Annotated in this window: 33 protein-coding genes and 1 pseudogene (1 of these 34 cut by a window edge); 19 read left to right on the forward strand and 15 right to left on the reverse strand. The window is 55.5% G+C overall.

Translation table 11 applies throughout. The annotated features are described in order from the left end of the window. The 5 genes in view from FLS37_RS10260 to FLS37_RS10280 are tightly spaced (at most 44 nt apart) and all read left to right on the forward strand, a layout consistent with a single transcriptional unit that may run on beyond the window. Window positions 1-1,842 carry the 3' portion of a heme lyase CcmF/NrfE family subunit gene (locus FLS37_RS10260; RefSeq protein ID WP_157669805.1) on the forward strand. It extends 132 nt beyond the left edge of the window, so 1,842 of the gene's 1,974 nt are visible here — the last part of the coding sequence; the start codon falls outside the window, past its left edge; the stop codon is at window positions 1,840-1,842. Next, entirely contained in the window at window positions 1,839-2,396 is a 558-nt protein-coding gene (locus FLS37_RS10265; protein ID WP_157669807.1) for a DsbE family thiol:disulfide interchange protein, read from the forward strand. Before FLS37_RS10260 ends, FLS37_RS10265 begins: the two co-directional genes overlap by 4 nt. Then, on the forward strand, window positions 2,397-2,981 hold the full coding sequence (locus tag FLS37_RS10270) for a cytochrome c-type biogenesis protein (protein ID WP_232522566.1): 585 nt from the start codon (window positions 2,397-2,399) through the stop codon (window positions 2,979-2,981). Further along, on the forward strand, window positions 2,974-3,933 hold the full coding sequence (gene ccmI / locus FLS37_RS10275; RefSeq protein WP_157669809.1) for a c-type cytochrome biogenesis protein CcmI: 960 nt from the start codon (window positions 2,974-2,976) through the stop codon (window positions 3,931-3,933). Before FLS37_RS10270 ends, ccmI begins: the two co-directional genes overlap by 8 nt. Window positions 3,934-3,977: 44 nt before the next feature. After that, window positions 3,978-7,709, forward strand: coding sequence for a PAS domain S-box protein (locus tag FLS37_RS10280; protein WP_157669812.1), 3,732 nt, complete (start codon window positions 3,978-3,980; stop codon window positions 7,707-7,709). 100 nt (window positions 7,710-7,809) lie between these two features. Here FLS37_RS10280 and FLS37_RS10285 read toward each other — a convergent pair whose 3' ends face one another. From FLS37_RS10285 to FLS37_RS10300, 4 genes are all read right to left on the reverse strand, one after another. Continuing rightward, window positions 7,810-8,787, reverse strand: coding sequence for a hypothetical protein (locus tag FLS37_RS10285; RefSeq protein ID WP_157669815.1), 978 nt, complete (start codon window positions 8,785-8,787; stop codon window positions 7,810-7,812). Window positions 8,788-8,977: 190 nt separating this feature from the next. After that, window positions 8,978-9,361, reverse strand: a complete 384-nt coding sequence (locus FLS37_RS10290; protein ID WP_157669818.1) for a DUF1801 domain-containing protein — start codon at window positions 9,359-9,361, stop codon at window positions 8,978-8,980. A 120-nt stretch (window positions 9,362-9,481) separates the two neighbouring features. Next, a complete protein-coding gene (gene narL / locus FLS37_RS10295) occupies window positions 9,482-10,132 on the reverse strand; it encodes a two-component system response regulator NarL (protein WP_157669821.1) in 651 nt (216 codons plus the stop codon). After that, window positions 10,129-12,099 (reverse strand): histidine kinase, encoded by a 1,971-nt coding sequence (locus tag FLS37_RS10300; RefSeq protein ID WP_157669824.1) that lies wholly within the window; start codon window positions 12,097-12,099, stop codon window positions 10,129-10,131. Before FLS37_RS10300 ends, narL begins: the two co-directional genes overlap by 4 nt. A 152-nt stretch (window positions 12,100-12,251) precedes the next feature. On the opposite strand from FLS37_RS10300, the gene napF reads away from it, so the two are divergent. The 5 genes from napF to FLS37_RS10325 all read left to right on the forward strand — a co-directional run bounded on the left by napF (window position 12,252) and on the right by FLS37_RS10325 (window position 16,921). Continuing rightward, window positions 12,252-12,749 (forward strand): ferredoxin-type protein NapF, encoded by a 498-nt coding sequence (napF, locus tag FLS37_RS10305; RefSeq protein ID WP_157669827.1) that lies wholly within the window; start codon window positions 12,252-12,254, stop codon window positions 12,747-12,749. Continuing rightward, complete coding sequence (locus FLS37_RS10310; RefSeq protein ID WP_157669829.1) at window positions 12,746-12,979, forward strand: chaperone NapD; 234 nt, start codon at window positions 12,746-12,748, stop codon at window positions 12,977-12,979. Before napF ends, FLS37_RS10310 begins: the two co-directional genes overlap by 4 nt. A 163-nt stretch (window positions 12,980-13,142) precedes the next feature. Continuing rightward, a complete protein-coding gene (gene napA / locus FLS37_RS10315) occupies window positions 13,143-15,680 on the forward strand; it encodes a nitrate reductase catalytic subunit NapA (RefSeq protein WP_157669831.1) in 2,538 nt (845 codons plus the stop codon). 110 nt (window positions 15,681-15,790) lie between these two features. Further along, on the forward strand, window positions 15,791-16,237 hold the full coding sequence (locus FLS37_RS10320; RefSeq protein WP_157669833.1) for a nitrate reductase cytochrome c-type subunit: 447 nt from the start codon (window positions 15,791-15,793) through the stop codon (window positions 16,235-16,237). A 12-nt stretch (window positions 16,238-16,249) separates the two neighbouring features. Next, window positions 16,250-16,921, forward strand: coding sequence for a NapC/NirT family cytochrome c (locus FLS37_RS10325; protein ID WP_157669835.1), 672 nt, complete (start codon window positions 16,250-16,252; stop codon window positions 16,919-16,921). Window positions 16,922-16,994: 73 nt separating this feature from the next. Here the strand turns inward: FLS37_RS10325 and FLS37_RS10330 are convergent, their stop codons facing one another. The 7 genes from FLS37_RS10330 to FLS37_RS10355 all read right to left on the reverse strand — a co-directional run bounded on the left by FLS37_RS10330 (window position 16,995) and on the right by FLS37_RS10355 (window position 23,490). After that, the gene (locus FLS37_RS10330) at window positions 16,995-19,568 is read right to left on the reverse strand and encodes a [protein-PII] uridylyltransferase (RefSeq protein ID WP_157669837.1); all 2,574 of its coding nucleotides are present in this window, start codon (window positions 19,566-19,568) and stop codon (window positions 16,995-16,997) included. 71 nt (window positions 19,569-19,639) lie between these two features. Continuing rightward, window positions 19,640-20,449, reverse strand: a complete 810-nt coding sequence (gene map, locus FLS37_RS10335) for a type I methionyl aminopeptidase (protein WP_157669839.1) — start codon at window positions 20,447-20,449, stop codon at window positions 19,640-19,642. A gap of 113 nt (window positions 20,450-20,562) precedes the next feature. Continuing rightward, window positions 20,563-20,829 carry a cell division topological specificity factor MinE gene (gene minE / locus FLS37_RS10340; protein ID WP_157669841.1) on the reverse strand — a complete coding sequence of 89 codons (267 nt, stop codon included), beginning with the start codon at window positions 20,827-20,829 and terminating at the stop codon, window positions 20,563-20,565. Window positions 20,830-20,832: 3 nt separating this feature from the next. Then, window positions 20,833-21,642, reverse strand: a complete 810-nt coding sequence (gene minD / locus FLS37_RS10345; RefSeq protein WP_157669842.1) for a septum site-determining protein MinD — start codon at window positions 21,640-21,642, stop codon at window positions 20,833-20,835. A gap of 111 nt (window positions 21,643-21,753) precedes the next feature. Then, window positions 21,754-22,509, reverse strand: a complete 756-nt coding sequence (gene minC / locus FLS37_RS10350; RefSeq protein WP_157669843.1) for a septum site-determining protein MinC — start codon at window positions 22,507-22,509, stop codon at window positions 21,754-21,756. Window positions 22,510-22,518: 9 nt separating this feature from the next. Further along, window positions 22,519-22,662 (reverse strand): hypothetical protein, encoded by a 144-nt coding sequence (locus tag FLS37_RS16760; RefSeq protein WP_198314577.1) that lies wholly within the window; start codon window positions 22,660-22,662, stop codon window positions 22,519-22,521. A gap of 9 nt (window positions 22,663-22,671) precedes the next feature. Further along, complete coding sequence (locus FLS37_RS10355) at window positions 22,672-23,490, reverse strand: pyruvate, water dikinase regulatory protein (RefSeq protein ID WP_157669845.1); 819 nt, start codon at window positions 23,488-23,490, stop codon at window positions 22,672-22,674. Window positions 23,491-23,645: 155 nt separating this feature from the next. On the opposite strand from FLS37_RS10355, the gene ppsA reads away from it, so the two are divergent. Then, window positions 23,646-26,018 carry a phosphoenolpyruvate synthase gene (ppsA, locus tag FLS37_RS10360; RefSeq protein WP_157669847.1) on the forward strand — a complete coding sequence of 791 codons (2,373 nt, stop codon included), beginning with the start codon at window positions 23,646-23,648 and terminating at the stop codon, window positions 26,016-26,018. Window positions 26,019-26,117: 99 nt separating this feature from the next. On the opposite strand, the gene trpE is transcribed toward ppsA, so the two are convergent. Then, the gene (gene trpE / locus FLS37_RS10365; protein WP_157669849.1) at window positions 26,118-27,587 is read right to left on the reverse strand and encodes an anthranilate synthase component I; all 1,470 of its coding nucleotides are present in this window, start codon (window positions 27,585-27,587) and stop codon (window positions 26,118-26,120) included. Between the two features lie 277 nt (window positions 27,588-27,864). Between trpE and cysS the strand changes: the two genes are divergently transcribed. Beyond that, window positions 27,865-29,259 (forward strand): cysteine--tRNA ligase, encoded by a 1,395-nt coding sequence (gene cysS / locus FLS37_RS10370; RefSeq protein WP_157669851.1) that lies wholly within the window; start codon window positions 27,865-27,867, stop codon window positions 29,257-29,259. 79 nt (window positions 29,260-29,338) lie between these two features. Here the strand turns inward: cysS and FLS37_RS10375 are convergent, their stop codons facing one another. Both FLS37_RS10375 and FLS37_RS10380 read right to left on the reverse strand, forming a co-directional pair. Beyond that, on the reverse strand, window positions 29,339-29,734 hold the full coding sequence (locus tag FLS37_RS10375) for a YchJ family protein (protein ID WP_157669853.1): 396 nt from the start codon (window positions 29,732-29,734) through the stop codon (window positions 29,339-29,341). A 143-nt stretch (window positions 29,735-29,877) separates the two neighbouring features. Continuing rightward, a pseudogene (locus tag FLS37_RS10380) lies at window positions 29,878-30,660 on the reverse strand (DDE-type integrase/transposase/recombinase); the annotation flags it as partial. 20 nt (window positions 30,661-30,680) lie between these two features. Here FLS37_RS10380 and FLS37_RS10385 point away from each other — a divergent pair. Further along, window positions 30,681-30,953, forward strand: coding sequence for a GyrI-like domain-containing protein (locus tag FLS37_RS10385; protein ID WP_157669855.1), 273 nt, complete (start codon window positions 30,681-30,683; stop codon window positions 30,951-30,953). A gap of 107 nt (window positions 30,954-31,060) precedes the next feature. Here FLS37_RS10385 and FLS37_RS10390 read toward each other — a convergent pair whose 3' ends face one another. After that, window positions 31,061-32,602, reverse strand: a complete 1,542-nt coding sequence (locus tag FLS37_RS10390) for a polysaccharide lyase (RefSeq protein WP_157669857.1) — start codon at window positions 32,600-32,602, stop codon at window positions 31,061-31,063. Window positions 32,603-32,832: 230 nt separating this feature from the next. Here FLS37_RS10390 and recC point away from each other — a divergent pair, with 230 nt between their 5' ends. From recC to FLS37_RS10420, 6 genes are all read left to right on the forward strand, one after another. Further along, complete coding sequence (gene recC / locus FLS37_RS10395; protein WP_198314579.1) at window positions 32,833-36,561, forward strand: exodeoxyribonuclease V subunit gamma; 3,729 nt, start codon at window positions 32,833-32,835, stop codon at window positions 36,559-36,561. Beyond that, entirely contained in the window at window positions 36,558-40,322 is a 3,765-nt protein-coding gene (recB, locus tag FLS37_RS10400; protein WP_157669859.1) for an exodeoxyribonuclease V subunit beta, read from the forward strand. The genes recC and recB overlap by 4 nt, the downstream gene beginning before the upstream one ends. A 14-nt stretch (window positions 40,323-40,336) precedes the next feature. After that, on the forward strand, window positions 40,337-42,211 hold the full coding sequence (gene recD, locus FLS37_RS10405; RefSeq protein ID WP_157669860.1) for an exodeoxyribonuclease V subunit alpha: 1,875 nt from the start codon (window positions 40,337-40,339) through the stop codon (window positions 42,209-42,211). 99 nt (window positions 42,212-42,310) lie between these two features. Beyond that, entirely contained in the window at window positions 42,311-42,568 is a 258-nt protein-coding gene (locus FLS37_RS10410; RefSeq protein WP_157669861.1) for a type II toxin-antitoxin system Phd/YefM family antitoxin, read from the forward strand. Continuing rightward, window positions 42,558-42,812, forward strand: coding sequence for a Txe/YoeB family addiction module toxin (locus FLS37_RS10415; protein ID WP_157669862.1), 255 nt, complete (start codon window positions 42,558-42,560; stop codon window positions 42,810-42,812). Before FLS37_RS10410 ends, FLS37_RS10415 begins: the two co-directional genes overlap by 11 nt. Window positions 42,813-43,282: 470 nt before the next feature. After that, window positions 43,283-43,463: hypothetical protein (locus FLS37_RS10420; protein WP_157315105.1), on the forward strand; the 181-nt coding region annotated here is incomplete at its 3' end.

Consider the following 43,463-nt stretch of genomic DNA (forward strand, 5'->3'; position numbering starts at 1 on the left):
TGGCAATTATTATTGCTGGCTACATCGTTTGCCTTGCTGGCGGTGGCTTTTTTGCTGGATGATTTTTCGCTGATCTATGTGGCCAAGCAATCGAACCGGCTCTTGCCTGATTTATATAAATTTGCCGCAGTTTGGGGCGGGCATGAGGGCTCGCTGCTGCTGTGGATTTTAATGCTCTCCGGCTGGACTGCAGCTGTGGCCTTGCTGGCACGCAGCATCCCGCTGCAGGTGCGCGCGCTGGTGCTGGGCGTGCTAGGGTTTGTTGCAGTGGGCCTGCATCTGTTTATTTTGCTCACTTCCAGCCCCTTTTCCCGCCTGCTGCCTGCCGCGCCCGAAGGCAATGATCTGAATCCATTATTGCAAGACCCGGGCCTGGTCTTTCATCCGCCGCTGCTGTATATGGGCTATGTCGGTTTTGCCGTGGCGTTTGCTTTTGCGATTGCCGCCTTGCTCACCGGGCGGCTCGATGCTGCGTGGGCGCGCTGGAGCCGCCCGTGGACTGCGGCGGCATGGGTGTCGTTGACGTTAGGCATTATGCTCGGCAGCGCCTGGGCCTATTACGAGCTGGGCTGGGGCGGCTGGTGGTTTTGGGATCCGGTTGAGAATGCGTCGTTTATGCCGTGGCTAGCGGGTACGGCGCTGATTCACTCGCTGGCGGTAGCCGAAAAGCGTAACGCCTTTAAGCACTGGACGGTGCTGCTGGCGATAGCCACTTTTTCGCTCTCCTTACTGGGGACGTTTCTGGTGCGCTCGGGCGTGCTGACTTCGGTGCATGCCTTTGCCACCGACCCGACTCGCGGCATGTTTATTCTGATTTTTCTGTGCGTGGTGATCGGCTCGTCGCTGCTGCTATATGCCTGGCGCGCGTACCAGATGGAAGGCGGTGGCGTATTTGCCTGGTGCTCGCGCGAAACGCTGCTGCTGCTCAATAATGTGCTGCTCACCGTGGCGTGTGCAACGGTGATGCTGGGCACGCTGTATCCGCTGCTGATCGACGCGCTGGGCATGGGCAAGCTCTCGGTCGGGCCGCCGTATTTCAATGCTGTGTTTGTGCCGCTGATGCTGCCGATGCTGCTCTTGGTCGGTATGGTGGGGACGATGCGCTGGAAACGTCACGCGCCGGGCGAGCTGGTGACGGCTTTGCGCCTGCCTGCGGTCATGGCGGTTGTGGGTGGCTTGTTGCTGCCATTGCTCTGGAGTAGCACCTGGCGCTGGGGCGTGGCGTTGGCGCTGGGTTTGGCGCTGTGGGTGGCGTTCACCGCTGCGCTCGACTGGCTGGGGCGTTTAAAGCTCAATTATGCAAAACAGGCCTCGTTCTGGCGCGCCATCCGGGCGCTGCCTGCTTCGTTTAACGGGATGCATCTGGCGCATCTGGGCGTGGCGGTGTTTGTCGCTGGCGTCACGGTGGTCTCGGGCTACGAGCGTGAGGATGACGTCAAAATGCTGCATGGCGACACGCTGGCCGTGGGCGGCTACCTGCTGCGCTTTGACGGCGTGAGTGCCGAGCGCGCCAGCAATTATGCCGCCTTGCGCGGCTCGCTTGCGCTATTAAAAGACGGCAAGACCATCACCGTATTGCACCCGGAAAAGCGCCAGTATTTCTCCAGCAAAATGCCGATGACCGAGGCCGACATTCATTCCACACCGTTTTACGATGTGTATGTCTCGCTGGGCGAGCCACTGGAAGCCAATCCATTTAGCGGTGCGTGGGTGATCCGTGCGCATTACAAACCGCTGATAGGCTGGGTCTGGGCTGGCTGCGTGCTGATGGCACTGGGCGGGGTGCTGGCTTTGAGTGATCGGCGCTATCGTTTGAAGAAAAAAGCAGAGGCCGCAGCATGAAGCGCTCTTCGTCCATCATCCCATTGCTGCTGTTTATTGCGCTCGCGCTGCTGCTGGCTGTGGGCCTGCGGCTCAATCCGCGTGAGATTCCGTCGCCATTGATTGGTAAGCCTGCGCCGGCGTTTACGCTCGACAGACTGGATCAGGCGGATCAAACGGATCTGAAGAAACCATTTGCCAGCGCAGCATTAAAAGGCCAGCCGTGGATACTCAACGTCTGGGCGTCGTGGTGCAGCGCCTGCATTGCCGAGCATCCGGTGCTCAATGCCTGGAAAGACAAGCTGGGTGCGCCGATGATCGGACTGGCGTACAAGGATCAGGACGCTGACGCCCGGCGCTGGCTGGCAGGGCGCGGCAACCCCTATTCCCAGGTGATTGCCGACCGAGACGGCCGGGTCGGGATTGATTTTGGCGTTTATGGCGTGCCGGAAACTTTTGTCATTGATGGCAAGGGCATTATTGTGCTCAAACACACTGGCCCGGTTACTGATGCGGTGATGAGTGACAAAATTATTCCGGCTTTGCAAGCCGCGCGCGTGGCGGGGGCTCACTAAATGTTGATGAAATTTGCAATGCGCCTCGCCACCCTATGGCTGCTGAGTGCGGCGCTGGTTTCGCCAAGTCAGGCTGGAATATCCGCCGATAGCAGCGCAGCTTCTAACTCCATCTCCAGCGCCGCGTCTAGCGCCATCTCCAGTGACGTGGCGGTCGAAGAACGGCTGGTCGTATTGTCTAGCGAATTACGCTGTCTGGTTTGCCAGAACGAAAGTCTGGCCAGCTCGCGCGCGCCGCTGGCGGAAGATTTGCGCCGCGAAGTGCGTGAGCAAATCCGCGCCGGGCGCAGCGACGCGCAGATTATCGACTATCTGACTGCGCGCTATGGTGATTTTGTCACCTATCGGCCGCCGTGGCGTGGTCGTACCTTGCTGCTCTGGCTGGGGCCTTTTTGTCTGTTAATACTGGCTATGGGTATGTTTATGTACGGCATATCCAGAAAGAGACAGCAGCATATACCTGCTGATGTATCGCCTCTTGGTCGCTCATCTGATCAAGCGTCCAATCCGCTGTCCGATCGAGTGTCTAATCAGGAAGCGCTAGCGAGTTTGCAGCGCGAATTTGCCGAGAAAAGCCATGAATGAATTTGCCCTGCTGTGCGCCGCGCTGGTGATGCTTACCCTGCTGGTGCTGCTGTACCCACTCTTGCGGCAGGATAAAAACGCCAGCATCCGGACCGATACCGAAGCCTTGCGCCGCGCGCGCTATCAGATGCATGCCAGTGTCGTGGCCGAGTTGCAGGCCGATGTGGCCACAGGCCGCCTTAATCAGGCCGAATACGCCGCCAGTCTGGCCGAGGCCGAAACGCGGCTGATTGCCGAGGCCGGGCGAAGCGAAGTGGCTTCTGCAAGCACGGTTGATACCGGGGCTGATGTCGGTGCTGGCGCGGCGGTTGGCGGTTCCACATTACAGTCACGCTCCGCCTTGCTCGGGCTTATCGGCATTGGTTTGCCGCTGCTGGCCGCGCTGCTGTATTTCCAGCTGGGCAATCCAGCCGCGCTAAATCCGCTTAATCGCCAGGCCGCGCCTGAAGGCAGCATGAACGCGATGATGGACGCAGCCAAAATCGAAGGCATGGTGAAAAGCCTGGAAGCCAAAATGGCGCTCGAGCCCGATAACGTCAAAGGCTGGCTGATGCTGGCGCGCAGCTATCGCACACTGGCGCGCTACGACGAGGCGGTGAAAGCCTATGAAAAAGCCTGGCCTGCAGTGCAAAAGGATGCTGGTGAGATGGCCCGCTTTGCCGGTTCGCTCGCGGTGCGCGACAATAGCTTTGCTGGTCGCCCAACACAGCTATTGGCGCGTGCGCTGGAAATGAACGCGCGCGAACCCGACGCGCTGATGCTCGCCGGCAGCGCCGCACTGCAACGCGGTGATCACGCGGCGGCCATTCAGTGGTGGGAAAAACTGCTCGCGCTGCTGGAGAGCGAATCGGAAGACGCCCAATGGCTGCGTGAAGAAATCCGTCTGGTCAAAGAAGACGCGCAGAAAGCGGCGTCCCAAGCCGCCAGCGCACATGCCCAAAACCCTGAGTAATATTTCGCTACAGCTGAAGGCAAGGGGGCAAGGTAATCAAAGTTGTGGGCGGGATTCGTGTCAAAATCTGCTATATCAACGTCAAGACCAAGAAAAAAGCTTTCATCGTGGCCATTTCATTAAGCAGAACCATTCTGGCATTACCGCAGAAGAATACCTCGCTGCACATTGTACTGATCACGGCGGTCATCTGTTTTGCCTACGTGCTGACTGGCAAGCTTAGCCTGTTGCTGGCTATTCCTCCCGGTTATGCATCTGCCATTTTTCCTCCTGCGGGCATTGCAGTTACGGCGGCATTCATTGCCGGAAGGCGCTCGATTCCCGGTGTTCTACTGGGCTCTTTTCTGCTCAATGTATGGATAGGGTATGAAAGTACCCAGTCAATTAGCGTGCTTGGCTGCACTGCGGCGCTGTGGATTGCCTGCGCTTCCGTGATTCAAGCTTGTGCGGGCGGCTGGTTGCTGCGCAAGATCGTGAATTACCCTGCCGCTTTTGATAACTTGCGGGATGTGGTGGCCTTTCAGCTGCTGTCCCCTTTGATCTGCCTGATTAGTGCAACATTATCAGTGAGTGCCTTGGTTATTCTTGGCATGGTGCAGCAGAGTAATTTCATGCTCAGCTGGTTGATGTGGTGGGTCGGCGATACATTGGGTTTGCTGATTTTGCTGCCATTAACGATGGTTGTTGCCGGTCGGCCCCGTGCCCTGTGGCGCAAACGGGCCAGTACCGTTGCTATCCCCATGTTGTTTGCATTTTCCGTGCTGGTCGTACTGTATGTCCATGTGAGCCGTTGGGAGCAAGCGGAGTCGTTGGTCGAGTTTCGTTTATTGTCACAGCGAATTGCAGACAGTGTCCAGGCTCGGCTGGATAACCAGGAGTCTTTGCTGGAACAGACACATGGTTTTTTTGCCGGAACTGATGACGTAACGGCCGATGAATTTCGGCGGTTCTCCAAAGAAGCACTTAAGCGTTTTTCGATGATACGCGCCATCGAATGGGCCCCCCGTGTCGAATCCTCCCGGCGGCTTCAATTTGAGGCGCAGCAGCAAGCACGCATTCCAGGGTTTCAGATTAAGGATAGAAATAGCGGCAATGAGCTACATCCTGCACTCCCAAGAGCTGTGTATTACCCGATTACCTATATCGAGCCTTATCCGGGGAATGAGGCTGCAATGGGCTTTAATATCCTCTCGACCCCTAATCGGGCTGAAGCATTGGCCAAAGCAATCCGGACCGGACGCGGTGTCGCAACTCCGCCGCTGCATTTGTTGCAAACGCCCGAGAGCCCTTTTGGGTTTTTATTGCTGCATGCCATTAAGAATTCCCGCTCTGGTGACGGTATCGTTCTGACCATTATCCAGGCAGACCAGTTCATGGCAAAAATACTGCCATCGGATCAGGAGCTGCTGCATATCCGCTTGATCGACACTGGCACCGCCCAAGTCGTTTACAACACCTTTCCAAGTACTAGCGCGCCTGCAATTTGGCAGCAAAAACTCATCTATGGTCAGCGCGAATTCTTGCTGGCGACTTCACCCAGTCCCATTTATCTGGACAAGCACCGAGGTTGGCAAAGTGCCGCTGTTCTGGCCGCCAGTATTCTGGGTATCAGTTTGCTGGGGGCATTTCTGATGCTGGGAACGGGATACGCTGCACGGGTTGAAGCCTTGGTTGATGAGAAAATTGCCGAGTTGACCGAAAGTACCGAGAAATTGACTGGACTGTATGAATTGTCGCCTTTAGGCATTGCGCTGGCGGATATGGATGGCCGTTATCTGGAGTTTAATGAATCGTTTCGACGGATTACAGGGTATGGCGAACAAGAGTTGAAGCAGTCGGATCATTTGGAGCTGACACCAGAAAAATATCGCCAAAGTGATCAGCTTCAGCTCGAACAACTGCGAAAGCAGGGGCGCTATGGCCCATATGAGAAAGAGTATGTCCGCAAAGATGGCCAATGGGTGCCTGTAAGCCTAAATGCTTTGCTGATTCATGGCAAAAATGGTGAACAGTTTATCTGGTCAATCGTGGAGGATATTTCCGAGCGGAAAAGTGTTGAAGAAGCTTTAAGGGTGAGTGAAGAGCGCTGGAAATTTGCACTTGAAGGTGCGGGTGACGGTGTGTGGGACTGGAATTTGCAAACGGGTGAAATTTTGTTCTCCCGTCAGGAAATGACAGTGATCGGCTATCCCGGAGAGGAGGCTCAGTCAATTACGCTGGCGCAGTGGATGTTGCATCAGCATCCTCAGGATCAGGCTTTGCGGCAGGCTGCTGTGCAGGCGCATCTGAGTGGGCAGGCCCCCTTTTATCAGTGCGAATATCGGGTTCGGACCCGTGATGGACGCTGGAAATGGATCTTGGCGCGCGGGATGCTCGTCAGCCGCACTGAGGATGGCCAGCCTTTGCGTATGATAGGAACGCATGCCGATATTGATGAACGCCAACGCATGCAGCGCAAAGAGGCAATGCGCAGTAATGTGATGGAAATGCTGGCTCGTGGAGTACGGCTCAAGGAAATACTTGATGTATTAATCGCAATGCTTGAGGCAGAAGATGATGAGTTGATTTATGCCACTTTCAATCATGATGAAGCAGGTGGTTATGCACTGGCAGGCACCTGTCTGCCTTTGCTCTGGTATCCAAAACAGCCCGAAGTTGCCATGCCTGTGCACAATGTAGCAGGTCAGGATGGGGTGAGCGCAACGCCGGTTGAGGGGGTCGAGCTTTGCCGCTCTGAGCTAATTGTTTCGGACCGGGATGTGGTTGAAGGCATTCTCGTTTCATTTCACAAACAGGTAGGTGGGCGCTCTATTGCGGATGCCGAGCTGCAACAACAGGCGGCCAAGTTAATTGGCGTTGCGATTAAGCACAAACGCACAGAAGAACAATTGCTGCTGGCTAACTCGGTCTATATGGCCAGTAGTGAAGCGATTATGGTGGTTGATGCCGCAAACCGGATTGTTGCTGTTAATCCGGCATTTGAAACGATTACAGGATATGCCGCGACAGAAGTACTAGGGCATGACCCCAAGTTGATGAGATCCCCTCAGCAAACGCCGGATTTATACCGTGACATGTGGCAGGCTATTGTGGAGAGGGGCGTTTGGCATGGTGAATTGTGGAATCAGCGCAAAGACGGCCGCAGTTATCCGGTCAATATGCACATCAGCAGCATTAATGATGAGGATGGCTTAGCGCGGCGGCGGATTGCAATTTTTACCGACATTACTGACAAAAAAATTGCAGAAGAACAGATTAATCATTTGGCTCATTACGATTTGCTCACTAATTTGCCCAATCGTGTTTTATACGCTGACCGATTGTCCCTTTCGCTGGCTGTTGCACGTCGTAATCGCTCTCTGGTCGGTTTACTGTATGTCGATCTGGACGAGTTCAAACCAGTGAATGATAGCTTTGGCCATGCAGTTGGTGATGTGTTGCTTAAGCAGGCTGCGCAGCGAATGCTGGCCTGTGTCAGGGAGTCCGATACCGTGGCTCGGATTGGGGGGGATGAATTTGTGGTGATTCTGCCTGCGGTGCAATCCTTGCAGGATGTACAGCAGGTTGCTGAGAAACTGCGCCTTGCACTCGTAAATCCGTTTCTGATTGATGAGCATTGCCTGAATATTTCAGCCAGTGTTGGTGGTGCTATTTATCCGGGGCACGGGGAAGATGAAGAGCATTTGATGCAGCACGCTGATCATGCCATGTATATGGCGAAGAAAGCCGGGCGCAATAGGGTGTATATTTTTGGGCAGTCCGAGCCTGAGGCATGAGCAATGTCAGCGAGCCAATGCTCATTGGCTGCTTTGGCCGCCAGTGATGGCCAATTCGGGTATTGAGGCCCGGATTGGCCATGATCCAATGAATGCGCTGTTAAGGATTGCTGCCTTGTCCGCTCCAGCTCCAGCCAGGATAAAGCACTGAATTTACCGTGGCGTTGTTGCCGCTAAATATGGAGTGTGGTTTTGCTGGGGTGACCCAATTGCTTGCCGTTGAGTGCTCCAGCTCAAAGACCACATTGCCATAAAGTCCATATGGGCCTGTCACCGACGATTTGCGGTAGGCCGCGAACATGGTTTGCCCACCCATATCAATTTTGCCGACTTCACTTTCACGATTTATTTCTACCGCCGCTTTTCCCCAGATACCCAGTGCAGCAATACGGGCTTTATTGTCTGCCAGGAAATAGGCGTTGGCAGAAACTTGAACCTGTTTGAATGTATTGGCTTCTCCGCTTGATTTGGCTGCTGAGGTATCGCGTACATCGAGTGTGGTCTGTGTATTGCCAGCACCAAAGTCGGCAGATGAAGCGCCGATCACCAGTACTTCGGCTTCATTGAGATGATTCAGGAATAGGCTGCTGCTATCGGTGGCAATATATTGTCCTCGCGGTACTTCCCAATCACTTTTGGCATTGGTGCTCATGCCGTCAATCGCCACGCTTGCATTAGCCTGGGCTTTAATTGCCGCCATACCTGAGGGCACATTGATATTAAAATTTTCCAGCCGAACAATGGCCGATTGCACGAGGATGGCCACTTGTTCGGCATTGGCTTGCGTGACACGCAGCGAGCCGCTTCGCTTCGCGTCATTCACGATTTCAACATTGCCTTGCTCAATGTAGAGCGGCCCGTGACATTCACCCGAGATCACCAGACGTGTTTTTTCGCGTGCCGGCACTTTACGTTCAAGTGCATTTTTAAGTGCTTTGGGGTGGTTGTCGCAGTTAACCTTGATCTGCGTTGTATTGCTGTCAAAGGTATTCGTTGCCGTGAATTCATATGCTGATGAGACCGCACTCAAACTCGCCAAGGCTGTGGCAATACTGATAAACAGTGCTTGATGTGTCATTTTGACTCCTCCAAAATCATTATTTGCATGACAAGCTTGGGCTAACGTCAACAGACCCTAGAGGCCGTAATGATTGAACCTATGTCGTTCAGCCTGCTTGTGCGCTGATTTTAATGAGTAATGACCATCAATTTGAATGTTCGGTTTTTCCGATTTCTTTGTCTGATTATGCGGTTAAATCAACCTGGTCTCAGCTCGCTGTAGCCGCTTGCTGTGCCAGTAGCAGATAGTGCGCCAGCTGTTTTTGTGCGATCTGCTCAGGCGAGTGCAGCTTGAGATGCCGACGGACCTTGCCCTGACCTTCGAGCAAGCCGTAGGGATCGATGATTTTGGCGCCGCTGCCAAATTCGACCGAAACATGCGCCTGATAGGCAAAAACACCGGCAAACTGCACGCCTGCCGTAAACAGGATGCCGCCGTATTTCACCTCTTCGGCATCAAGCTCCACGCTCTCGCGCACCAGCGTGCCTACGGCCTCGACAATTTCATAATTTTGCGGGCTTACAAAACGGATGTCGTCCACAAGCGCCTGGACGGATTGCTTTGCTGATTGATGCTTTGATCGATTGCTCATGGCTACCTCGCTGGCTGATGTTGATCGCGTGAGCATCAATTTACCTGCTTATCATCCAGGGATAAACGGGCCCTTGTCACCACGCAGCTTGCGAGGGCTTGGCCCGGATTGGGCCGCCGTTTACTTGATGCCATTCTCCACCGCCCACACCGCAGCTTCCAGTCGCGAGCGGAAGTTGAGTTTGCGCAGCAGGCTTTTGACGTGCACTTTTACTGTGCCTTCTGCGATGCCCAGCTCGCGGCCGACCAGTTTGTTGGATAGCCCTTGCGCCAGGCATTGCAGGATCTCCTGTTCGCGCTCGGTCAGGTGCGAGATTTGCTGGTTGCGATCGATGGTGTCGTCTTCGCGCAGGGCCAGCGCCAGTGCGCGCCCCAGCCGTTCGGGGATGGCCATTTGTCCATCCAGCGCTTCCTGCAGGCGGGCGATAATGTCTTCGGGCTCCATGTCCTTGAGCAGGTAGCCGTCGGCGCCTGCACGTACGGCGTTGACCAGATCGCGGCTTTCATCCGAGACCGTTAGCATAACCACTTTGCTGTCCAGATCAAGCAGCTTGATTTCGCGCAGCGTGGCAATGCCGTCCATGTCTTTCATGTTCAGGTCCAGAATCACCAGATCAGGCTGCAACTGGGCGACGGTCTTGACCCCTTCAACGCCGCCAGCGGCTTCGCCAACGACTTGAAATTGCGGGTTGAGGGCGAGTAATTGCACCACACCTTTGCGAAAAAGCGGGTGATCGTCGATGACAACGATGCGATATAGCGCTGAATTCATGCTGAATGATCCTGATTGGAATGGCGGTTGAAAGACGGCTGATCCGGCTGGTCGCTTTCTGGCTGGCTAGCCGGGGAGGGCGTGTGTGTGTCGTTGTGCGATTCCCGGTTCGAAAAAGGCGTGCTGGGGATAAAGCGCAAAATCACCTGCGTGCCCTGTACTGGGCCGGGCTGGATGCTCAGGCGGCCACCCAGGCTGCGCGCGCGGTCGCGCATGATCGAGAGGCCATAGTGCTGCGCCCTCTCCGGGCTGGGGTTGATGCCGTGGCCATCGTCGTTGATCTGCACGACAATTTCATTGCCTATCCAGGCCAGATGCACCTGGGCGCTGTGTGCCATGGCGTGGTGATGCACATTGGCCAGCGCTTCGCGGACAATTTGCAGCACGTGGATTTCCTCTTCGGCGGCCAGCTCGATGCCGAGCAGGTGGTTGGCCAGCTCGATCTGGATGCCGGTACGTTCGGAAAACTCCTTGATCGTGGCCTGCAAGGCGGCGTTAAGCCCGCCCTGATTGATTTGCAGGCGAAAGGTCGTCAGCAGCTCGCGCAGCTGGCGGTAGGCGGCATTGAGCCCCTCGCGTAACTCTTGTAGCGTGGCCTGGGCGTCATCGGGTTTGTCGTTCAGCTGGCTTTGCAGGCGCACAACCTGGATTTTCAGGTAGGAAAGCGCCTGCGCCAGTGAGTCGTGCAGCTCGCGGGCGATGACCGAGCGCTCTTCAAACAGCGCCAGCCGGTGTAGCGACTGCTTGCGGCGCGATCCGGCCAGCGCCGCGCCCAGATTGTGGCTCACGTCTTCCAGCACCTGCATTTGCCAGCTGCTCAGTGTAATGCCGTCTTGCAGCGTCAGTGGCATGATGCCGTAAGTGATGCCGCTGTCGAGCAGCGGAAATACCAGCTCCTTGCGCGGGTGGCTATGCGGATCACTATTTTGGCGTTGTTGGCTATTTTCGATGCAGCCAGCGCAATCTTGCTCCAGGCAGCCCAGCCGGATGCCTTCCTGCTGGTTATTGGCCAGCTTGAACGCGCTTTTGAGCGGGATGTCGCGCGGATTGGTTTCGGTCAGGCAGATGGCGGCGTTTTGCAGCGGGATGAATTCGCCCAGCGCTTTGAGAACCGAGTCGAAAATGGTCTGATCGGGTTCGTGATCGGCCAGCAGCGCCTTGATCCGGTAGCGCAACTGCAGCGCGGTCTGGTTCTGCTCCAGCTCGGCGGTTTTTTCGGCGACGCGAGATTCAAGCTGGCTGTAGCTGTTTTCCAGCTCGTTGAACATGCGGTTCAGCGCGGTTTTCAGTGTACCAATTTCACCACTGGCTGGCGTACTGATGCGGGCGGCATAGTGGCCCGACTCAACCAGATTGGCCACTTTAGCCATACTGCTAAGGGGGTATGTGATTGCACGATAAGCCCAGATTAGTATCCAGGAAAATACCCCGAATACCGTAAGCAGGGAAATCCATTGCAGCCGGGCCAGCAGCTTCAGGCGCTCTTCGTGCGCCTGCTCCAGCGCATCAACAAACTGGTCGATTTCGTGCACGTACTGATGCGTGCTGGGTAAGAGTATGCTGGCGTACAGCGCATCATCGCGTTCAAGGCCGGGGCGGATTTCATTGCGCCAGCGGCTTTCTATTTCGTTAAAGCGGATGCGAACGACATCCTTGTCGTCTTGCGGTAGCGCCTTGCGAATGCTGTCGTGGTACAGGCGGCGCTCGAATTCGGCGATCACTTCGCGCAAATTGGGGTGCGAGCCGGGGATGGGGTCGGCAGGTGCCAGTGCGGTGGCGGCAATCAGATAGGACTGCTTGCGCAAGGAGCCGGCCATATTGATTGCCTCGCCGCCGCCCGAGGACAGATTGGTCATCCAGCCGCTAATCAGCAAGCTCAGCACGCCGGGCAAGATCAGGATCAGCAGCGCCAGCGACAGGCGGGTAATCAGCGATAGTTGGCTGAGTTTGAGGGGGCGAATCAACACGGTTACTCCAGAAGTCTCAAGGCGTATTTTCCTGCTCTGGCTGACAGCACTATATACCCACGAGTGGGTAGGGATCGCAGATGCTACCCCTTCGGTGTAATTGTGGCACAGCAGGCACAGGCCTAGTCTGTAGGACAACAAAGAGAGCCATCATGTCCGTTGACCAGTCCCGCCGCAGTTTGCTGTTTGGCCGCAAGCCCGTAGCGCAAAGCCCAGTGGTGTTTCGCCCGCCGTGGGCGATTGCGCAGTTTGGCGAGCATTGCACCCGCTGCAATGCCTGTGTCGAAGCGTGCCCGACGCGGATGATTGTCCGCGGTGACGGTGGCTTTCCCGAGCTTGATTTTACGCGGGGCGAGTGCAACTTCTGCGGCGAATGTCGCACAGCCTGCCCAACCCCGGCTTTGAGCGCCGCACAGCCCTGGCAGCAGGCGATAGTCATTGAGATAGCCAATCGCTGTCTGGCCGAGCAGGGCGTCGAGTGCCGCGTCTGTGGCGAAAGCTGCGATGCGCGCGCCATCCGTTTCATTTTGCAGCCTGGCAAGGTGGCGCAGCCGCAGCTCGATCCGGAGGCCTGCACCGGCTGCGGTGCCTGCATTGCACCTTGCCCCAGCCAGGCCATCGGCATGATCCAAACAGGAAAAACAGCATGAATATGTACAGTCTGGTCGTTCGCGCCTTGCCGGACAAAATGGCGCTGGTTCGCCAGCAATTGCTCACCGTGCCGGGGCTGGAGCTGCATCAGGAGCATGAAGGCCGCCTGATTGTTACGGTGGAAGATGTGCCGGGCTATCGAACCAGCGAAGCGCTGACAGCAATCCAGTCGTTTGACGGGATTATTTCCACCACGCTGGCATACGAATACTGCGACGACGAGCAGTAAGCCTGCATGTTGCGCAAGCGCAGAACAAGAAATATCCGGCATTAAATCCAGTCAGATACAGTCGGCCACAACCGGACACAGTTGGACAAAAAATCTGCAGCAAAGCCACAGACCCGACGGTCAGGCCGGGCTGCAACTTGGCAAGTTTGAGGAGGGGAAAGCAATGAGTTTAGATCGTCGCGAGTTTATCAAGGCCACTGCAGTGAGTGCAGCCGCCGCCAGTGTGGGCATCCCGCTGGTACAGGCTGCGCCCAAAAAGGCCGCCGCACCAACGAGCACCGCAGCCAGTGATACGGTGCGCTGGGACAAAGCACCTTGCCGTTTCTGTGGTACCGGCTGTGCGGTGCTGGTGGGCACGCAAAATGGCCGCGTCGTCGCTACGCAGGGCGATCCTGATGCGCCGGTCAACCGCGGTCTGAACTGCATCAAAGGCTATTTCCTGTCCAAAATCATGTACGGCGAAGATAGGCTGACCCAGCCTTTGTTGCGTAAAAAAAATGGCAAATACGATAAAAACGGCGAATTCACGCCGGTAAGCTGGGATGAAGCTTTTGCCATCATGGAGCAAAAGTGGAAAGACGCGCTCAAAACCACCGGCCCGAACTCGATTGCGATGTTTGGCTCGGGGCAGTGGACGATCCACGAAGGCTACGCCGCCAGCAAACTGATGAAGGCGGGTTTCCGCAGCAATAATCTCGACCCGAATGCGCGTCATTGCATGGCTTCGGCTGTGACTGGCTTTATGCGCACTTTCGGCATGGACGAGCCGATGGGCTGTTACGACGATATCGAAGCGGCCGATGCCTTTGTGCTGTGGGGCTCGAATATGGCCGAAATGCACCCGATTCTGTGGAGTCGCATCACCGACCGTCGCCTATCGAACAAGCATGTCAAAGTAGCCGTGTTGTCGACGTTCGAGCATCGCTCATTCGAGCTGGCCGATCTGGGCGCGGTGTTTACGCCGCAAACCGATCTGGCGATGATGAATTTCATCTGTCATCACATCATCAGCACGGGTCGCGTTAACAAAGACTTTGTCAAAAAGCATGTCAACTTCAAACTCGGTGAAACCGATATCGGTTACGGCTTGCGTCCGAATAATCCGCTGGAAGCGAACGCCAAAGCCAATGGCTATCCGGGTAAAGACGGCAAGCCCAAAACGATGCCGACTGAAGCGAAAGCCATCACTTTTGATGAATTTGCCAAATATGTGTCGGAGTACACCGCCGAAAAGGTGAGCAAGCTCTCTGGCGTATCAGTCGAAAAGCTGACCAAGCTCGCCGAGATGTACGCCGACCCGAAAGTAAAAGTGACCTCGTTCTGGACCATGGGCTTTAACCAGCACACCCGTGGCACCTGGGCGAACAATATGATTTACAACATCCACTTGCTGGTGGGCAAAATCGCCGAGCCAGGCAATAGCCCGTTCTCGCTGACCGGCCAGCCCTCCGCTTGCGGTACCGCACGTGAAGTCGGGACTTTCGCGCACCGCCTGCCCGCCGATATGGTCGTCACCAACCCCGAGCATCGCCACCACGCCGAGGAGATCTGGCAACTGCCTGCGGGCACGATTCCGGACAAAATCGGCCTGCATGCCGTGGCGATGGCACGCGCGATCAAGGACGGCAAAATCAAGGTGTATTGGCAAATGGCCAATAACAATATGCAGGCCGGGCCAAATATCAATCAGGAGCTGTACGCGGGCTGGCGTCGTCCGGATACCTTCATTGTGGTGTCCGATCCCTATCCGACCGTGTCGACCTTGGCCGCTGATCTGGTGCTGCCAACGGCGATGTGGGTGGAAAAAGAAGGTGGTTTTGGCAATGCCGAGCGCCGCACCCAGGTGTGGCGTCAGCAGGTCAATGCGCCGGGCGAAGCCAAATCCGATTTGTGGCAGCTGGTCGAGTTTGCCAAGCGCTTCAAGGTGGAGGAAGTCTGGCCAGCCGAGCTGATCGCCAAAAAACCGGCCGTGAAGGGCAAAACGCTATTTGACGTGCTGTATGCCAACGGCAAGGTCAACAAATTCAAAAACGACCAGCTGCAAAAAGGCTTTGAAAACCTCGAAGCCAAAGCCTTTGGTTTTTATATTCAGAAAGGCCTGTTTGAAGAGTACGCCGAGTTTGGGCGTGGCCATGGTCACGATCTGGCGCCGTACGATTTATACCATCAGGTACGCGGCCTGCGCTGGCCTGTGGTCAACGGCAAGGAAACCAAATGGCGCTACCGCGAAGGCTACGACACTTACGTCAAAAAAGGCGAGGGGGTGCGTTTTTACGGCAATAAGGACGGCAAGGCCAATATTTTCGCCCTGCCTTATCAGCCTGCACCCGAAGTGCCGGATAAAGAATACGACCTGTGGTTATGTACTGGCCGCGTGCTGGAGCACTGGCATACCGGCACGATGACGCGCCGCGTGCCCGAGCTGCACAAGGCCGTACCCGAGGCGATGGTGTTTATGCACCCGGACGAGGCCAAGCAGCGTGGCTTGCAGCGCGGCATGGTGGTCAAGGTGACATCGCGTCGTGGCGAAATCACCGCCAGACTAGAAACCCGTGGCCGCAATAAGCCGCCCAAAGGCCTGATCTTTGTGCCGTTTTTTGACGAAGGCCGCTTGGTCAACAAATTGACGCTCGATGCAACCTGCCCGATTTCCAAGCAAACCGACTTTAAAAAATGCGCAGTCAAAGTGAGTAAGGTTTAAGCCTAGGGGTATTGCTCTGTAGCTCTTTGCTGACATGGCTTGCAGGGCAATACTCTAGTTTATCTAAATGGGTGAGCGGTTGATAAAACGGGATTGATGAGGATAAGAAAATGAAAAAGTGGGCATGTTTTGTAGGATTGATACTGGCGCTGAGTTTGGGAGTGATCAGTGCTGGCGCTATGGCCGAAGGCCTGCGCTCTTTGCGTGGTACCGAGGCGGTTAAAGGCGATGTGCCTTCGGAAAATTACCGCTATGAGCGCGATAAAACCGCGCAGCAGCGGCAGTTTGTCCAGCAGCCGCCGGTGATTCCGCATACCACCAAGGGCTATCTGATCAGCAAGGAATTCAATAAATGCCTCGATTGCCACAGCTGGGACAGGGCAGCCGATTCCGGTGCGCCGCGCGTATCGGTCACGCACTTTAAAACCCGCGAAGGCAAAGAGCTGACCAATATGTCACCGCGCCGTTATTTCTGTACGCAATGCCATGTACCGCAAACCGATGCAAAACCGCTGGTGGGCAATAAATTCAAGCCCGCTGATGGTTTGGTCAAATAAAGGATGCGCGCCATGATCAACTGGGCAAAAACAAAATGGAGCCAGATCCGGGCTGTGCGGCTGGGTTTTTGGGGATTGGTCGGCATGTTTGCGCTCGGTATTATTTTCTGGGGTGGTTTTAATACCGCGCTGGAGATGACCAATACCGAAAAATTCTGCCTGAGCTGCCATGAGATGGCCGATAACGTCTTCCCCGAGTATCAGGAAACGGTGCATTACACCAATCGCTCGGGCGTGCGGGCCACTTGCCCCGATTGCCATGTGCCGCACGAATGGGGGCCAAAAATGATCCGCAAGATTCAGGCTTCCAAAGAAGTCTGGGGCAAGCTGACTGGCTCGATCAATACCCGCGAGAAATTTCTGGAAAACCGTGGGCGGCTGGCGCAAAACGAATGGCGTCGCATGAAGGCCAATGATTCGCAAGAATGCCGCAATTGCCACAATTACGAGTATTTTGACTATATGGAGCAAAACCGCCGCTCGGCCAATGCGCACCAGAAAGGCTTGAGCTCGGGGATGACGTGTATTGATTGCCACAAAGGCATTGCCCACCATTTGCCCAATGTTCAGCAGCATATTGGCGTTGAAGAGGGCAGCGCAGTGGCGCCCAATGTGATGCATCCGGCTCGCCCTGATGCCAGCGCGGCCTCGTCGGTCTCTGACGAGATGGCCGGGATTGAGTAAGAGCGCATTAGCCGCAAATGGACAGCGAGGCCGAATGAGTATCGGCCTCGCTGCTGCTATGACGATTGCGGGTTTATTGCGGATTCAGCGCCTGTAATAGTTCGTTCTCGATCTGCAAACGGGTGCGTTCGTCGCTCAGCACACTGCCGCTGATCAGGAAATTGTCTTCTGCCCGCTCGCCCAGCGTCATGATTTTGGCCGACTGGATTTCAATCCGGTTGCTGGCCAGAATGCGGGCGATGGTTGAAAGCAGGCCGGGTCTGTCGCCTGCCACCACCGATAGCACATAGTATTTGCCTTTTTCATCGGCTCGCATCTGCACATGCGTTTGCACTGGGAAGTGTTTTTGCTGGCGGGATAGGCGGGCGGTGGGTGCGGCTTGCAGCGGCAGCTTTTTGATAATGCGCTGCGCCAGCTCGTATTCGACATAATTGATCAGGTCGCGATACGAGGTACTGAGCGCGTCCGGGATATAGACATAGAAAGTATCCAGCGCATAGCCGTGTGTGGTGGTGTGGATATGCGCGTCAAAAATGCTGTAGCCCGCGCGCTCGAAAAAGCTGCAAATCTGCGCAAACAGATCCGGCTGATCCGGGGTGTACACCACTACCTGCAAGCCTTCGCCCGATTCGGACAATTTGGCCTTCACCGTGGCCTGGCTGGCGTCCATATGCGCGAGCAATACCCGCGTATGCCAGGCAATATCGCGTGCATCGTGGCGCAAGAAATACACGGTATCGAGTTTGCTCCAGAACGGCTGATGCGCGTCGGTTCGAAAGCCATACAGACGCAGCAGGCGCAGTGCTTCATCCTGGCGCTCGTTCAGCCACGAATGCGCAGTGATGTTCTGGCTATTGAGATAGCGCGCCGTGCCTTTAAATAGGTCTTCCAGCAGCTTGGCTTTCCACGCGTTCCACACTTTTGGGCTGGTGCCACGAATATCGGCCACGGTGAGCAAATACAGCGCGTTCAGGTGGCGCTGATCTTTCACCAGCGCGGCAAATTCGGCGATGACATCCGGATCGTACACGTCCTGCTTTTGCGCGATTGACGACATAGTTAAATGATGCGTCACCAGCCAGACGATCAGGTCGCGGTCCTCCTGCGGCAGCGGGTGAGCATCAACCCAGTCGCGGGTAATGGCCGCGCCCAGCTGCGAATGATCGCCACCGCGCCCTTTGCCAATATCGTGAAACAGCGCCGCCAGATACAGCACTTCGGGGCGCGCAAACTCTTCCAGTAGGCGCGAGCACAACGGGTATTCGTGGGTAAACGCTGGCACGGCAAAGCGGCGCACATTGCGCAGCACCATCAGCGTGTGCTCGTCCACGGTGTAGACGTGAAATAGATCATGCTGCATCCGGCCAACAATATCGCCAAACTCGGGAATATAGCGACCCAAAACGCCGTATTGATTCATGCGGCGCAAAATGCGCGTTAGCCCGCGTGGCTCGCGAAACAGCGCGATAAATAGCTGGCGGTTGTGCGGGTTTTGCAAAAATTCGTCGTCAATTTTATTGCGTGCATGCCACAGCGCGCGCAGTGTTTCTGGCGCAATATCGCGCGCTTCGCGGCGTTGTTCAAAATGCAGAAACAGCGCCAAAATGCTGGCTGGTTTGCGCTCAAACAGCGCCGGATCGGTGATTTCCAGTAAGTCATCGCGGATTTGGAAATCCTCACAAATCTGGATGGTTTGCCGCCCGATATACGAGAAAATCCGTGCACGCAGCGCTTGCACCAAGACCGGTACCAGCTGCGTGACAATCCGTGCCGCCAGATAATATTCGGCCATCAGCGCTTCGGAGGCGCGCTGCGTGATGCGGCCAGCCGCCGACAGATCATCAAAACCAAACTCTTTGGCGAGTGGATGCTGGTAATCGAACAAAATCCGGTCTTCGCGGCGGCGCGCGCGCCAGTGCAGCGCAATGCGGTAGGTGCGCAGTACACGCTCGGCTTCGCACAGTTTTTGGTTTTCTTCATGCGTGAGCATGCCCAGCGCCGCCAGTGCATGCCAGTCGCGACCGAGGCGCTGGCTGGCGGCGATCCAGCCGATTAAATGCAGATCGCGCAAGCCGCCGGGTGCTTCCTTGATATTGGGTTCGAGCTTGTAGGTGGCATTCTGGAATTTGCCGTAACGCGCCTGTTGCTCGATCAGCTTGGCGTCGAAAAACTCTTTCGGGTCGATATGGCGGTGAACGGTGTCCATAAACTCGGCAAAACGCGCGCCATCGCCGACCAGTACCCGCGTTTCCAGTAGTGCAGTCTGCACCGTGATGTCGCGCTCGGCCTCGTTCAAACAGTCCGCAATCGTGCGCACCGAATGGCCCACTTCCAGCCCGATATCCCACAGCTCGCCAACAAAAATTTCCAGCTTTTCCAGCAAGGCAGGGCTGGGCTGATCGGGTAATAAAATCAGCAAATCTATATCGGATGAGGGGTATAGCTCACCACGCCCGTAGCCACCTACTGCAGCGAGCAATACCTCGCTGGTAAATTCGTGCCTATCCCATAGCTCGATCAGGGTTGTATCGGTGAGCTTGGCGAGCGCATTAAGTAGCGGTGCTGCTTTGGACGGGACATTAAAGCGCTCACGCAGTGCAGCTTTGGCGGTGGCATAGGATTCACGAATGGCGGTGACTGAACGCATGGTTTTCCTGATTGCGAAGCATAAAAAAGGGTATTGCCACGCAATACCCTGATTTATTGAATTACAGACGATTAGCCAAGGAGGTATTTTTCCGGTTTGGCTGGTGAGCCAGCCGACAGAGTCAGCACTTCATAGCCGGTTTCAGTGACCAGAATGGTGTGCTCCCACTGGGCCGACAAGCTGCGATCTTTGGTCACAATCGTCCAGCCGTCGTTCATTTGCTTGATTTCGCGTTTACCGGCGTTGATCATCGGCTCGATGGTGAAGATCATACCCGCTTTCATTTCCGGGCCAGTACCGGCTTTGCCGTAATGCAGCACTTGTGGTTCTTCGTGAAACACCGCGCCAATGCCGTGGCCGCAGAATTCACGCACGACCGAATAGCCGGCTTTTTCGGCGTATTTCTGGATTGCCGCGCCAATATCGCCAAAATGCGCGCCGGGTTTAACCTGCTCGATGCCGATCCACATGCAGTCGTAAGTCACTTGCGATAGACGTTTGGCATGGCTGGCGACGTTGTCACCGACCATAAACATGCGGCTATTGTCGCCATGGTAGCCGTCTTTGATTACGGTAATGTCCAGATTGACCACATCGCCGTTTTTCAGTGGTTTGTCATTCGGAATGCCGTGACAAATCACATTATTCACCGAGGTGCAAATTGATTTAGGGTAGGGTATATAGCCAGGCGGGCAGTAATTCAATGGCGCCGGGATGGTACCCTGCACATTGATCATATATTCATGGCACAGGCGATCAATCTCGGCGGTGGTGACGCCGGGCACGATAAAGGGCGTGATGTAGTCCAGCACCTCGCTGCCCAAGCGGCCAGCGATGCGCATTTTTTCGATTTCTTCAGCGGTTTTGATGCTAATGGTCATCGTGTCTCTCGCATCGTTTGCGATGCTTTGCTTTATATAATTGACTTGATTATATCACCGCCGTTCTGTGAGGCTGCAATGTAAAAAAAGGGGCTTTCGCCCCTTTTGTCACATCAGACTGCGGTTTTTCGATGTTCCGGCAGCACAATATTGACTTCAAGCACTTCAAAGTCGTCCTTGCGCTCCAGCTGTACCTTGATGTCTTCCGGGTCAATGGCGACATATTTGGAAATTACTTCGACCAGCTCGCGCTGCAGCTGCGGCAGATAATCGGGCGCTTCGCGGCCACCGCGCTCGTGCGCTAGAATGATTTGCAAACGCTCGCGGGCGACGCTGGCGGTTTTTTTCTTTTCGCCAAAAAAATAACTCAGAATCGACATTGCTTAACCTCCGAACAACCGTTTCCAGAACGGCTGTTTTGGCACTTCAATAAAGCGCATGGGTTTTTCTTCGCCCAGGAAACGGGCAATGACGTCTTTGTAGGCTTCCGAAACATCGGTACCCGCATTGTGAATGGCAGGGGTGCCCGAGTTGGACGCCTGCAGCACGGTTTCGGATTCCGGAATAATCCCGATCAAGGAAATCCGCAGCAGATGCTGAACATCATCGAGCGAGAGCATTTCGCCCGACTCAACGCGGGCCGGGCTGTAGCGCGTGATCAAAAGATGTGTTTTGACCGTGCCGCCTTCTTCGGCACGTTTGGACTTGGCGTCCAGTATGCCGATAATACGATCCGAATCGCGCACTGACGAGACTTCCGGGTTGGTAACCACAATCGCTTCGTCGGCAAAATACAGTGCCAGAAATGCGCCGGTTTCAATGCCAGCGGGGCTGTCGCACACAATGTAATCAAAGCCATCGTGCTTGAGCTCGTTCAACACGCGCTCAACACCTTCTTTCGACAATGCATCTTTATCGCGGGTTTGTGATGCTGGCAGCACAAACAGATTGTCGCAGTTTTTATCCTTGATCAGCGCCTGGCGCAAGCTGGCTTCACCTTGAACCACATTGACAAAGTCATATACCACGCGGCGCTCGCAGCCCATGATCAGATCCAGATTACGCAGGCCCACGTCAAAATCGATGACGGCGGTTTTAAAGCCGCGCAAGGCCAGGCCGGATGCGAAGCTGGCGCTGGTGGTGGTTTTGCCCACGCCGCCTTTGCCCGAGGTAACAACTACGATTTTTGCCACAATAGGTCCCCTAAACAGTCACTTAATATTCAAATATTCAATTGTTGTTCAACTGGCTTTTCGCCATTACTGCCAATGCTGCAGCCGGATATCAAAATCCGGCCTGACGGTTTAATTCAAATTATTCAATGGCTCAATCATGATTTTGTCTTGCTCCAGCGAGATTTGGGCGGGCTTTGAGCTGATTGATGCGGGCAAATCCTGATCCAGGCTACGATAGACTCCGGCAATCGAGACCAGTTCTGCTTCCATACAGGTGGTAAAGATCCGCGCCTTGCTATCGCCACGGGCGCCTGCCAGCGCGCGGCCACGCAATGGCGCATAGACATGGATATTGCCATCGGCAATCACTTCGGCGCCATTCGAGACCAAGGCCAGCACAATCAGATCGCCACCTTTGGCATACACTTGTTGCCCGGTACGCACAGGGCGGGTAATGATCGTTGCGCCTTGTGGGGTAAGGGCTTCAGGCTGATACTTGGGTTGGGTATTTTGCGGCGCGGCGCTGCCTGCGGCACTGCTTGCTGCAAGGTCACTGTCACTAAGGATCACCAGACCGGCCTCCTTGGCTGCCACTTGCTGATCGCGATTTCCGCCTTGTGCTGCAATCGGTGCCAGCGCAAATTGCCGTAACAGGCTAATAATGGCCACAATTTCTACCGCGCTCGGGATTTGCGGCAGGCTATTAAAATCAATGACAATTTGCTCGCCGGCCAGAAAATGATCGACGCCACCGAGCTGGCTTTGCAAAGCGGCGTGCAGTTGATCGCAATCGGTTGTGACGGGAATAAAGGCAGTTAGGCGCGCGGTGGTACTTTTAAATTCAAACAGGCTGGCCGCTTGCTGCGGGTAGGCAAAACTCGTCATGGCGGGCGATCAAATGATGATTGGGCGTAAAGCCAGCAGTTTACCTTTTCGGCCCCGCACTAGGAAGCTGTAAACGCGCGTCAGACTCGCAAAAAACTGTTGCTGAGCAGATTTCTGGCCCAGCGGTGCCGATTGCTGGGCAATCATGCTCATTGAGTCTGCTTAGTAGGCACGTCGGGTTAGCCCGGTTTTGTGCATGATGGTGGTGGCCAGCTCTTCAATCGACATGCGAGTAGTGTTCAGATAGGGCACCCCCACTTGCCGCATCAGTGCTTCGGCTTCCGCAACTTCAAACTGACAGGTTTCCAGCTGGCAATAGCGGCTATCGGGTTTGCGCTCCTGACGTATCTGCCGCAGCCGCTCCGGGTCTATTGTTAGGCCGAACAGCTTGTTGCGATAAGGCAGCAGCAAGCGCGGTAAGGTGTGCTGGCCAAAGTCTTCGGGAGTGAGCGGATAATTGGCTGCTTTTATGCCAAATTGTAACGCCATATAGAGGCAGGTTGGCGTTTTGCCTGAGCGGGAAACCCCGACCAGAATCAGGTCTGCCTCGGCCAAATCGCGCGGCATGACGCCATCATCGTGATTGAGCGAGAAATTGACCGCATTAATGCGGTTGTTGTACTCCTCAAAATTGCTGATTTCGTGCGAGCGACCAATGGTGTGTGAAGACTGTACGCCCAGTTCTTCTTCCAACGGGCCAATAAACTGGGCAAAGAAATCAAAAGATTGTGCGTCAGGCACTTGAATCTTGGCGCGAATTTCCAGATTGGCAATGGTGCTAAATACCAGTGGTCTGCAACCATCAATTAGCGCCTGACGCCTGATTTGCAAGGCGACTTCTTCGGCTTTTTCCAGCGTATCGACAAAGGGCAACACAATCCGGTTAAACGAGACATCTTCAAATTGTGACAGCAATGAATGGCCTAAAATTTCTACCGTAATACCTGTACGGCCAGAGACAAAAAACGCAGTACGGCGCATGATTTTTTCCTTTTTTTGCAGCATAAACTGACAGTCAGGGGAAAACCAGTAGATACAATTACTTACTTTGCCAAAAAAAAATCTATGGTTAACTTAAGTTGCGTGCGTTGCAGTGCAGCAACTGCATTTTAAATCCAGATAGAAAGGGTCGGCCGATGACAGAAAATTATGTGATTGACTTCGCGCATCTGCGGATGAGCGACGTGGAAAAAGTGGGCGGCAAAAACGCCTCTTTGGGGGAAATGATTTCCCAGCTGACCGAAAAGGGCGTTCGCGTACCAGGCGGCTTTGCAACCACGGCTGAAGCTTATCGCGTATTTCTGGCGCATGAAGGGCTGGCCGAGCGCATTGATGCTGCCTTGGCAACACTGGACGTGGATGATGTTAAAGCGCTGACCGAAACCGGCAAGCAGATTCGTGACTGGATTATGGCGACGCCACTACCGCCACAGCTGGAGGCCGAAATGGCCGAGCACTATGCTAAGCTGGGCGACAACGTGACGGTTGCGGTGCGTTCTTCGGCCACAGCAGAAGATTTGCCGGACGCGTCCTTTGCCGGTCAGCAAGAAACCTTCCTCAATATTGTCGGTTATCAGAATGTAGTCGATGCGATGAAGTATGTTTTCGCGTCGCTGTATAACGACCGCGCCATTGCCTATCGCGTGCACAAGGGCTTTGATCACAAAATCGTTGCGCTCTCCGCCGGTATTCAGCGCATGGTGCGCTCGGACAAAGGCGCTGCCGGTGTATTGTTCACTATTGATACTGAGTCAGGTTTTGATCAGGTGGTGTTTGTGACCGCTTCTTATGGTCTGGGTGAAACCGTGGTGCAGGGCGCGGTGAACCCGGATGAATTTTTTGTGCACAAACCCACGCTACGCGCTGGCCGCCCAGCCATTGTGCGCCGCCACTTGGGTGGTAAAGCGTTGAAAATGGAGTTTGATACCCAGTCGGTTGCCGGTAAATCGGTACGAACGATCGAGGTGCCGCTGGAAGATCGCCGCCAGTTTTCGATTTCCGATGATGAAGTGCAAGAATTAGCGCAATACGCGCTGATTATTGAAGAACACTATGGCCGGGCTATGGATGTGGAATGGGGGCGTGACGGGATTGATGGCAAGCTCTACATCCTGCAAGCCCGCCCCGAAACTGTGAAGTCGCAGGAGTCCGGCTCGGATAAACTCACCAAATTTCGCATGCTGGAAACCGGTGAGGTGCTAACCGAAGGTCGGGCGATTGGACAGAAAATTGGTCAGGGCAAGGTGCGGATTATCCGCGATGTATCGGAAATGGATCGCGTGCAGGCTGGCGATGTGCTGGTATCCGACATGACCGACCCCGATTGGGAGCCGGTGATGAAACGCGCTGCGGCGATTGTCACCAACCGGGGTGGTCGGACGTGCCACGCAGCGATTATCGCGCGCGAGCTCGGCATTCCGGCCGTCGTTGGCTGTGGCGACGCAACGCGTGCGTTGCGTGAAGGCGATGAAGTGACCGTTTCGTGTTCTGAGGGCGATACCGGCAATGTCTACGCCGGACTGCTTAAATTCGAGCGGATGGATGTTTCACTGACCACGCTGCCCAAAGCGCCGGTCAAACTGATGATGAATGTTGGCAATCCCGAGCTGGCATTTGAATTTGCCCAGTTGCCAAATGAAGGCGTGGGTTTGGCCCGGCTTGAATTTATTATCAACCGCATGATTGGCATTCACCCCAAGGCTTTGCTGGCCTACCCGAATGTGCCCGCAGCTTTGAAAGCCCAAATTGACGAGCGGATTGCCGGCTATCGTTCTGCTGTTGATTTTTACGTCGATAAGATTGCTGAGGGTATCGCCACGCTGGGTGCGGCGTTTTATCCGAAAAAAGTCATTGTGCGGCTGTCGGATTTCAAATCTAACGAATACGCCAATCTGCTCGGTGGCCCAGAATACGAGCCGCATGAAGAAAACCCGATGATCGGTTTCCGTGGTGCGGCGCGCTATGTCGATAAATCATTCCGCGATTGTTTCGAGCTCGAATGTCGCGCGGTGAAAAAAGTGCGCGATGTGATGGGTCTGACCAATGTCGAAGTGATGATTCCGTTTGTGCGCACCCTGAAGGAAGCCGAATGCGTCATCGATCTGTTGGCGCGCAATGGCCTCAAGCGGGGCGAAAATGGCCTGCGCATCATTATGATGTGCGAAATCCCCGCCAACGCCGTGCTGGCCGAGCAATTCCTGCAGTATTTCGATGGTTTCTCGATCGGCTCGAACGACATGACCCAGCTCACGCTCGGCATCGACCGCGATTCCGGCGGCCCGGTGTCCGCCAGCTTCGACGAGCGCAACGAGGCGGTGAAAGCAATGCTCAGCATGTCGATTAAAGCCTGCCGTAAACTCGATAAATACGTCGGCATCTGTGGCCAGGGCCCATCAGATCACCCTGACTTCGCGCAATGGCTGGTCGAAGAAGGGATTGAGACGATTTCGCTAAATCCGGATACCGTGATCGAAACTTGGCTGTTTCTCGCTAATGGCGGTAAAAAATAGGTTTGATACACTTTTCGGCGCAATGCTCGTTAAAAAGCCCCTTTGGTTTGCCAAAGGGGCTTTTTACTGTATCGAGCGCGATCATCAAGATGTTTACGTTCAGGCATCAAGCCCCTGTGTGGCCAACTCTGCTGCGCGCAGTACCGCACGGGCTTTGTTCAGCGTTTCCTGCCATTCGCTTTGCGGTACCGAATCGGCAACGATGCCGGCACCTGCTTGCATATACAGTGTTTCGTTTTTGATCACGGCGGTGCGCAGCGCAATCGCGACGTCCATATCGCCGTTAAAGCCCAGATAGCCGACTGCGCCCGAATACACGCCGCGTTTGGTCGGCTCCAGCTCATCAATAATTTCCATCGCGCGCACTTTCGGCGCGCCCGATACCGTACCCGCTGGGAAGGTGGCTTTTAGTACGTCAATCGCCGTTTGCTGTGGTTTGAGTTTGCCCTCAACGCTAGACACAATGTGCATTACGTGTGAGTAGCGCTCAACAACCATTTTATCGACCAATTTCACCGAGCCCGTTTGCGCGACGCGGCCTGCATCATTGCGGCCCAAGTCGATCAGCATCACGTGTTCGGCGATTTCTTTTTCATCGGCCAGTAGTTCGGTTTCGAGTGCTAGGTCTTCGGCGCGATCTTTACCACGTGGGCGAGTACCCGCAATTGGGCGCACGGTGACGGTGTCGTCTTCAAGGCGAACCAAGATCTCGGGCGAAGCTCCAACGATATGCATATCGCCAAAGTCGTAATAGAACATATACGGCGATGGATTAATGCTGCGCAGCGAGCGATACAGCGACATCGGCGAGGCGGCAAACGGCGCGCTCATGCGTTGTGCGAGTACCACCTGCATCACATCGCCGTCTTTGATGTATTCCTTGGCTTTCAGTACCGCGTCTTTAAATGGCTGCTCGCCAAACTCTGAAACCGGTGTGCCTGCACTTGCTACGGGCAATGAGAACGGGATTTGTGCGGGTTCACGCAATTTCATCCGCAACTCAAGCAAACGGGATTCAGCTACATCAAATGCGTTGTCATTAGCTAGATCGGCGTAAACAACCAGATACAGTTTGCCCGATAGATTGTCGACGACGACGATTTCTTCGGACAGTAACAGTTGAATATCGGGCGCGCCGATCGGGTCGGGTTTGTTGCACTCAGCTAATTTGCGCTCGATATAGCGAATGGTTTCGTAGCCAAAATAGCCGACCAAACCACCCATAAAGCGCGGTAATCCTTTGGTCGGCGGTGCTTTAAAACGCGCTTGATAGCTTTCAATAAAATCGAGCGGGTTGCCGTCAAAAGTTTCGATCACTTGATCGTCGTGGATTAGCTCGGTGCGAGTGCCACAGACTTTGATGCGGGTACGCGCAGGCAGGCCGATGAATGAATAGCGCCCAAAGCGCTCACCACCTACGACCGATTCGAGCAAATAAGAATAGGGGCGATTGGCGAGTTTTAAATAAACCGATAGCGGCGTATCCAGGTCAGCAAATAGCTCGGAAATCAAAGGAATGCGGTTGTAGCCTTGGCTTGCAAGGTCTGCAAATTCGGTACGGGAAATCATGGTGACAACTCCGGTGTTGGGGAATAGAAGAGCGAATCAGCGCGATTTTTCAGCGGCGCCATCGCCATTCAAGCCAGATTTCGGTGGAGAGCATTACCATGATTGTGGGTCTATAGATTGGTTTGCAATAACAGCTGCGATTGTGCTGCAAGCGGCTGGGAGCGTCAAATAATCTCGGGCTTTCCTGTATTTTGCGTCGCAGGAGGCGCTTTAGTTACAGTTCGGCTTGACAGCTTTGGTAGAATCTCGTTTTTAGTGCAAACAATGTGAACTCACGATGCTGACATTGCATAACTCTCTCGCCCGCGAAAAGCAGGAATTCAAACCGATCACTCCAGGTCACGTGAACATGTACGTCTGCGGCATGACCGTGTACGACTACTGCCACATCGGTCATGCGCGGATGGTGGTGGTGTTTGACGTTATCGCGCGCTGGTTGCGCGAGAGTGGCTTTCACGTCAATTACGTCCGTAATATCACCGATATCGATGACAAAATTATCAAGCGTGCGGTTGATAACGGCGAGTCGATTCAAAGCCTGACTTCGCGTTTTATCGACGCGATGAATGAAGATTTCGCGGCGCTGGGCATTATTCGTCCTGATCACGAGCCGCGTGCCACTGATCACGTTGGTGGCATGCAGGCGATTATCAGCAAGCTGTTTGATAAAGGCCTGGCTTATCATGCGCCCAATGGCGATGTGTATTACTCGGTGAAAGATTTCGACGGCTACGGCAAATTGTCGCGCAAAGATTTTGACGAGCAACGTGCCGGTGAGCGTGTTGAGGTCGATCCAAATAAACGTGACCCGCGCGATTTCGTGCTATGGAAAGCGGCAAAAGAAGACGAACCAAGCGATGTGAAATGGGATTCTCCGTGGGGCAAAGGTCGTCCGGGCTGGCACATCGAATGTTCGGCAATGTCTTGCCATCATTTGGGCGAGCATTTTGATATTCATGGCGGTGGCGAAGATTTGCAATTCCCGCACCATGAAAATGAAATCGCCCAATCGGAAGGCGCACACGGCACGCAGTATGTGAATTATTGGCTGCATAACGGCTTTATCAACGTCGACAATGAAAAAATGTCGAAGAGCCTAGGTAACTTCTTCATTATTCGTGAAGTGCTGCAAAAATTTGACGCCGAAGTGCTGCGCTTCTTTATTTTGCGCGCCCACTATCGCAGCCCGCTCAATTACAGCGATGTGCATTTGAATGATGCTAAAAACGCGCTGACCCGTTTGTATACCGCGCTGAAAACGGTTGCACCTGTGGAAGTGGCGATTGATTGGAATGAGCCACTGGCTGCGCGTTTCAAAGCGGCGATGGATGATGACTTTGCCACGGCTGAAGCTGTGGCGGTGTTGTTCGAGTTGGCGGCTGAGGCTAATAAACATGCCGGTACTGAATTGGGCGCGCAAAAAGCCGGTTTGCTCAAGGCTTTGGCTGGTGTGCTGGGCTTGCTGCAACGCGATCCGCAATCTTTCCTGCAGGCTGATGTTGGGGCTGAAGGTGAGTGGACTAGCGACAAAATCGAAGCGGCTATCGTGGCGCGCCGTGAAGCGCGTGCAGCCAAAAACTGGGCCGAAGGCGATCGCATTCGCGATGAATTGGCTGCAGCGGGGATTGTGCTGGAAGATAAGGCGGGTGAAACGACTTGGCGTCGTAGTTAAGCATACTTGCGGTTTTGTGCGCTGATGTGTGCACATATTGATCTGTTCACTTCAACATCAGCGGCCAAAGTAAATTTTTTTACTCAGCAACATCGCCATCAACATAAAACCAGCGCCCGTCTTCGCGGACAAAGCGGCTGTGCTCTGCCAGACGGTAGGCACGGCCACCGACCTTGTAGCGGGCAACAAAAGACACCACGCCACGGTCGCCATCGCTTTCGGCGTGGTTCACGCTCAACCCCAGCCATTTGGCCTTGGGCTCTTCATCCAGATCCAGTTTTTCAGGCCGGGTGCTCGGGTGCCAAGTGGCCAGCAAATACGCCTCCAGCCCCAAGACATAGGCGCTATAGCGCGAACGCATCAATTGCTCAGGACTTGGTGGCAGATCACCTTGATGAAAAGGCTGACAGCATTGTTGGTATTGCGCGCCACCGCAGGGGCAGATGTCGGCGTAGGGGTGAGAAGGAGCAGGCATGGGGTCTCAAATTTCGATTAACTGTGGTTAAGTGCTAGCAAAAAGCCATGTTCAGATTATGTGTTGATGAATTCCTCCCGCAAGGAATGAAACAAGAATTGCTCGCCCGTCATCGCATCTTTGCAACGGTCGAGCAATCTGCGTCAGCCCAGGTAGTTGTCCAGTCCCGGACGATTGCTGATACGTTTTTTGAATAATTCTGGATGCGTTTTCTGCCATTCTTTCATGGACTGGATCGGCGTGCGATGTCCCAGCGCCAGTTGTGGCAAATGTTGATTGTAGAGCAACACGTAGCGTGCCAGCGTTTCGGCCAAATCGGCGCCTGAGACAAAACGATGAGTGGCCAATACATCGCTAATGCGTCCATTGAAACGCTCGACCATCCCGTTGGTTTGTGGGCTGCGCGGCTTGGTCAGACGGTGTTCAATGCCCAGCGCTGCACACAACTGGTCAAATTCGTGCTCACCACTGGCTTGCTTCTGTTTGTTGAACAATCGATCCGTGAACTCGCTGCCATTGTCGGTGAGAATGGTGCGAATGTGGCAAGGGCTGGCTTTCTCCAGTGCGTTCAGGAAGGCCTTGGCTGCGGTGGCCGTTTTGTTGGATTTAATTTGCACAAAGACCCAGCGTGTCGCCCGATCAATGGCCACAAATAGATAGCGACGCGCCGTTTCATCCGGCATTTGCGGCAAGTATTTGATGTCGATGTGAAAATAGCCGGGATCGTAGGCCTTGAAAGGCTTGCTGAGCTTGGGGGCGGTGGCGGGCTCCAGGTCGCGTAGACTGCCAACCCCATGACGATGCAAACAACGATCCAGCCCGGAACGGGAAACCGCGGGATTGAGGAATTCGCGGATGACCAGCAGTAAATCATCCAGCCCGAGTTTGAGCAGCTTGCGCAATTGGACGGCAAGAGGTGCAGCGGCGATGATTCCTACACGGAAAAATGCACAACTTCTGCGTTGAAATTACGGGCGAGGGCCAATTGCCACCGGATTTGCACAGAGCGCACATCCCGGCCGGGCGGTATGCCGTGATCGAGCATCTAGGCGCCTACAGCGAGCTGGATAAAGCCTATCAGTGGCTGATTGCGGCATGGCTGCCACAGAGTGGTGAGATGCCGCTGCCGGTGCCAGGCATTGAGCTGTATCTGAATGATCCGTGCAATACCGAGCCAAAAGATCTGCGCACTGAAATCTGGCTGGCAGTGGCTGATTAAGGCGTAGCAATCAGGCTTGAGCCCTGCTGGTTGATTGATGATAGATGGCCATGATCAGCAGCGCCTTTGGGCAGGGCGGCGGCGCCTTGTGCCGCCCTGCTTAACGATCAGGGTTTACTCAGCTCTATCCATTTTTGTGCGGTGTCAAAACGGATGGGGGAATAGACGCCGACATAGAGATCGAGCAGATGGCTGTTGAGCGGGTCAATGCCTGCTGCGGTATAGCCACGCGCCTTGAAGTAGCGGTATTTGCCGCTGCTATCAATGCGGTAGACCACGCTATTGGCGGTGTAGACACTGCCTGCTTGCCATTGCGGGTAAGCGGCAATCGGGTGGCTATAGACGGGTGGTGTGACCCGGGTATCTACCAGCCCCAGTGGTGAATCTGCGCTCACGATAATCTCGTCAAAGTAGGCATATTGCTCGCTCGCCGGAGCCCAGTCACTGCTGCTGCCGCCAAAGAAAGTGTCCATCTTGATGGCCGAAATGCTGACGCTGGCCGCATTGCGCAGCAGCATGGCCTTGTTTTCCAGTACCAGCTCGCCATCAATCCACTGACGGAATTCCCCGTTGGCCTGGCCGATATCGTTCAGAACGACCTGCTGGGTGAGCGTGTACCAGCGGCCAGCTTCGAAGCGCCGCGCCAGCCCTGCGTAGTCGCCGCACTGCTCGACTTTGTTCGGGAAGTAATAATATTGGTAGCCCAGCCCGTTTTCACGCCACATCAGCCGGGTGGTAAAGCCATCAAAAGTGCCATTCTGGATGCAGCCGCTTGGCGTATCGCCGCCGCCTAGGCCTGGCAGTTTGCCACCTTTAACCCAGTTAAAACTCTGGTCAAAGCGCAGCTTGTATTGCAAAAACAGCGATCGGGCATTGCCGGGCAGTGGCGCATCAAATGTCATGGCCGAGCTGCCGCCGACTTGACCGGCCATATAGCTGACGCGCAAGACCTTGTTCCCAGTTTGTGCTGGGTCGGCCACGATGCTCAGGCGGCCAGCGGACACCCCGGCCGAATTACCCGGCGCAATGCCCCAGTCGGCGGTAAATTGTGCAGCTTGATATAGCCCCGCGGCGTGCTGGTCAAAGCGGTTGCGCAGAATGATCTGGCTGGGCTCGCTACCGGGCTGCGGTGTTACGGCAGGTGTTGGCGTTGGGGTATTCGCTGGTGTGGGCGTCGGGCTGGCTGTCGGGCTGATCGTTGGAGTTGAGGTGGCCGCTGGCGTTGCCGTTGGTGTCGCAGTGGGGGGCGCAGTCGGTGTCAGCGTCGGTTTCGGAGTCGGACTTGGGCTGGCCGTAAGCAGCGGGGTGGCTGTCGGCTTGGGAGTTGGGCTTGGGCTTGGTTTTACAGTTGGCGTTGCTGTGGGTGCAGCTGTTGGTGTTGCGGTGGGTTTTACAGTGGGGGTGGGGCTTGCCGTTGCGCCGCAGGTGCCGCCAGCTTTCCATAATGTGGGCGCGGCCAGCGGGTTCCAGTTGGTGCCAATGTAGGCGGTGTGGGTGACTTGCGCGGTATACACATTGCTCTGGTATTGCACCGTATCGCCAGCCGCATAGCTAAGGCCTTCTGCCCAGTTGCCCCGACACGCGGCACCCGCGTGTAGTGTACTGGCCATCCCGAGCACGATTAGGCCGGGTTTGATCCATGCATTCATTGCGTTCTCCTGCAGCCAGTGAGCTGGCTGTCTCCTCGTTTGATTTTTTGTATGGCCGACCAACTTATTGGCCAGCGTCCAGAGCGTATGGATTCGTTTGTAAGCCGTCAATCCTGGCTTACAAGCGGGCGGGAAGTGAGCCGATTTGCAACAAACTTGGCTTGATCATCGTCAGGCTAAAGTCAGCCCTCAAATCAGTTAGAATGCTGGCAACCTTAACGGACCTCGCCATGACCTCCCGCCTGAATATTTACCAATCCAATCGCCTGGAAAACCTGTTTCTGCTGCTGCAGGCGCTGTTTGCGGTGCCGCTGTCCGACCCGTTTGCCAGCGAGAAAATCATTGTTTCAAGCAAGGGGATGGAGCGCTGGTTGCGTTTCAAGCTAGCCGATCAGGTCGGGATCTGTGCCGGGATTGATTTTCAGCTGCCAGCCAGTTTTGTCTGGTCTTTGCTCAAGGACGCGATGCCCGATTTGCAGGCGCAATCGCCCTATAGCAGCAGCCCGCTGGCATGGCGGCTGTTTGCCTTGTTGCCGCAGTCGCAAGCCCGTGAGGATAGCCCGATTGTGGCTGCCTACCTGGCCGAGGGCGATGCGCGGCGGCGGATGGCGCTGGCGGGCAAGCTGGCTGACGTGTTCGATCAGTATCTGGTTTTTCGCAGTCACTGGATTTCGGAGTGGGAAGCCGGGCGGCTGGTCGGCCTGGGGCCGGACGAAGCCTGGCAGGCGACGCTATGGCGAGAGATTCGAGCCAGTATTGACGCGGATTTTTCTGCCGATGAAGTTCCGCATCGAGCCGATATGTTTGTTCAATTATTTTCGCAATGGCAGCAAGCAGGGCCGCGCAAACTGCCCGAACGTATTACCGTCTTCGGTGTGGCCGGCATGCCACCTGCGTATATCGATGTACTGGGGGCGCTGGCCGAGCATATCGACGTCAACCTATTCCTGCTCAATCCCTGCCGCGAGGAATGGGGGGCGATTGTCAGCCCGAAAGCCATCGCTCGTGAAATGGTGAAGCAGCAAGGCCAGCAGCAGGAAGCGATGTATCTGGACGTTGGCCATCCTCTGCTCGCCAGCATGGGCAAGGCCGGGCGCGATTTTTTCCGCGCCGTGACCGAATCATTTCCGTGGGCGGGCGGCGGCGAGCAATGGCTGTTTTCTGATCCGCTTGAAAGCAAGGCCGAACCCAGCCTGCTGCACACGCTGCAATCGGACATTCTGAATCTGTTTAACCGCGATGCCGCGAGCGCACGTGTAATCGCCAGAACCGATCAGTCGCTGACTTTTCATGTCTGCCACAGCGCCATGCGCGAAGTTGAAGTGCTGCACGACAGGCTGGCGGCGATGCTGGCTGCCGATAGCAACTTGCTCGCGTCCGATATTGCGGTTCTGCTGCCGCAAATGGAGCCCTACGCACCGCTGATCGAGGCGGTGTTTGGCGGGGCAAAAGCGTCGAACGCGCCGAATATTCCGTTCAATATCGCCGATCTGACGGTGCAGCAGGAATGCCCGGCGGTGGCGGTGTTTCTGCAATTGATGGCGCTGCCCGAGAGCCGCTGCAAGGCCGACGAGATTTATGGCCTACTGGAAACGCCGCAAGTGGCCGCCCGTTTTGGCATTGCGCTCTCTGACTTGCCCACTTTGCGCCACTGGATTACCAGTGCCGGTATCCGCTGGGGGCTTGATGCTGCGCACCGCGCCGAGTTTGATCTGGCCGATATGGGCGCGGCCAACACCTGGCAGGCCGGGCTGGATAGGCTATTACTTGGGCTGGCGCTGCCCAATGCGCTGGCGGGTGATGAGCTGCCGCTGTGGTCGGGTGTGCCGGAGGCCGATTTGTCCGGTACAGGTATGTCCGGTGCTACTGTCGCGATTGCACCCTGGGACGATCTGGAAGGCTCGCAAGCGGCGCTGCTGGCCAAGCTGATGCGCTTTATCGCTACGCTTAAAGTCTGGCGTGATGCGCTGTCGCAAGCGTGCAGCCTGCTGGTCTGGCGCGATACGGCCTTGCAATTGCTCGACGCTTTTGTACTGTTTGACGAGGGTGACGAGACCCAGCTCAAGCTGGCCGACGCAATCCGCAGCGCAGTAAGCGAGCTGGCCGATGAGGCTGAATTGGCCGGTTTAACTGAAAGCCTGGAGCAAACAACTTCCCCCTTTATCAAAGGGGGGTTAAGGGGTATTTCAGCGCCGCTTGAATCTACTCAGTGGCTTGAACCAGCGCAGAAATCCCCCCTAGCCCCCCTTCGTGCAGGGGGGGACGTCGAAGCTTTAGCCTCTTCTGTCGATCAATCGGGCGATGACGCAAGCAGTGGTGCGCACCTGATCCCGCGTGAAGTGGTCAAAGACTGGCTGGCGCACCGCTTTGAAACCAGCAGCCGTGGTTCCGGCTTTATGTCGCGTGGCGTGACGTTCTGCACCATGGTGCCGATGCGCGGCCTGCCGTTTCGCGTGATTGCGGTGCTGGGGCTGAACGAAACCGATTTTCCGCGCAATCCGCCTAATGCCGGTTTTGATCTGATTGCGCAGCATCCGCAGCTCGGTGATCGCTCACGCAGGCTGGATGATCGCTATTTGTTTCTCGATATTTTGCTCGCTGCGCGCGAGAAGCTGTATTTATCGTGGGTGGGGCGCAGCCTGAAGGACGACGCCCATTTTCCGCCGTCGGTGCTGGTCAGCGATGTGCTCGATTGCGTGGCGCAAGGCTTTTTGCTGGAAGGCGATCTGGACTCATCTCCAGAAGTTCGCCGCGAACATCTGCTCGCGCAACTGACCACCCAGTATCCGCTGCAACCCTTTAGCCAGACTGCGTTTCAGGGCAATACCCGCCTGCAATCTTTCAATCCGCTGTGGTGCGCTGCGGCGGCACAAATTGCGGCCGTGCAGCTTGAGATTGAAACTGCACCACCGGCGTATCCGCCATTTAGTCTGCCTGCCGAGCTGCTGCTCGATGAGCTGGCTGCTTGTGTCTGCAAACCGGCGGTGCATTTTCTGCGTTACCGCGCGTTTTTGTATCTGGACGAGATCGAAAGCAGTTTGCCGGATGACGAAGCTTTTGATTTGAAAGATTTTCGTGACCGCCGCGTTCGTGATTTAGGTCTGAGGTATGGCCTTGCAGCCAAGGATCTGGTTGTTGCGCAGGGCGATACCCCGCTGGGTACGCCGGGCAATTTACTCGTTGATGCGCAATTAAACGCAGCGGATGACTTAAGACAAGCCTTGCAGCAGTATCGCTCGCCCGCAGGCTGCGCCGAAGGCGAGCTGCCGCCGCAGCCGGTAGACATTGCAATCAGTGTGGATGGTCAGAAAACCACCATCACTGGCTGGCTGAGCGATTGCTATCCGGCAGGGCGGCTGGTGGCGCGCAGCCAGATATATTCACGCGATGTGTTGCGTGCCTGGATCGAGCATCTGGCGCTGTGTGTGTCTGCACCTACGTCCGCTTCACCTGCTGTTGCGGAGTGCGTCATCAAGGCTGAAACTCGCTGGCTCTCGCCTGAGCGCGTGCTGTTTTTCCCGGCGCTTGCCGCCGAGCAGGCGCGTGACTATCTGGCTGATCTTGTGCGTTTTTATCACGCCGCAATGAGCGCGCCATTGCCGTTTTTTCCGAAAACGGCGCTGGCATGGGCGCAAGCCAAAAGAACAGAAAAAATGTCTGAAGATGACGCACGCTGGAAAGCTGCATTGGAAAAATGGCTGCCGCCGAGTTTTAAACGCGCGGGCATGTCCGATGGAGAATGGGTGGAGCCGCAAAACCAGCTGCTGTGGCCGGACGATCCGCTTGAGCCAATTGAAGAAGGGATCAGGCCGGAGCGTGAGCAGTTCGTGCATTGGTGCGAGCAAATTGTGCTGCCGATGTATGCCTGCTTGCAGCAACGCACGCTGGACGATGATCTGGCCGAATTTTTAGCAGACGGTTTGGCTGACGGTTTGACAGAAGGAGAGGGCGCGCAATGAATTCGGTGCTGAAATTTTCCCCGCTCAAAGTCCACGAAGTGCCGCTTGCTGGCCGCAATCTGATCGAGGCATCCGCAGGCACTGGCAAAACGTTCAATATCACCGGCCTGTACGCACGGCTGATTTTAGGTGCCAGTATAGCGCCAGACGCGCCATCGTATGACGCGCAGCGCGGATTACTCCCTGAGAGTATTCTGGTCGTGACGTTCACCAAGGCTGCGACCGCCGAGCTGAAAGACCGCATCCGGCTGCGGCTGGCGCAATTGACGCAGACTTTTATCGACCAGTCGCCAGTACTGATCAATGGCGAAGCCGAGCCATTTTGCGCCGAGGTGTTGGGGCGGGTCGTAGCTGAAAACCTCGACCCGGCGCCGCTGCTGGCACAATTGCGGCTGGCGTTGGCGACGCTCGATCAGGCAGCGATTTCAACCATCCACAGTTTTTGCCAGCGGTTGCTGTCCGAGCAGGCTTTTGAAGCCGGTTATGATTTTGATCGCACGCTGCTGGAAGACGAGACCGATTTGCTCGCCGAGATCAGCAATGATTTCTGGCGCAGCGAGCTATATGGCGCAGCGCCGGAATGGGTGCTGTTTTTGCAGCAGCAAGGGATAAATAATGCGGGTTTACGCGAGCTGGCGCGACGCGTTAAATCGCTGAACCCCGACAGTATTCTGCCGCTGCCCGCGCCGATGTCGGACGAGGCGCTGGCCGCGCAGCAAGCGCGCAATGCTCAATTATGGGAACAGTGCCGCAATAGCTGGGATGCCGTAGCAATCCGCAATCTCTTGCTGCAAGGCATCGCCGCCAAGCAGTTTGACGGTCGCAAAGTGCAGGAACGCTGGCTCGATGGCTGGATTGCGCCGGTCGATGCGGCATTGAAAAATACTGCACCTTGCCTTGACTTGCCCGAGCAGTGGGAGCGATTAACCAGCGGCTTTATTCAATCGGTACTCAAAGCCGATTTTCCGGCTTTGAGTTCGCAGCCATTTTTTGCCCTTGCTGAAAACTATCGCCTGAGTGCGGCCACGCTGAAAACCGATCTGGAGCTTAAATTCAAATACTGGCTGCTGTCGTTTGGTGCATATGTCCGCCGCGAGCTGCACCGCCGCAAGGCGGCTAGTGGCCAGATGTCGTTCGATGACAGCCTGACCACACTGGCCGCTGCGCTGCAAAACCCGACCCGCGCCCAGCATCTGGCCGCTAAAGTCAGTCAGCGCTACAAGGCGGCACTGGTCGATGAATTTCAGGATACCGACCCAACGCAGTTTACGATTATCAATCAGCTGTTTGGCCAGACGCTGATTGACGCAGAAACCGGCACCCCTCACAAGCCGCCATTTTTCATGGTGGGCGACCCAAAACAGGCGATTTATGCTTTTCGCGGTGCGGATGTCTACGCCTATCTGAATGCGCGTGAACAGGCCGACGAAAAATATTCGATTGACACCAATTTCCGTTCCGACGCGGCCATTGTCGCTTTTGTGAACGCGCTGTTTCGCGAACAAAATGCCTTTGTTGAAGACAAAATCCAGCATCCGGAGATCCACGCCAAGCATTCTGGCGCGTCAAAACTGCAATGCAGCGATGGAAAAGGGGCGATTCACGCCTGGGTGTTTGACGGCGCCAATAGTGAGGCCGCTGAAAAAGCGCTGATTAATGCCGTTGGCGATGAAATCGCCGCGCTGCTTAATGCTGCGGGTCGCGGCGAAGCCCGACTGGGTGAGCGTGCGCTGTCGCCCAAGGACATCGCCGTGCTGGTGCCTAGCCACCGGCAGGCCGAACAGGTCCGCAAGGCGCTGGCCAAACGCGGCGTTGCGGCAGTGATGCAAACGCGGGAAAGCGTTTTTGCGTCAAGCGAGGCGGCGGGTTTGTACGAGATGCTCGCGGCGATTGAAGAGCCCGCACACAGCGGCCTCTTGCGCAAGGCGCTGGTGAGCAGCGTGATGGGAATGAGCGTCGCTGATTTAATGGTGCTGCAGCAGGACGATGAAGCCTGGCAGCAGCAGATCGAGCATTTGCAAAGCTGGCGGGATGAATGGCGCAAGAATGGGTTTATGCCGCTGTTTCGCCGCTGGCTGGTTGAGGCCAACGTGACGCAGAATCTGCTCAATCAGGGCGATGGCGAGCGCCGCCTGACCAATCTGCTGCATGTGGCCGAGCTGATCCAGCAGGAGTCGCGCTCGCGACCCAGCCCGGCAGTGTTGCTGGCCTGGCTGGCGCGCCAGATTAGCGAGCCCGGCCAAAGCGGCGAGCAGCAGCAAATGCGGCTCGAAAGCGATGCCGACCGTGTGCGGCTGGTGACCATTCATGCCTCAAAAGGGCTGGAATATCCGGTGGTATTTTGTCCGTTCTCGTGGAAAGGCAAAAAGGATCTGGTTCGCGATAGCGATATCGTGCATTTTCATGATGCGAGCGATGGTGAACAGCTGAAAATCGATATTGGCACCAGCGAGCAAGAATCGCATCTGCAGCGGGCGCAGTTTGAAGCCTATGCCGAGCAGGTTCGGTTGCTGTATGTGGCCGTCACGCGCGCCAAGCATAGGCTGTATCTGGTGTATCCGGCGTTTGAAGCGCTGCATTCAAGCTCGGTATCCGGCCTTAAAAACGCGCCTTTATCGCAAGTGCTGCGCGATGAGAGCGGCCAGCCTTTGCGCAATAATCTGAAAGATTTGTCGCAGGCGCGCATCAAAACGGCGTTTGAACGGCTGATGACGGCTGATCCCGGTGCGCTGACGATCAGCGATCTGCCCGAGCGTCAGCGTTTGCAGGCGGCCAGCGTCGCTGCGCCGTCACTGAGCGTCGCTACTTTAAACCGCAAATACCTAGCTGCGCCGTGGCGGCTGGTAAGCTTTACCTCGCTCACGCGTGCCCATGGCAGTGCGGATACTTTGGCCGAAGTGGGCGCAGATCATGATCTGGCCAGCCCGGTGGTGGCGAGCGTCAATGCCGAGGCCGCGCCCGATGAAATACGCTTTGCCTTTACGCGCGGTAGCAAGGCGGGGACGGCTTTGCACGCAATATTGGAGCACGCCGATTTTGCCCGCGACGATGTGGCCTCGCTCGGCGCTCTGGTTGAAAGCCAGCTGCTCAGGGCGGGTTTGCTCACCGAGACGGACCAGACCAGTCCAGACCAGTTCAATCCCGAGCGGCCCAGCGAGCTGCCGACTCAGGTCGCACACTGGCTGCTGGATGTACTGGCCGCGCCCATTACGCTAGCCCAGGGCACATTCAGTCTGAAGCAGCTGAGCAAGTCGCAAAGGCTGAACGAATGGCCGTTTTTGCTCGGCTGCCAGAGCTTTGATCTGCCTGCATTCTGCCGCGTGCTGGCGCAGCCCGAATTCAATGTCGATGCGCGTTTTATCGCCGCTGCGCAGCGGCTCAAGCCCGAGAAAATCGCGGCGTATCTCAATGGCGTGGTCGATCTGGTGTTCGAGTGGCAGGGGCAGTACTTCATTGCCGATTACAAATCCAACCATCTGGGTGACGCACTGGTAGATTACGGTCGCGAGTCGCTGATCGAGGTGATGGCCGATGCGCATTATTACTTCCAGTATCTGCTCTACACCTGCGCATGGCACAGGTTTATGCAGCTACGCCGGGGCGGGCAATATGATTACGAGCGCGACTTTGGTGGCGTGGTGTATTTGTTTATTCGGGGTATGTCGTCGCAGGCTATGAATAATGGGGTCTATATGGATAAACCCCAGGTGGGTTTAATCGAGGCGCTGAATAAAGCCTTGGGGCTGGGGGCGGGGCAATGATGGATCAGGTTTTAATGAAAAATATTGCACCGAGCGTTTCGGTCGATTTTGCCAGCGCGCTATGTGATTTATTGCTGCGGCAAAACCCGGACGCGCCGGCCGATTTACTCGGGCTGGCCAGCGAGCTCGCCAAGGCCAGCGAGCGCGGCGATGTGTGCGTGAGCGTGCCACCGCAGGCCGATACGGCGGCGTGGCTCAAGACCGGGCTGGTTGGCGAACCGGGCAGTTTTACGCCGCTGATTGTGGAGCATCAGCGGCTGTATCTGGCGCGTTATCACGCATATGAATCGCGGCTGGCGGCGCAGCTATTGCGCATTGCCTGTGATGCGCCAAGCGCACCCGACGAAGCGGAATTACGGATTCAGCTGGATCGTTTTTTTGGTTCAGATTCAAAAGAGACCGATTGGCAGAAAGTCGCCGTCGCCGCCGCATTGCACCAGAGGCTGACGCTGATCAGCGGTGGGCCGGGAACGGGCAAAACCACCACACTGATCAAATTGCTGAGTCTGTTGCAAATCATCAATGCCGAGCAGCCATTAAAAATCGGGCTGGCTGCGCAGCCGTTGAAAATTGTGTTGGCTGCTCCCACGGGCAAGGCCGCGATGCGGATGCAGGAGGCGATTGCCAAAGGCAAAAAAGCGCTGGGCGAGCAGGGTCTGCTTGCCCCCGAGATGGCTGCGCAGATCCCTGATACCGCCAGCACGCTGCATCGGCTGCTTGGCAGCCGGCTCAATTCGGTGCAATTTCGCCATCACGCCGCGCAACCGCTGGTGCTTGATGTGCTGGTGCTGGACGAAGCGTCAATGATTGATCTTGCGCTGATGAGCAAACTCGTCGATGCGCTGCCGCCGCACGCCCGGCTGATTTTACTGGGCGACAAAGACCAGCTCGCTTCGGTTGAAGCCGGGGCGGTGATGGGGGATTTATGTGCTGGCGCAGGATTATCGCCCGAGTTTGCGGCCAAACTATCCCGCCTGACCGGCCAGCATCTCGAAGCCGGTTTTACCGAATCGCGTTTGGGCGAGCATGTGCAGACTTTGCATAAAAGCTACCGTTTTTCCGGCCCGATTGCCGATTTTGCCCGCGCCATCAACCATGGCGATATCCGAAAAATCAGCGAGCTGCTGGCTAAGGCGCAGTCCGCCACGCATGGCGCTGCACAGGGTGGCAAGGACTATCCGATTCGCTGGCAGGCGGGAAATCCGGCGCAGCAGGACATTACGCCATTGATGATGGCCAGCTATGCACCGTATTTTGCCGCGCTGGATGACTATATCGCCGCCATGAAGCAGGGCGGGGCGGGTAATGAGTTGGCGCTGGCGGTGTTTAGTGCGTTTGATGCTTTCCGCGTGCTTAGCCCCATCCGTCACGGAGCAGCCAGCGTCTCGCGTGTCAACGCGCTGATCGAGGCGCAATTGCTCAAGCAAGGGCGGCGCATGAACGATCAGCTCTGGTACGCCGGCCGCCCGGTGCTTGTGCCGCAAAATCTGTATGATCTGGAACTCTACAACGGCGATATTGGCCTGACCTTGCCCGATGAAAACGGCAAACTCTGGGTGCATTTTCCTTCGTCAAATGGAGCCGCTGCTGAATCTGCAGGCTGGGCAACTCGGAGGATTTCACCGTCGCGCCTGCCCGCAGTCGAAACCGCCTTTGCCATGACGGTACATAAATCGCAAGGCTCGGAATTTGCCCATGTGCTTTTGCTACTACCCAGCCCGCAGGAAGGGCGCAGCCACCTGAGCCGCGAGCTGGTCTACACCGCCATCACCCGCGCCAAAACCTGCGTCAGCATCTGGGGTGAAGAAGCACAGATCACCGCCGCCAGCCGACGCGGGGTAGAGCGGCAATCTGGGCTGGCGGAGAGGTTGTTAGTCCGTAGCGTGTGAAAGCCGAAGGCTTGCGCACGAAGAGGGTACGTGAATTGTAGATGTCGCTTCGTTGGATTGTGCTAAACTCGGTACAATCTTTTATTTTGGAGGCTAATCATGCAAGCTCTCACTTATAGCCATACCCGCGCCAACCTTGCCGAAGTGATGCGCAAAGTTAATGAAGATCACGCGCCGGTGATTGTCACCACCCAACGTGGTGAGCCGGTTGTGATTATGGCGCTATCTGATTATGAAGCGCTGGAAGAAACCGCCTACCTGACCCGCAGCCCAGCCAATGCCAAGGCTTTGAATGAGTCAATTGCCCGTGTGCGCGCAGATCAGGCCAAAGTGCGGAAGCTGATTGATGTCGATTAAGTTTGACGATGCCGCTTGGGATGATTATCTATACTGGCAAGCCACCGATAAAACCATCCTCAAGCGCATCAATGTTTTGATCAAAGATATTCAGCGCGAACCTTTCGCCGGTATCGGCAAGCCCGAGCCGCTGCGACATCAATACAGTGGCTTCTGGTCACGCCGCATCAATGAAGAGCATAGGCTGGTATATTGCATTCAGGATGACGCACTGATTATTGTGCAGTGCCGATACCATTATTGAGTGTTGCCAAGGCGCTACTGAATTCCCCACATTCATCCTTCACGCCAAGGGCGGCCTCAGCTACGGATCACCACAGCCAATCGGCGTGGGGTAGAGTGGCAATTGGGGTTGTGGAATAGTTGTTGAAGTAGGTTGTGAAAATCCAGTAAGATTTTGCGCACTTGTGCAGGTGTTGGTGAAATTCAAGATGACAGGTAAGTAATGTTAAAAATCTGATCTGGATTTATTGCGATTCCTTTGCCTTTGTAGCCAGCTAAATGATAGTTTTCTGGTTTGTATTCTTTTGAATTCACTAATGCGCAATATTTCCATAAACTACGAATGTAGTTTTCTTTGCATTCTGGAGTTGCAGAAAATTCAACAATACATTGCTTAAAATTATTATTAATAATACTCTCAAAATTAAGTAGTTCCTTGCAACTAATTGGAATGAATTTTGCTTCAAAATAGGCTCTTCATAGGAGCCAAGCTTGAAACGTAATCTTTTAGGTCAACCACTCACGCCCGATGAAATCGTCATGTTAGAGAGCATGGCGCAACAGCATCATCACGCCAATTTTCGCCCACGCGCCTTGGGTTTATTGGCTTTGCACGAAGGAGAGTCGCCCAAGACCGTGAGCAAAATATTACGCATGAGCGAACAAATGGTTT

It is taken from the genome of Chitinibacter sp. GC72, assembly GCF_009760905.1.
Lineage (GTDB): Bacteria > Pseudomonadota > Gammaproteobacteria > Burkholderiales > Chitinibacteraceae > Chitinibacter.

Bases quoted from the DNA above. Each gene is read 5' to 3' on its own strand.
- FLS37_RS10385 (WP_157669855.1), top strand. From the start codon at position 30,681: ATGCACAACTTCTGCGTTGAAATTACGGGCGAGGGCCAATTGCCACCG.
- FLS37_RS10290 (WP_157669818.1), bottom strand. From the start codon at position 9,361: ATGAGCAATCGATCAAAGCATCAATCAGCAAAGCAATCCGTCCAGGCG.
- cysS (WP_157669851.1), top strand. From the start codon at position 27,865: ATGCTGACATTGCATAACTCTCTCGCCCGCGAAAAGCAGGAATTCAAA.
- FLS37_RS10325 (WP_157669835.1), top strand. From the start codon at position 16,250: ATGATCAACTGGGCAAAAACAAAATGGAGCCAGATCCGGGCTGTGCGG.
- trpE (WP_157669849.1), bottom strand. From the start codon at position 27,587: ATGATTTCCCGTACCGAATTTGCAGACCTTGCAAGCCAAGGCTACAAC.
- FLS37_RS10410 (WP_157669861.1), top strand. From the start codon at position 42,311: ATGCAAGCTCTCACTTATAGCCATACCCGCGCCAACCTTGCCGAAGTG.
- napF (WP_157669827.1), top strand. From the start codon at position 12,252: ATGTCCGTTGACCAGTCCCGCCGCAGTTTGCTGTTTGGCCGCAAGCCC.
- FLS37_RS10310 (WP_157669829.1), top strand. From the start codon at position 12,746: ATGAATATGTACAGTCTGGTCGTTCGCGCCTTGCCGGACAAAATGGCG.
- FLS37_RS10390 (WP_157669857.1), bottom strand. From the start codon at position 32,602: ATGAATGCATGGATCAAACCCGGCCTAATCGTGCTCGGGATGGCCAGT.
- napA (WP_157669831.1), top strand. From the start codon at position 13,143: ATGAGTTTAGATCGTCGCGAGTTTATCAAGGCCACTGCAGTGAGTGCA.
- FLS37_RS10355 (WP_157669845.1), bottom strand. From the start codon at position 23,490: ATGCGCCGTACTGCGTTTTTTGTCTCTGGCCGTACAGGTATTACGGTA.
- minE (WP_157669841.1), bottom strand. From the start codon at position 20,829: ATGTCGATTCTGAGTTATTTTTTTGGCGAAAAGAAAAAAACCGCCAGC.
- FLS37_RS16760 (WP_198314577.1), bottom strand. From the start codon at position 22,662: ATGAGCATGATTGCCCAGCAATCGGCACCGCTGGGCCAGAAATCTGCT.
- map (WP_157669839.1), bottom strand. From the start codon at position 20,449: ATGACCATTAGCATCAAAACCGCTGAAGAAATCGAAAAAATGCGCATC.
- FLS37_RS10320 (WP_157669833.1), top strand. From the start codon at position 15,791: ATGAAAAAGTGGGCATGTTTTGTAGGATTGATACTGGCGCTGAGTTTG.
- recC (WP_198314579.1), top strand. From the start codon at position 32,833: ATGACCTCCCGCCTGAATATTTACCAATCCAATCGCCTGGAAAACCTG.
- ppsA (WP_157669847.1), top strand. From the start codon at position 23,646: ATGACAGAAAATTATGTGATTGACTTCGCGCATCTGCGGATGAGCGAC.
- ccmI (WP_157669809.1), top strand. From the start codon at position 2,974: ATGAATGAATTTGCCCTGCTGTGCGCCGCGCTGGTGATGCTTACCCTG.
- FLS37_RS10415 (WP_157669862.1), top strand. From the start codon at position 42,558: ATGTCGATTAAGTTTGACGATGCCGCTTGGGATGATTATCTATACTGG.
- FLS37_RS10270 (WP_232522566.1), top strand. From the start codon at position 2,397: ATGTTGATGAAATTTGCAATGCGCCTCGCCACCCTATGGCTGCTGAGT.
- minC (WP_157669843.1), bottom strand. From the start codon at position 22,509: ATGACGAGTTTTGCCTACCCGCAGCAAGCGGCCAGCCTGTTTGAATTT.
- FLS37_RS10285 (WP_157669815.1), bottom strand. From the start codon at position 8,787: ATGACACATCAAGCACTGTTTATCAGTATTGCCACAGCCTTGGCGAGT.
- narL (WP_157669821.1), bottom strand. From the start codon at position 10,132: ATGAATTCAGCGCTATATCGCATCGTTGTCATCGACGATCACCCGCTT.
- FLS37_RS10375 (WP_157669853.1), bottom strand. From the start codon at position 29,734: ATGCCTGCTCCTTCTCACCCCTACGCCGACATCTGCCCCTGCGGTGGC.
- recB (WP_157669859.1), top strand. From the start codon at position 36,558: ATGAATTCGGTGCTGAAATTTTCCCCGCTCAAAGTCCACGAAGTGCCG.
- recD (WP_157669860.1), top strand. From the start codon at position 40,337: ATGAAAAATATTGCACCGAGCGTTTCGGTCGATTTTGCCAGCGCGCTA.
- FLS37_RS10330 (WP_157669837.1), bottom strand. From the start codon at position 19,568: ATGCGTTCAGTCACCGCCATTCGTGAATCCTATGCCACCGCCAAAGCT.
- FLS37_RS10265 (WP_157669807.1), top strand. From the start codon at position 1,839: ATGAAGCGCTCTTCGTCCATCATCCCATTGCTGCTGTTTATTGCGCTC.